The organism is Shewanella khirikhana, assembly GCF_003957745.1.
GTDB lineage: Bacteria > Pseudomonadota > Gammaproteobacteria > Enterobacterales > Shewanellaceae > Shewanella > Shewanella khirikhana.
The window spans coordinates 4437501-4495171 of sequence record NZ_CP020373.1 but is presented as its reverse complement, the minus strand read 5'-3'; the positions used below and the strand labels follow the sequence as shown (position 1 = coordinate 4495171).

The following is a 57671-nucleotide window of genomic DNA, read 5'->3' as shown; positions in this document are numbered from 1 at the left end:
TGTGCAACTGAGATCGAATATTTCACATCGCCTACGCCCAAGCGAATATCTCTTTCACGAATCCTTGGAAAATCACCATCTACCAGAAAAACTGCAAATTCTCTTATTGAGTATCCAATAGAATTATATTTTCCTCTGTGTGAGTCGACATAGCCTGCTTCGATCAGCAGATTATCAAACTCTGAGAGAGCACCCGACTGGTGCAAGAGGCTGGCCCTAATGTCATCAACAAGAGCCGGTAACGTCTCAGCCCCGCCCTCGATGAGAGCAACCGAAAGGTAATAAAGGTAGAGCGCCCCTACGGTAGTTTCGTCAAGCTGTTGTTCGCTTGCGATCTGTAATTTCTGATGCTGTTTTGACGCACTGGTTTTTACCTCTACAGCTGCTGCCCCGAACTGAAAATCATGCTGCCTGCTTCTGGGGCCAGTCCACGCGAGCACTGCCTTCTCCCGGCTGGTAGCAGAAGGCAGAACATGGTCTTTGAGGAATCGGAGCTCGCCGTACAGACCGCGCTGCGCTTCCTCTGTGAGACCATCATCTCCCTGTTTTTCAAAAAACACCAGCCAGAGTCGGACACGGGTGAGAAAACCTGCAATAACCTCTTTCCTCCTCGTAAGAGAATGAAGCTTGCTGTAAAGGTCTTCCGCGATAGAAGCGAATATCTCGTTATACCCGACAGCTGAAGAGGAAAGTATCAGGCTCGCGTGGTCCGGGAGTATTTCATCTCCCGTAATCTGAACAGTAAAATGCAGCCCTCGCGACACAGGGATGATATCGGGCAACGGCGCGCTGTCCCTAGGGACTTCGAGAATGAAGGTGCGCAGCATTGCGGGAGCCTTAACCCCGATAAATATGGGGCATATGGCATCCAGACCGACCAAGCGTTTTGCAGTGCCTGGTCCAGCCTTGCGGCTCGCAGATGCTTCAAGGTCAGTCCATAGATCCTTAAACATCGTCTTCGTCATCCCCATAGCGATCAAGCCAGTACTTGGTATTGACCTGATACTCGACGGTGGTTGAGTTAGGGCTGGCAGGGGCAGGGAAGCTCATGGCTATGCCGATAATGGGCATCTCTGTAAAACGCTCCCCGTCCAGCAGCACATTGCTGGAATCCAGCGGGTAAATCAGCAGAAGGCCTCGCTCAGGACTTCTTGCCCGGCGAATGAATGGACCGCTTGGCGAAGTGGGCTGCACATTATGTCGTGTTTTACCGTTTGCCCAAGCATCAACCGTGGCCGCAAGTGCTGCGTCCCGCTGAGTGCTGTCAAGGTCTATGTACTGATCCTCAGGGCTGATGATGTTGGCCTTTTGCAGCCAGTAGAGATCACTGTCCTTTTGAACGTCCTGACGTTCAACTAGTCCGGTCTGGTGCCCGCCGATTGGAAGCTTGGTGTTGGCAGTGCTGCTGGATATCAGGACAACAGTCCATGAAGTGAGCTCTCCAATGTCATTGACTTTCTCAATGTACTTGCTGATGAGCTCAGGGTCGGCACCACGCGAAAACGGATGAATCTTAAAGCCAGCAAGGAGATCGTGAATTTGATCTGGCTTGACCTCATTCCACAGGTAATTATTTTTCTTCAGAGCGCTGAATGACCCAAGACCGGCAATCCATTCATCGACGTGCCTGAAGTTGTTTTCCTGTGCGTTTTGATTTTTATCAAAAACTATCGTCTGAGCTAGGCTGTCGGCAAATGTGACCTGCATTCTTTTGCCGCTCCGGATCTTGTTTGCGGCAGTGATACTCAGACCATTGGCATGCGTTCTGACTTTAAGGCCATAATCCTCAGGTGTCAGATTGCTAAGCTCCATGAGTTTAAACTCACGTTTCAGCTCTTCAGTCGCTACTGCGATATGCTGATACCAGCCTTCGATTTCTTCGGTTGTATAAAGGCGGCACAGATCGAGATACCCTGGTCTGTAACCAAACCAGCGTCCCATCTGAAGCAGGGTGTCATAATTTTTTGCCGGACGGGTATAGTAACTGACACTCAGTCCGTCAAGAGTAAGGCCGCGGGACAGCTTGTCCCCTCCGACTGCGATAACATTCAGTCCTTTAGGATGCTCGGCATAGTCAAGAACACCCTCGGCTAGGCCGTTGATACCTCTGACCTGGATTTTCAGTGCGGCTTCTGTCAGCTCCTGGGATACTTCGCTCCACTGGATCGGAGTAATAAGCGGATCACCTGTTAGCTCTATGATTGAGGCGGTTTTTTTAACAAAATCCTCGTCCCAGAGCTTTTTCAATTCCGCATGAAGCTTTTTCCATTGCAGCCCTGTATTAAATTCAAGTGTCCTTTGAATACTGACAAGCTCATCTCTGACCAGACCGATGACCTTGTCCTGGACATCGTTGAATCTGGTCACATGAATCAGCATTGTATTGTGAACATTCTTCTGTCCCCTGACGCGGCGGGCTGCGCAGGACAGAACAAACGTCCGAATTGCTTCAATCATCGTGTCCGGAAGGCCATCTACCGGAAGGTGCTTTTTGTGTTTGGCAGGGAAATACTGCTCGGCGTCTTCGGCGTGCCTGATGAGAGGAAGGCTTTTGTCTACGGGAGCCAGGCCATCGATACTTTCTGAAAGCCCGAAAACCTTTGTCGCTCCGATATAGTTGTCCGGTGGATTGATATAGTAAATAAAGTTTCGCGGGAACAGATCCTCGCCATATTTTGACTTTTCACTATCTTCATCCGGGGGTACGATGAAAATATTGGCAAAAGGCGTGGCTGTGTAACCCACATACGAGCTCTGGGAAAACGTCTTGAGTATCTTTCTGATGGCTCGGTTGATGGCAGTAGGATCTTCTTCCGGGTCTTTAGTGTTTACGGAGGCGTTATCAGCTTCGTCATCAAGCAGCAGAAGAGGAATGCCGTTGACCACTTTCTCACCCGTTTCGGGATTGGTCTGGCCCTGCCCTTCGACCCATGTCAGTATTCGGTTGAGAACGGATGTATTCTTCTTGACGACAAGAAGGAGAGGGTTTCCCCCGAGCTGGGAGTTAGTGCCCTTTCTGGACCTGAAATCACCACCGTGAGCGCTATATGTGAGGGGTTGAACAATCAGCTGCCCGTGGTCTTCAATTTTTCCTACCCCAATGCGGCTTCCGTTCTCATGAAACTTACCAAGTTCACTTTCAAAACCAAGAAATTCAGCGTCAAGGCGGGACTGTGTCTGGCTGCGAAGGTCGTTGGTCATACCGGCCAGCACAATGACGAGCTTGTACCCGGCGTCTACGGCCTTGCAGATAAGCCCAGTGTAGTTTGCTGTTTTTCCTGACTGCACATCACCGACAACCATGCCCCGCCGGTCCCATGCACCTGATTGTGCAGGGTTCCCGATGTCACCTAGGGTCGCATCCGTGACCTGATCCAGTTTCCCGGTGACAACAGAAGGCCAGTTCTTTTCTTCTTCCAGATACTGGCGATAACGTTTCCAGAATCCCCAGCTGATCTCGGTTTTGCGTTCAGGAAGCCAGTTTTTGTGTTTTTTGTCGCGTAATACAGATGGATCAGGCTGCCATACGCTGACCTGGCTGGAGATTTCCCGGAACAGCAGGTTGCGGTCGATATCCTCAGCCAGCCCCGCCGCTTCAAAAGCGTCGAGGAGAGCATTGATTTCTTTTGAAATTTTTTCAGAGGTAACGGTTTCTTCTTTTCGAAGCCTTTTCATGACCATTGACTTAACGTCATCGTATCCATACTGATCCATCTAAATACCTCCCTCGGACTCTTCTCTAAAGGCTTCTATAAACTCAGGGTTCTGGCTGAACGGCTCCATCGTTGCGAGACGGTCAAATATTTCGTCCCGGCTGAAGCCATTTTTCTGGAATGAGTCGTAAATCTTTTGCAGCAGAGGCCTGACCTCTGCGTATTTTGCGCCCTCAAGCGGGCTGCTCATCCTGTCTGGTTCTTCAGAACTGGTGATGATGATGTGTGACGCAGGAATGGTCTCCTCCAGCAGGCGCAGAATGGGTTCGATTTTGTCGCCCCCGATTTCGCGCAGGGAAGATTGAATAAGAGGATGCTCACGGTTTATTTCGTAGAAATACTTCCCGTGCCTGGTCTTCTGCTGCCAGAGAAAAACATGGTCCTGGGAGGACTTTCTGGCAATGACCTTTCCCCTGTGGCGGTATATCTGGACCGCCTGCTCTCGCGTCAGTTTGGCGATTCTTTTCAGATCAGCGCGCAGGTAGCCCGGAGGCCTGGCCCGGGATTTCTTTACGTCGATCTGCCACTCATCGTCCATGTTGTTGGGCAGATCAATCTGGATTCGTGCGAGCTTGTGGTGCTCTTCCTTCTGAAAACCGAGCCCGAGCCAGTCGCCAGGAACAAGGAGGCGCTCATTTCGATAGATGTAGAAGCCCTGCTGCGCATTCCAGCCCTGCGGACCTGCAGCAGCGCGATGCCTGTCCTGAGTCAGCTTTGATTGATGAGGAAGCACGTACGGCGTGACGGTGAGTTGAGCACCTTTGCAGAAGAGCTTTTCGGAGGGGAGCTCCTGAGTCGCCCTTTCCCTTCGCAGGAACGGGTCCCAGGCCTCTATCTGGCGGCCATTGATGAAGATATTGATGCCGCCCCGCTTTTCCAAGTAGCGGTGAAATACCATTGCAAGGTGCTCTTTGACCTCCTCAATGGCTTCGAGAAAGCGGTTGTAGGCGTTATTGTCATCAGTGCGCGCGGTCCCGGTAACCCGGTCCATTTCTTCCCACAGGACAATCGTCCCCTGCTGGGCTATCTCTTCCCCTATCTCTGTGAGCCGTTGCTGATTGACCTTTTTGAGGAGACGCCACTCTCCGGCTGTGTTGATGTAGTCAAGATCCCAGCAGCGGGCTACACAGGCAGCATCCTTCGTCCTGCTGATAACAGACAGGCGCCTGCACTGAGAGAAAGACGCAGTCTTGAGCCCCAGTCCGAACCGGCCCAGATCGCCCGGCGAGCGTTCCTCTAGGGGGCTCCTTGAGCCAGGCCTCATGGCCGCCACTAGCTCGGTATCAGTCATTCCACTACCATCATCTCGGATGGAAATGAAGGAACGGTCACCTTCCCATTCAAACCTGATCCAAATGTTCTGGGCAGATGCAGAAATACAGTTATCCACTAAGTCAGCAATAGCGGTACGTAGGCTGTAACCAAACGCCCTAAGGGACTCAGCTAAAGCAGACGGTTCTGGCTCAGTCAATTCATAATCGTCTTGAGATAAATCAGCCATATTGATTCGCCTATATTTCACTCATGCTATATAAAGGGCCTTGGATGACACTCATCTGGACACAAAAAATGAGGAATTCCACGATTCTTTCTCTAACTACTGGGCTAAAAGTTTGCACTTTTCGCGCTTGGTGCTGCCGAGGAGCGTTGGTGTCCGTTACGTGGCCGAGGTATTAATACCGATGCAGCGTCAGTCGAATAAGGGATGAGCGTCTGACTTGATAGCCATAGAATGCCAATTTCCCCAAGAAGCTTTCGACAATCGCTCTCGGCGTTGTTCTACCTTCAACATCCATGTTGTCGTCCGCTTCATCACGGGTCGCAGAGGGATTGGACAAGGGGGCCTGTCGAAACAGCCCTCTTTCCTCGGAGTGGGTCTTCTGCCCATGACCTATGCCAAACTTCGTTTGGCATTCCCAACAAGCCGCCCGCTATCTGCCAACTCACCGTTATGCATAGCACATCTCCCGAATTTCAGTCTCGCTATCTAACGGGCACTAGCAGCTTTAGAACGTACCTAGTCAACTGACTCTTGTTATAAGCGTGACTCTAAAAAATCCAACTTGAACAACATTAGCAACTTAGGCTAATTCAAACTTTGGTATGACTATATTTTTTTCAGATAAGGGAAGAAGTAAGAAGGTAAGTGGGTAGCTGTCCTTGCTATTATGCTGGCCGAGCCTTTGAGAGCATTGGCTGAGTGATTCTTCCCTGATCTCCATTGTTTTACTGTTTGCTCCAAGTCTTTAGAAAAGCAATTAAGCGCCTGCTTAATTAATGCCTTTAATTCATCACCTTAGGGTCAAAAAAACTAGTCAGTAACAGTTTTTATCAGCGTACAACAAAGGTTTAGCAGGGGCAATACCATTAGCGGCTTGTGTAAGTGGAGCAGCTTAGAAATTCCGCCTTTCTGACTAATACATTACCCAAGGAGTACACCTCGATTAGCCGGGCTAGTCTTTTGGGGCTATTTGGAGGCGATACGAAATGTGAGGACGGCATACCTCTTTACTTTCAGATTGGACGCCCATAGCCCCATCGAAGCCGCTTTGGCTGTTGGGCTGAGTGAAACGGGCAAGCCGAGATATGGACGTCGAGGCAGTGACCGCTGAGCTTGGAGCGAATCGGTCGCGGTGGCCGTTTTCAGCCCATAAAGCCAAAATGCTCGGCTTCGTCGGGGGCGTCCTTTGGGATGCAAGGGGCTTTGGATGAGCAAAGCCCCTTGCCCGGAGGCGGGCTGGAAGGCCGCGACCTTCCGGCCGCTGCAAGCGGCCAGTCCAGTCCAGTCCAGTCGGGACGAAAACACTCAGCCTGTATAGGCGCCACTCGAATAGTGCAGCTCATAACTGTGGCTGTAGATCTCAAGGATATTCCCGAAGGGATCTTCCATATAAATCATGCGGTAAGGCTTTTCACCCGGGTAATAGTAGCGTGGGGCCTTCATGCGCTTTTTACCGCCGGCGGCGACAATTTTCTCGGCCAGGCCTTCGACATCCGGGTCTTGCACACAGAAGTGGAAGATACCGGTTTTCCAGTATTCGAAGTTGTTTTCCGGATTCTCTTGGTTTTTGAACTCAAACAGTTCAACGCCAATGCGATCGCCGGTAGACAGGTGGGCGATGCGAAAACGCTCCCAGCCGGGGCCAAAAACATCGGTACACATTTCACCTATGGCCGAATCATCTTCCACCACGTCGGTGGGCGGCATAATGAGATACCAGCCGAGCACTTCGGTGTAAAACTTTACCGCGGCCTCAAGGTCGGGCACTGAAATACCTATGTGGGAAAAGCTGCGTGGATATGTGTTCATGGCTAACCTCGTTGTGGAAATCATCTATTTGAACAGGAGGGACAATGACTGTGGCATTGCCCGATGCACAAAGAGTACGCCTGAGATAGCCCAATGAAAAATTATCATATATTCTGATTTTAATAATTTTTTGTTATCCAAATTTCCAGCCTGCAAAACGCGGCCTATGCCGATAAAGCGGCCTAACTTTATGGTTAAGCATCAAGCGCAGCGGCGAAGCATAAAGAGCAGCGCCGAAGCATAAAGCGCAGCGGCGACTCGGCGTAAAAAGCCAAGCTGGAAATCAGACCCATTGAGAGCGGATACCATGCTTAACCCACTGTGGCTTAAGACGTTTGTCACCCTGGTCGACACCGGACACTTTACCCAGACTGCGAGCAAGCTGTTTATGACCCAGCCCGGGGTAAGCCAGCACCTGAATAAGCTCGAGCAGGCCTGTGGCCACCAGCTGCTTATTCGCAGCCGCAGCGGCATAGAGCTGACCGAAGCTGGTTCGCGGTTGTATCAATACGCCCTAGAGCAAGCCAAAGCCGAAGCGGCGCTGCTTGGCAGTTTGGATGAAGACAACCCTTACAGTGGCGTCTGTCGTCTCGCCTGCTCAGGCGCGCTGGCGCAGCTGCTCTACCCCCGGCTTTTGGCGCTGCAGGCCGAGCATCCCGCACTTAAGGTGCATGTTGAAGCGGCGCCCAATGCCCGCATCATCAATGAGGTTCAGCAGGGCGAAAAAGACCTTGGCATTATCACGGCGCCACCGCCGAGGGGACTGTTTAACGAAGCTGAGATTGGCACACAGGCGCTGTGTCTGGTGCTGCCAGCCAGTGCCAAAGTGGTTAGAGAAACCAAAGAGAAGGAAGAAAGCAGCGCCAGCACCGAGGCCAGTGACAGTGCCAGTGTAAAAGAGTCCGACCAGCCCTCTATTGCCGAGCTCAAGGCGCTCGGGCTTATCAGCCACCCGGATGCGGCCCATTATCTATCGCTGTTTTTTGCCCACAGTAAGTACGAAGGCTATCAAAATGCCTTCGCTGAAGACTTCCCGGTAAGCAGTTATATCAACCAGTTAGGGCAAATCCTGTTACCTGTATCTCTTGGGCTTGGCTTTACCGTGCTGCCGCTTTCGGTGGCTGCTGCCTTCAGCGACCAGGCAAAACTCAGGCTGTTTGTTGGCAATGAGCGGGTGTTTGAGCCGCTTTACCTTATTCACAAGCGCCAGCGGCAACTGCCCGCCCGATTTGATACCATCAGGGCGCTTATTCAGTCGGAACTTATTCAGGCGGCGCTTGCAGCAGGTACTCGCCAAGGCGACTGAAACAGGAAGCAAAAGCCAGCACAGCGCGCCCAAACCGAGCGATATTCGATGAGTCAGCCATTCAATAAAATCTTCATTATCGGCCTGCCCCGCAGCGGCACCACCAGTGTGTGTGTGGCGCTGCTCGAGGCCACGTCCAAGGCCGGGCGTGGCCTCAAGGTGGCCCACATGGCCTTTACCAAGGCGAGCTTCGAGGCAGCCGATGCGATAGCCGATGCGCCCGTGTTCAGTGACTATCAAAAGCTCGACAAACTCTATCCCGGCAGTAAGTTTGTTTACCTTGAGCGCACAATCGATAGTTGGCTGCCGTCGATGCAGCGACTGCTTGAGCGGATGCTGCCAAAGCTTAACCCGACCGCAAAAGGCGCGTTTCACCCCCAGCTGCGGCGCAGTTTTAATGAAGTGTTTGAGCTACATAAGACCTTTAATCCGCTGCCAAATACCCACTTCGACATTCTCGCCGATGCGCACCTGAGCCAGTGCTTTATAAGGCATGAGCAGCAGGTGGATGACTACTTTGCAGGACGTGACGATTTACTGAAGTTAAACCCCGCCGCGCCCGGCGCGCTGGCGGCGCTGCACCGCTTTTTGGATCTTGCCGACCTTGATGAAGATACCCCCTTCCCGCACCTGAATCAGGCAGGCAGAGTGGCCGGATTTGATGAATTCAAGCACCCGAACAAGGTACCGGCGGAGCTTTCCGGGCCCGAGCGGCGGGCCTTTTTCAGCTACGCCAGCGGCCGCAAGGGCTGAGCAGGCAAAACTGCTCCATTGTTTCACCTTTCTTCACTGATTTTTGCTGCGACCTTCGGCTGAGGTTCTACACTTGGTAAGGTTCGAAGCAGCTCAATCACACCGAGGGAGATAATCTCCCCGGGCAGGCATGCGCAGCCGGCTGAGTGCCAACAGGCACACGCTTTGAAAAACGGAAACAGCGAACAATCAGCGGAGCGAATACATGGATTTCAATAAACTACTCATTGCCGCCGCCCTTGGCTCGGTACTGACCGCCTGCGGCGGCAGCGACAACAATGATGCCCCCACTCCCCCAACACCACCCACCAGCATCACCCTGGACGGTAAAGTCGCCGATGGCTATCTGGTGGGCGCCAAGGTGTGTCTGGATCTGAACGAAAATAAAGTCTGCGATGACGGTGAGCCCAGTGCCACCACCGGGGCTGGCGGCAGTTTCTCCATTACAGACGCAACCCAGGAGCAGCTGGACACTTACCCCCTGGTGGTTGAAGTGACCGCAGGCACTGTGGATGAAGATACCGGCGAAGCCATCACTCAGGGCTATACCCTCAGCGCACCGGCAGGCTATGAGTTTGTCAGCCCACTCACCACCATGGTGCAGGGGGAAATGGATAAGGGCAGCAGCGAAGAAGAGGCCGAAGCGGCCATCAAGGCATTGCTGGGTACCGCCATCGACCTGACTCAGGATTATGTAGCCGCCCAGAATGACGACAGCCTCAGCGACGAGCAAAAAGCCGAATACGAGCAACTGCATCAGGTGGCACAGGTCACGGCCAGAGTGATAGCCAACAATCTGGCGCAGATCCAGGCCGCCGCTGATGCTGCGGGCATTTCGGCTGACGACCTGATTGCGCTGATTGTGGACACTGTGGTTGATGCACTGGAAACCATAGTGGCTCAGGTAGAAGCAGCCGGGGACGATTTTGACCCCGACGCCATTGCCGGTTCAGACGAAGTGGAAAATGAGGCATCGGTCTCCGAAGATAACCTCGAAGAGCAAGTCGAAGTGCTGAACGCCGAAGCCAACGCGGCAGCGGCCAATCTGGTCGCCGAAGTCAGCGGAGACGGTATCTTCTGGTTTGATGGCGACTATGATGTTGATGGCCTGTGGCTCGAGTACGGCCATGTAAAATACGATGCCGCCAACCAGAGCACCACCGAAGTGTTTTACGAGTTGGTCAACGGTGAGTTTGTGGCCCACAGCAGCGACGAGTTTGACACAGACGATTTCATTTTAACGGACACAGGTTGGCAGGCCACCACAGATGAGTTTGTGATCACCGCACTCAATGAAGATGGCACCATCACCCTGAGCCACCCGGATTTTCCCCAGCTGGCCGAAACGCTAAGCGCCACCGAATACGCCCTCAGTGGCCTCAATATCAAGGTGTTACTGGCCAAGCAAGATAACACCTGGCCTTGGCATAAGGTAATGCCTGCCGACGCCAGCTTCAGCGAAGGGGCCAAAGCCTTTGCCATTGAAGCCAAGACCTCCAGCGACCAATACCGGCTTTACTATTGGGACGACTGCGGCGAAGGCGACATGGTGGGCGGATACTGCAACAGTGTCTGGTCACGTATGGCAGGCGGCAGTGAGGGCCCGGCCACCAGCCTGAGCAGCCTTATCTCTGCCACCGCCTCCGATGGCACCCTGGCCAACCTGGTTGGGCCATATGTAGCCTGGCACGGCGACACACAAATCCTTGCCGAATTGATTGAAGGCGGCATGGTGAAGTATCACAAGGTGTATTGGGGCCAGAGCAGCACCGGCGAGGCCGAGCAATCGGTCATGTTGTATGCCACTGGCGAGTGGCGTCAGGTGACTGAGGCAGGCCAGACCCTGGTGCTGATGCAGCTGCCTGACGATGTCAGACGCTTTGGTGAGCACGAGGATGATGGTGAGCTACTGCTGGCGGTTTATCAGGGCGCGGTGCGGCGGGGCGAATTTATCCCGGCAGGCAGCGGCGATGACGATGAAGTGATCTTTAATCTGACGGCGAAAAACGACATTCTCACCAAGCTGGATTTAAGCCTGATGTCCGGCTCCGGCGGTGAAGAGCCTCAGACCAGCTTCGTATGTGAAACCGGCGACTCCGAATGGGACGACAGCAGCGATAGTCCTGTTACCGCCACCCTCAAGTCACTGACCCAGTACCGCGCATTGGTGAGCGAGTGCCGCAGCGGTATGGACGCCATGGCATTCACCAGCGAGATGTTGGTGGGCTTCCAGTTCAAAGAGTATGACTCTGATGGCGGCGTTGAAACCCTGATAGTGTTCACGAGTGACGGAGGCAACTTTACCGATTATCACGAAGACCCGGTAGAGACCACGGATTTCACATGGAGCATCAACGATATGGGCGAAGTGGTTGTGGAAGTTGCCGACGATAATGGCGGTGTGGCAATGCGTGCCTACCTGAGCATTGTCGGCAAAGACGGCGACTACCATTCCATTAAAGGCTACAGCGAAGAAGCCGAGTGGTCGCAAATGGATGGCAGCGCCGGTGAAGTATGGAGCAGCAAGTGGCAGCGCATGGCTCAGGCCAACTAGCGAACCAGCCCAGACGCCACCTAAGTTGATTCACTGATAGAAGCACCAGTCATTAGAAGCACTAGTCATCAAAAGCCCGGCAGCGCCGGGCTTTTGTTATGGGTTTCACTCACCCGAACCACGCCCCTTGCAAGGCCTGACGGTAAGCCTGCCCCAGCTTAAGCTGCACCCCGGATTTGAGGCTGAGGCGCTGGCTGCCTCGGGCAGCAACCTGAGCCAGATTGACCACGAAGGACTTGTGGATCTGCACAAACTGCCCCGCCGGCAGCCGCTGCTGAAATTGCTTCAGGGTACTCGCGGTGAGCAGACACTGATCGCCAAGCCAGATCTTGACGAAATTGCCATAGGCCTCAAGGTAGTGGATATCAGCAATCATCAGCTTGCGATCTTCCCGATCGACCCTCACCAGCAGGCTGGCGGACGCCTCCGCCAGGGTCTCGGCGCCAGACCTTGGTGCCTGTGAGAGTACAGGCGATGGCATGGGCTCTTGCGAGGGCTCTTGCGAGGGCGCCTGTAAAGCAGCTGCGGCGCGTCGGCGCACCTTGTCCAGCGCTTCGGCAAAGCGGGCCGCCCCCACGGGTTTTTGCAGATAGTCGGTCACATCCAGAGCAAAGCCCTCCAGCGCATAGTCGCTGTAGGCGCTGACGATTATCACCTGGGGCCGGTTTGCCAGCACCTTGAGCAGCGCCATGCCGCTGAGCACCGGCATCTGAATATCGACAAACAGCAAATCGACCGGATTGTCGGCCAAAAAGGCCAGCGCCTCGGCGGCGTTGTAACAGCTGCGAAGCACTTCGATGTCGCCGTGCCCGGCCAGATGGTGCCTAAGCACCTCATGGGCGAGCGGTTCATCGTCAATCAGCAGGGCGCGAAGCTTGGCCAAGTTCTATCTCCAGTTGTGCATGCCAGTGGTCGTCACGGCGCTCACTTGTCAGCTTGTGCCCATCAGGGTAAAGCAGCGCCAGGCGGCGACTGAGGTTTGTCAGCCCAAGTCCACCGCCTTCGGCCAGGGGTTGCGCCGCCGCAATGGTATGTTTTTCGGCGCCCTCGCTGGGCTCTGTAGGCGGCAGTGAGTTATCACAACGAAAACAGAGTTTGCCATTCTGCTGCCAAAACCCAAGCTTAAGCCACCCCTGGTGCTGACTGGGTTCCAATCCGTGCTTAAAGGCATTTTCCACCAGCACGATAAACAGCAGCGGCGCCAGCCTGAGCTGTACCAGGGCCGCATCCGGCCAGTCACAGTCGATGGACAGCCGCGCCCCCTGACGGATTTGCTGCAGCGCCAGATAGTCCTTGAGACAGGCCACCTCTTCGCTCAGAGAAACCTCTGGCTGCTGCCCCCGGTAGACGCTGTAACGCAAAAGGCCCGCAAGCTGCAAAATGCGCTCAGGCGCGTCTTCGGTCTTCATCAGGGTGAGGGCGTAGAGGCTGTTGAGGGTGTTGAACAAAAAGTGCGGATTTATCTGCTGCTGCAGCAGTTGCAGTTCGGTCTGGGCTTGCTGCTGGGCAATGGCCGCCAGTCTGGATGCCTGCTGCTGACGCTCGAAGGCCAAAATAATGGGGGTGGACACCAGCCACACCACAAACATAAAGCGGTAGTTATGGGCATCGAAGGGATTGTTGTTGCCACCGGGCACGAGAAGCGCCACATCCTGCGGTAACGCGTTTATCGGCAGGGCGATAACCATGGCCGCCAATAGCGGCGTCAGTAGCATCAGCGCCAGCAGCGACACCACCACAAAGCAGGCCAGCCCAAAACGGCTAAGGCACTGGCGAATAAGCAAATAACGATTGAGCCAATAAAAGAAGAACATCAGCAGCGCCATCACACAAAACTGCCAGGCATAGGAGCCCAGGCGGCCAAGGTGTTCCAGCTGACTGCCAAGATCCAGCACCAGTTTGATTGGCTGGTTCATCATGGGGTCATCGATACTGTTAAATACCCCGGCCAGCAATATTGCCCAGCCCAGCAGCCCGGCAAGCACCATGGCATCCAGACTCAGCAGCCAGGGCAAGCTCTTGCCCCTACCCGAGTAGCGTCCTTTAACAAATTCCAGCAACCACCATAGCAGAGCGGCGGCCATCACCATGCCAAGCCCTTCAGCACTGCTGTGGGCACCGTCCGCAGTCAGCACGCTTGCAGGCGTGAATAACAGTGCCAGCAGCGGATACACCACCAAGCCAGTCAGCGCCAGGGTCATCACGACCCAACCCCGGCTATCACGCATATGGCGTCTGTGCAGGTAAAGCTGCCTGCCCAAAAGATACTGCCCAAGCAACATGGGAGACGCCAGCAGCAAGGCCGCCAAGATACCGCTCAAATAGGCCTCGCACTTGGCTGCTGCAGGCAAAATAAGCGCACTGCTATGGGCAAGATACACGCACACCAGCAGCAGTGGCAGCAGGGATACCAGTGGCATCCAGCGCCTGTCGTTCCCCTGGCTTTGCCCCCCGCTCAAGGCTCCCTGCTCCATTCTCAGTTCCCCGTTGCAGTCCCTTTGCCTCCGTGGAGGCGATTTCAGCTGATTGATATTCACAGCATGCCAATTCTGCGCCTTTGCGGGGCCGCAAGATGACGAAACTGTGCTTTTTCGTGACCAAGAGCCACAGCCGCCTTTGATCAGCAATTTGGCCACCTTATCACCATTATCGGCGGCTCAGCACGATTTTATGGCGGGGAAAAATCCCGGGGGCAAGCTTAGCCAAAACGCCAGAAGGAGCGCGTCATGTTGACACTCAAACACATTTCAAAAACCTATGCCGACGGCACCCGGGCACTGGATCGGGTGTCGCTCACGCTGCCCACGGGCATGACTGGCCTGCTGGGCACCAACGGTGCCGGCAAGTCCACTTTGCTGCGCACCCTGGCGGGCATACAGGCTCCCGACAGCGGCGAGCTTAAGTTTATGGGGCTGGACGTGCTCAAGGCCCCCGACGTGCTGCGCCAACGCCTCGGTTATCTGCCCCAGAGTTTTGGGGTTTACCCCCATATGAGCTGCAGGGCACTGCTCTTGTATCTGGCGAGTCTCAAGGGCCTGACTAAGGCCGATGCCCTCGACCAAATAGAGCGACTGCTGGCACTCACCCACCTGACGGCCTTCGCCAACAAGGCTGTCAGCAGTTTTTCCGGTGGCATGCGCCAGCGCTTTGGCATCGCCCAGGCGCTGCTGGGCCAGCCGCAGCTGTTGATCCTCGATGAGCCCACCGCCGGACTGGACCCCACAGAGCGAGAGCATCTTAACCGGGTACTGATTAGCCTCAGCGAAGCGCGGCTGGTGCTGCTGTCGACCCATATTGTGGAAGACATAGAAAACCTCTGCCACAGGGTGGCGCTGATGCACAGGGGGCGCGTGGTGGATTTTGGCACTGTGGCCGAACTGGTCGCCCCCATGGCGGGTAAGGTGTGGCTGTGCCCCGACACGACCGGCCTGGCCCCGAATACCCGGGTGCTGAGCCATCATTTCCACCATGGCCGGGTGTCGCTGCGACTGTGCTGCGATAGTCAGCCGCATCCGCAGGCTCGGCCGCAGCAGGCAAACCTGCAGGACAGGTACTTTTTCGAGACCCGCCCGGACATGGGCAGTGCGAATGCCGCAGGACAAATGGAGGTGGCAGATGGTCGCTGAACCACAAAACTCCCTGACGCTGCATAAAGGCATGCTCAACGAGTGGCGATTCATCCGTTGCCAGCCACTGTTCTGGATAAGCAGCCTTGGCGCACTCGGTTTTGCCACTGTGCTGAGTCAGGGACTGTATCTTGCCGATGCCGCGCCAGTGGCAGTGGCAGGTCTGCAATTACAACTGATGACGCTGCAACTGCTTATCATGCCTGCATTGGTCGCGGCACTGGCACCGCTGCAACTCTTGAGCGGCAGCACCTATCGGCTCAATGAGCTGCTTGCCGCCACCCACACCAGTGACAAGCAGCTGCGACAATCACAGCTCAGTTTATTGTTTTTGATGTGTTTTGTGCTGATGCTACTGGCGGGTGTGCCTGCACTGCTGAGCTCACTCAGCCCTGGCCTGCCTGGCTCGGCCCCGGGAGAGCTGCTGCAGGCCTTCATCGGCAACACTCTATTGTATCTGCTGCCCAACCTGCTGCTGTGGCTCGGCGCCGCGCTGCTGCTTTGCCGGCTCGGAAGTGGTGTCACCCTGTATGTGGTGCTTTTCTGCGCCATGATGGCCTACCTCTACCTGTGCAGTTTGGTCGGCTCACCCATTCTGGCTGGCAGCCATGTGGTCAGCGAGACGTTTTACCAACTGATGCTGTGGTTAGACCCGATGAACTTTACCGCCCTGACCCATTCTCTGGCGCTGGATGGCAATACAAACACAGGCCTGACCAATTCATCGACCATCTTCAACCGCGTGCTTACCCTGCTCTTGGCTGGGCTGATGTTCTGGCTTGGCATGCGCCCCCTACCGGCCCACACCCAGGGCAACGCCTTATCGGTCGACCCCGATGCCAACGCGCCCCCATCCACCCGTGCCACATGGGCCAACCTCTGGTCCCGACGGATAAAGTCCATAGCCGCAACCCGGTTTAACTCCGGTTTTTTTGGACAGGCGCTGGGCAGCGCACTCGCAGACAGACTCAATCAGCTGTTGGTGCTGGTGTGGCTGCTGGTTTGTGCTAACGAAGTCGCCAGCGGCCTCGATGTTGCCGAACCCATGGCGCGACTGCTGGAACCCGGCAGTATCCAGGCATTGAATCGCATCATGTTCGACCTGGTGCCGGTTGGAGGCTGCTTACTCCTGTCGCTGCTGGGCTGGCAGATAGTCAGCCGCGGCCAACGATTGGGGATGGCTGAGCTGATTGCCGCCAAGTCCTGGCACAATCGCGATCTGCTGCTGGCCCAGTGGCTGGCACTGTCGACCCTGGCCGCCCTGCTGGTTGGCTCGGCCATACTGGTGACCATGGCGGTGCAACTCCTGATGGACAGCCCCATCAGCGCCGCGCCCTATGTGTTGACCGGCGCCGTCCGCTGGCTTGGTCTTGCGCTCTGGGGCGGCTGGGTTCTGGGGATTTGCCACCTGCTGCGCTCGCCGCAGGCCGCTGCGGGCTCGCTGCTACTGCTGCTTATCGTCAAATACAGCCCGCTGATGGCGGCACTTGGCCTGTCTCATCCACTGTGGAATATCACCAATATTCCGCTGCAACAGGGCGATGATTTCTGGGGGTATGCCGCGAGCAGCCAGACCATAGTCCCCTACGGTCTGCTGTGGCTAATGCTGACGTTATGCCTGCTGAGGGTAGCCGTAACAGTGAGTCACAGGGGCACGGGGATCCGGCCACCGGCGAGCCGTCTGCCCATAGCGCACGCCGCGTGGTTGGCACTACTGTGTCTGGGGAGCCTGATGTTAAGCCACAGCCAAATCGTGGCCGAGAAGCCGCTGATTAACCGCGACCAAGCCGCGGCCTGGCGCGCCGACTATGAACGCCAGTATGGATTTTTTGCCGATGAGCCCTCACTGGTCGTGACCCATCTGGATGCTCAGGTACGCTTTTTCCCCACCGAGGGCCGGGCGGACATCGAGTTGCTGTATCGGCTGCATAATCCCCATCCACATTCAGTCGCCACCCTGCTGATCGGTCGCTACGGTAACTTTCGGGGGGAAACCATCGAGGTGGATGATGCCGATCTTGAGTACCACGACACCTGCCTCGGACAGCGGCTTTATCGCTGGCACAAGGCGCTCAGGCCCGGCGAAGAACGGCAGTTCCGGGCACGTATTGAGGTTAAGCAGCCGCAGTGGTGGCCACTGAGTGAACATCAGCTGGTAAGCGAGGGCTTCAGTTACCTGCGCAGCCAACCCCTGATCCCCGTGGTGGGATATCAGCATCAGTGGCAGCTGCAGGAACTGAAGGAGCGCCGCGAACACGGCCTGTCAGACACGCCGCCACAAGGCCCAGACGGCTACGACTGGATAACCGTCAGCAGCACAATCAGCACTCCCGTCAGCCACTACCCGCTGACGCAGGGACAGGTTACAACGGATTCGCTGACAGACGACTTGCGCAGCATAGGTTACGAGACCCAGACGCCCATCCGGGATCTCCCGGCCTGGCTTGCCCTGTCATCCCAAAGGCACGTCAAGATGGCGGGCGCAATGACAGGCAAAGCAGCGGGCGCAATGACGGGGAAAGTGACGCTGCAGATTTTTGCAGCCACTACCGATGCCGACACTCTGGCGCTGCACTTCGATGCGATGACCGACACCCTGAACTGGTTTGAAGCCCATATCAAACCTTATCCGCACCCCGACTTGAGTCTGGTCACCATGCCAGAGCTGGGTGGCAGTGGTTATGCCCTGCCACAGATAGCGCTGCTGAGCGACAAACTGGCTTTTCGGGCCATGCCAAGCGCCGATGCGCTTTTCGATCAGCGCTACCGCCGCGCAGTGCATGAAACCGCCCACCAATGGTTTGGCCACGATCTGGGTAATGGCAGCGACGAGCAGAGCGTCTTTTTGGTGGAATCCCTGACCAAATATCTTGAATTGGTACTGATTGAACAGCGCTACGGCACAAAAGCCATGGAGGCCTTGGTTGACTATGAACGCCAGAGGTTCACAGATGCCGAGCGCAGCGACATGGGAAAGGAACCAGGTTTTATCTACGCCCGCAGCGCCCACCAGCAATACTCGGGCGCGACCCTCGTATTTGCCACCCTGAGGGCGACCCTGGGTGATAGACCAATCATCGCGGCGCTTCGCTCCCTGTGGCAGCAGCATGCCTACCCCGGCACACCCGCTCGGGCGCAGGACTTTGTCACCGCGCTCAAGCTGCAAAGCCCTGAGCATAGTGCCTTGATAGACGAGCTGTTACTGACCCCGGGAGCGCTTAGGTCTTTCGTGGCCAAAGACGGATCTGGGACCAAGCTCAGTCCGAACGCTCATCGCGGCGCTTTCGCACCACGGTGAGGAAGTCCAGCGCTACGCCGCTGATGGCATTAAAGCCGCGGATGCGAAACACCAGCCGCAGCAGATCTGGCCTTGGCCGCAGCTTGGGCTCTACCGACCGGGGAATAAACCAGAGGGTGACCAGGGTGCGCAGCACGGTGGACACCAAAAACACCACAAAAATGGGGCTGCCAAGCTGCCAGCCACTGAAATCCAGCAGCGCCTGGGCATGGGTGGCGATCAAGCCGCCCACCATGGCGCCCACAAACACCAGCGCCGCACTGAGGGCCGATTGCACCGCGGCGTAGGTGGCAAAGTCGGAACGAAACGGCCTTATGTCGTACAGGTAGTTGGCGGTGCTTAAGGTAAAGCCGCTCCATGCAAAGCCGGAAAAGGCCTGAATCGCCAAAATATACAGGTAGTTATCTGAGAACAACCACAGCAGTGGCAGGCTGGGAATCAGGCTGGAGGTGATGATCATCACCAGCCGGTTGCCGTAGAGATCGCTGAAACGCCCCCAAAATCTTAAGGTCACAAACTGGGTCACAATGGATGCCACGCTGGCAATCACAAACTCGAGATAGCTGAAGTGCAGCCCCTCCAGCATATACACCGCAAAGAAGGGCGCCGAAATGGCCACCATGGCCTGCATGCCCGCCACAAACAGGCTGTATTGGCGGAAAGTGGCATCCTTCCAGGCTTCACGAAAGTGTCTGATGGTACGCACAAACACCCCGGGGCTGCGGGTTTCCATCGGTTCGGGGTCGTGCATCTGCCACAACAGCCAGGCCGACACCCAGCGCCCTATGGCAGCAATGGAAAACAACAAGCAGAAACCAAGCCAGGCCATGCCCGCGCTGTCGCACAGACTCAGGATCCCGCCACCGAGGAAGAACACAGTTAGCGAAGCCCCCATGGTCAGCCGGGTGCGGGCCGCAAAGAAGGCGCCCCGTCGACGTGGCGGTACCACAGCGCCCATCCAGGCACGCCAGTGGGGCTGAATAAGATTGATAAAACCGTGATACAGCGCCGCCAGCGTGATAAAGAGCCATACCCCGTGTTCCGGGCGAAAGGCCGCCAGTGCGCCCATGGCCAGAACAACCAGCGCCTGCAAGACCGCGCACACGGTGATAAAGGCCTTGCGGGCAAAATGGCTGGCAAGCCACACCGACAACAGCTGCGACACGGCGCCAAACAATTGCGGCAAACCGCTGACCCAGGCCATCTGCCCCAGGGTCGCGCCTAAAAATATCGCAAAAGCATTGAAGAAATTGTCAGAGGTGGCCGTCATGGCCGATGAGGCAACCGCCTCTTGCTGGGAGCGTTTTAAGGTCTGTCTGAGCCAGCGGCAGCGCTCGCTGCGACGTCCACAGGCGCTGGCGGTTTGTTCATCGGGAATGGGCACAGACATGGGTTCGGCGCGGTTGCTGGGAAACTGAAGTTGCCGAAATTATGGCCAAGGGCGCCTGCAAGCGCAATTGGCCAATTAACAAAAACTTGCTGGGAAGCTGATAAGACAGGCGTACTAGCGGCGCGCCGGACGCAGCCACAGCCAGATACCCACCAGAATAAAGGGCACGCTGAGGATTTGCCCCACCGTCAGCGGCAGCGACGGGATGTAGCTGGCCTGCTCGGGCTTAACCAGCTCCACCAGCATGCGGATAACAAACACCCCCACCAGGAAGGCGCCGAACAGACGGCCCTGCACTGCCAGCAAACCACGGCGCAATTGCCACAGCACAAGCGCCAGCAGCAGATAACCCATGGCTTCGTACAGCTGCGCCGGGTGCCTTGGCAGCATATCGACCCGCTGGAAAATCACCGACCACGGGCCTTCGGTGACCTTGCCGTAGATCTCAGAATTCATGAGATTACCCAGGCGCACACACACCGCAAATACCAGGGTGGGCAAGGCAAGATAGTCGAGCAAGTACATAAGGTTAAGCTTGTTGCGCTTGGCAACCCACATCACCCCCAGAATGGCACCCAGACCGCCGCCGTGACTGGCAAGACCGCCCTTCCAAATGTAAAGAATTTCAAGAGGATGGGAGAGATAGAAGTCCGGCTCATAGGCCAGGCAGTGCATCAGGCGCGCACCGACAATGATGCCGATAAACACCGGGAAAAACAGCTCGTCCACCAGCCCCACATTTTGCTGTGACTCACCCAGCATCCGCTTGAGCAGGGCAGCTCCGCCCCAGATCCCACAGGCAAACAGCAGCCCGTACCAGTGCAGACTGATGCTGCCGAATTGAAACAGTATGGGGTCGATGTTCCAGGTCATAGCTGTGGCTCTCTTGTCGTTAGGCGAACGTCAGGACAGGAAAACACCGCCTGCGTTAGCTACGCCAGGCGGTGCGGCCCTCTTAGAAAATACAGGCTTTGAGGCGGTCGGCCTGGCTGAGCAAACTTTGGTACAGGGTAAACTGATTCGCGGCGCGATCCAGGTTGTGCCCTTCACGATGTACATGGAAATACACATCGCCATTGAGGTGATCGGTCAGGAAACGAATGCCAATCATCAAACACATGATCCGGGCGCCAAGCCACAGACTTTCGCGCTCGGCCGCCTCCAATACATCCCCCAGCTCGGCCAGGTAACCACGACAGATAGCGGCGAAGATTTCCGGCCGCACCTGCACACGCTCAAGCTCGGTGCTGTCTTCGGCCTCCGGGGAGGTAAAGGTACGCACCATGTCGCCAAAATCATACATCAGGTGCCCCTTCATGCAGGTATCCAGATCTATGATGGCCATGGCGGAGTCGTCACGCTTATCAAAAAGCATGTTATTGATTTTGGTGTCGTTATGGCAAACACGCAGTGGCAGCTTTGGCTCGAGTTCAGCCAGTTCTGCCAGCAAATTCTGCTGACTCAGGGCGAAATCCACCCACTGACGGCAACCATCGAGGCGGCCGGCTTTATCGTCAGCCACCGCTTTTTGCAGCGCCGCCATACGGCCGGGCAGGAAGTGGAACTTGGGGATCACATCGCCGATGCGGGTGGCATCGAAATCACACAGGGCGCGGGCAAAATGGCCAAAGGCCTGGGCGGCCTGCTCGGCCTGAGCCTCGCTGCCAACCACATCTATGCTGCTGGAATGTTTTAGGTAGCGGATGGCACGCCAGAAACCGGCATCACCCAGATCGATCCCCAGCTCACCTTCGGCGGTGGTTTTGGGGCTCACCACTTTCAGGCCATAGTCGTTACCGGCTTTTTCGCCCAGGTGTTGGCTGATAAGTTCGGCGTTTTCCACCAGCGTCCAGGGGGTGGTAAACACTGTGGTGTTGAGGCGTTGCAGCACCATGCTGCCATCATCCCAACTCACCAAAAAGGTGTCGTTAATGTGCCCGTTACCCAAGGGAGAAACCTTGGCAGCATCGCCTTCCAATCCATAGTGAGGCAGAACCCGCTGCCGGATAAGTTCAATCACGCAATAACTCCATCAATCTTGTTCTGACCCGGGGGGCGTCCTCGGCATAGGTGACTCCCAGCCATTCTCCCCGGGCGGTTTCTACCCGAACCTTTTGTCCCTGCTCGATACAGGCTTGCACCACATCGGGAAGATAACATTCCTGCCGGGCAGATGGCGATGCAAAAAGGAAGGATATTAGCGCCTGTTGCAACACTTTGACAACGCTGTCATCAAATCCCCACAGGGTCATGGAAACCAGTGCCCCGGCATCGAGCGGCCTGATGTCGCCATTATGGCTGCCACAAAGCCCACTATCTGTTTGCTTAATATCGATAAATTCTTCGACCCGCTGCAACAGCCCTTGCTGAACCTCGCAGATACCACGGTTGACGCCACCGTGCTCAGACAGGGTCGCTGACAGCGGATACGCCACCATCAGCCAACCGCCCTGCTTAAGCCCCTGCGCCATGGTGACAAGGGCATGGTCACCGTAAAAGTCATCGGCGGTGATTACCGCAAAGGGGCCATTGAGGTGCTCGCGGGCGCAGTAAAGTGCATGGGCTGTGCCCCAGGGCTTTTGCCGCCCTGTGAGCAGACCTGGAATAGAGCCGGCATCTACCGGCAAATCGTCGGGACGCTGATGACAAAAGGCAAGGGGGAACTCAGCCGGCAAAGACCTGGCCAGACGTGCCCCGAGCACGGCTTCGAGTTCGGGGCGGATCACCAATACGGCGCGGCCAAACCCGGCACGGATAGCACTTTGCAGCGACAGCTCCAGCATGGTCTCGCCATGGGGGCCAAGCTCTGCCAGCTGCTTGTCGCCGCCGAAACGACTGCCAAGTCCCGCCGCCAGGATAACCAAAGTCAGTTCTGCCATACCTGCCTGTTTACCGCTATTAACCACAAGAAGCCCGAGAGTTTACTGCATCGCCATTTGCTTGAGCCAGCACAAATGTCAGAGTGCCAAAAGACCGGCAAAACGTGGATTGCCTTCAATCAGCGCCTGACTGCCCTTCAAACTGAACCCCTGGCCGCACAGCTGCACGTTCCCCCTCAGGGCAATGTCACGCACAATCGCCTGGGTATCCAGCGGTGAAAATCGTGCTTCCCGCATACTGCCTTTGGCGCTGACCTCCAGTGGCCGGTAGCGATTACCATTGTTAAACAGCAAGCTGGCACAGTGCCGCTCACCTTCGCCGCTGGCCAGCGACCATATCAGCCCTCGGCCTGGGGAGCCTGCATCCCAGCTCAGTACCAGCACCGCTTCATCAAGGTTTAACCCCAGCCCCGAAGGCAACTCCGTCCGCCCTGCACTGCTGTCACGGGGGGCTGCGCCGTTTGCCGCCGTATCCGCACCTGGCTCATCCACACCGATGCGCATGCTGATGGCGGTAACCGCGCTGATAAGAAGCAGCGCCGCAGCGCCGGATAAGTAAAAGCGCCACCAACGTTTCAGATGGAAATAGATGGCTTCCATCAACACTTCCAGCGAGCCTTCACCATTGAAGGCATCGCTCCAGGTGCGGGGAGGCCTTGCCTGGGTTGCAGCCTCAGTGGCGGCCTGAGTATCGGCTTCGTCCTGGTTCAATCCCGGATGGCTCTGGCGCTCATCATCCAGATAACCGCTGCGCTCAACCATCAGGGTGTCTGTGCCCTGGGTGAAATAGTCGGCCCTGTCATTTGGAGTAAGCCTGTCCCTCTGGGTAAACCTGTGCCACACAGGTCCTTCCTCATCGGCAGCTGCCCGCTGGGATTGCGAATTTTGGGAGGCGTGAGCGATGTCCTGCTCGTCTGGGCCCGTCTCCGCTGTACCTGAAAAATCCTGGTTCGCTGTACCTGAAAAACCCGGCTTCGCTGGGCGTGAGAACTCATGCTGACCCGCGCCATGCTGTTCAAGCCGCGCAGCAGGCACCGTATCCGGCGCGTCAAAGTCGTCATTCAGGGTGCTGCGCTGGCCATACCTTGAATATTCCTCATCGCCATGGCTGCTGCCATAAAGGTTTTCATGATGCGCAGAATCGATTGCCTGAGCGCTATTTTGAGCATCCGCCTCATCGCCGCGTCCAAAGCCGCTCTCGTGGCTGTCAAAAGCGTGGGCATCGGATGCAGAAGCCTGATGGGTAAAAGCTGGCTCATCGCCTCCAAGCGTTGGCTCACGCCGAGGTGGTAAAGGGGTTTTGGCTGGCATATCCGGGTGCCAGTAGCCGTCCTGATATTCCTTAACCGGTTTGGCGGGCAGCACGCTGATAAGCAACGTCAGCGCCAGCCCTATGGCAAAGCAAATCAGCCCCAGTGCAGCGTTGCCCACCATGACCAGCACCAGCAGCCACAGGGGATACGGCACCAGAGCAGCCACCAGATAGCCCCTGGGTCTGTGGGCATCACGGCAACGGCGCACAAGCGACAGTGCGAACAGGAGTCCCAGAGCAATGCCCGGCCCCCACAAATAATGTCCACTGCCAAAAAGCAAGGCAATAAGACCACTGCCGCCGTAGGCTATCAGCCCCAGCGCACCGGTTCGTACACCCTGATCACATCCTTCAATGCTGAAAAAACTGCGTAATTGCAAAAGGCACTCCAAAAAAGTCAGCCGGCATCTCGCTGCGGCAAGGGACAAGGCCACAGCCCGCTTGGGCAGCCTATCCAATTTTCAGCGAATTGTCAGCGGCCTTCTCTGTCGCTGGCGCAGCGGGTGGCAGACAGAATATAATGTCAGGCTTAGTCCTTGTTTTTGAGGACAGGCCCCGAGCCTGTCCTCACAGCCCAGCAAAAGGCCAATCGATGAGCACACGTGGAAACCTCTTTATTGTTTCGGCACCCAGCGGCGCCGGTAAGTCATCGCTGATTTCAGCTCTGCTGAAAGATAAACCCGCCGACATGCAGGTGTCTGTTTCCCACACCACCCGCCAGCCACGTCCCGGCGAAGAAAACGGTGTGCACTACCACTTTGTCAGCGTGGATGAGTTTAAAGCGCTTATCGAGCAGAATGCCTTTTTCGAGTGGGCAGAAGTATTTGGCAACTTTTATGGCACCTCGCGCCTGACCGTGGAAGAAACCCTGGAGCGGGGTATCGACGTGTTTTTGGACATCGACTGGCAGGGCGCCCTGCAGGTGAAGAAACTGATGCCGGAAGCCATTGGGGTATTTATTCTGCCGCCAAGTCGTGAAGAGCTGGAACGTCGCCTCGTTGGCCGTGGTCAGGACAGCGCCGAAGTCATTGCCTCACGCATGGCACAGGCGGTGTCGGAAATGTCCCATTACCAAGAATATGAGTATGTTATTGTGAATGATAACTTTGATGAGGCACTGGCCGATTTGAGGGCAATCATCCGCGCCGGGCGCTTAAGCTGCGCTGGTCAAGCCCGCACCCACGGTGATATGCTTAAGGGTCTGTTGGCAGACTGACTGCCTTAGTGTACACTTTTGCGTCATTTTTTCATTGTCCCGGCGCTTTTGCCGGATAATTTGGGAGTTCCACTACATGGCTCGCGTAACTGTAGAAGACGCCGTAAAGCAGATCGGCAACCGTTTTGACATGATCCTGGTTGCGGCCCGTCGCGCCCGTCAAATCGCCGTGCAGGGTAAAGACCCCATGGTGGAAGAGCAGAACGACAAGGCCACTGTTATCGCCCTGCGCGAAATCGAAAAAGGCCTGGTAAACGCCAGCACTCTGGATGCCGATGAGCGTCAGACCGTGCGTGAGCGTGAAGCCGCCGAAATCGCCGCCGTGGCTGCCATTGCAGAAGGTCGTTCACTCTAATTTTTAGCCCGGGAGGTATGCCACTTGTATCTGTTTGAAGGTTTAAAGGAATCGGCTTCCGCTTACCTCGACAGCGGCCAAGTGGCATTACTTAAACAGGCTTATCAGGTCGCCCGCGATGCCCATGAAGGGCAAATGCGCACCAGTGGCGAACCTTATATCACCCATCCTGTAGCAGTGGCGAAAATTCTGGCCGACATGCGTCTCGATCACGAGACCCTGATGGCCGCCCTGCTGCACGATACCATTGAAGACACCCACGTCACCAAAGAAGACCTCGCCGAGCTGTTTGGCGATGCAGTTGCCGATTTGGTGGAAGGTGTCTCCAAGCTCGACAAGCTCAAATTCCGCGATAAAAAAGAGGCCCAGGCGGAAAACTTCCGCAAAATGATGATGGCCATGACTCAGGATATCCGGGTCATTCTCATCAAGCTGGCCGACCGCACCCACAATATGCGCACTCTCGGCGCCCTGCGTCCGGACAAGCGCCGTCGCATCGCCCGGGAAACCCTGGAAATTTACGCCCCCATAGCCAACCGTCTGGGTATTCACAATATCAAGACCGAGCTTGAAGATCTGGGCTTCCAGGCCTATTACCCCATGCGCTACCGGGTGCTCAGGGAAGTGGTTAAAGCTGCCCGCGGCAACCGAAAAGAGCTTATCGCCAATATTGAATCCGCCGTTGGCGCCCGCCTCGAAGACACCGGCATTCCAGCCAAAGTCAAAGGCCGGGAAAAGAATCTCTATTCCATCTACAACAAGATGCGCAGCAAAGAGCTGCAATTCCAGGAAGTGATGGATATCTACGCCTTTCGCGTCATCGTCGACAGCATAGATACCTGTTATCGGGTGCTGGGCGCCATGCATGGCCTGTATAAGCCGCGCCCTGGCCGCTTTAAAGACTATATCGCCATTCCCAAGGCCAACGGTTATCAGTCACTGCACACCTCCCTGTTTGGCCCCCACGGCGTGCCTGTTGAAATCCAAATCCGAACCGAGGATATGGATCAGATGGCCGACAAAGGGGTTGCGGCGCACTGGATGTACAAAAACGGCAGCGAAAACGGCACTACCACCACTCAGGTGCGTGCCCGTAAATGGATGCAAAGCCTGCTGGAGTTGCAGCAAAGTGCCAGCTCGTCGTTCGAGTTCGTGGAAAACGTTAAGACCGAACTCTTCCCTGACGAAATTTATGTGTTTACTCCGGAAGGCCGCATTCTCGAGCTGCCGGTGGGCGCCACCGCCGTGGACTTTGCCTACGAAGTGCATACCGACGTGGGTAACACCTGTGTGGGTGCGCGGGTAAACCGCCAGGCCTATCCGCTGAGCCAGCCGCTGATTTCCGGTCAAACCGTTGAAATCATTACAGCAAAAGGCGCCAAACCCAACGCCGCCTGGCTTAACTTTGTAGTCACCGGCAAAGCCCGCGCCAAAATCCGTCAGGTGCTGAAAAACCTCAAGCACGACGAAGCCATTACCCTGGGCAAACGCCTGCTCAATCATGCTCTTGGCGAAACCAAGCTCGACAGCATCTCGGCGGAGCAGCTGGAGCGGGTGATCCAGGAAACCAAACATAAAGATTTGAACAGCCTGCTGGCCGACATTGGCCTTGGCAACGCCATGAGCATAGTGATAGCCCAGCGCCTGCTTGGCGATACCGTGCCTGAAAGTCGCGGTGAGTCACACCTGATGCCTATTCGCGGCGCCGAAGGCATGCTGGTGTCCTTCGCCAAATGTTGCCACCCAATCCCCGGCGATGCGGTGATCGCCCATGTGAGCCCAGGCAAAGGCCTGGTGGTGCACATGGAAAACTGCGCCAACATCCGTGGCTATCAGGGCGAGCCGGACAAATACATTCCGGTGCAGTGGGACAAGGTCGACGGCGTCGAGTATCAGGCCAATCTGAGGGTAGAAATCGTCAACCATCAGGGGGCTCTGGCCAAGATCACCTCAATTATCGCCAGCGAAGGCTCCAACATTCATAACCTCAGCACCGAGGAGCGGGATGGTCGGGTGTATCTGATTAACCTGCGGATTTCGGTGCGCGATCGTATCCACCTGGCCAACGTGATGCGGCGCATCCGGGTACTGCCCGAGGTGCTCAGAACCTCCCGCAATCGCTGAGTTGACCGGCTTCTACTCATTCAAAGGAAGAATCACCATGGCTGAAAAAACCATTATCGCCACCGACAAGGCCCCTGCCGCTATCGGCACCTATTCTCAGGCTGTGAAAGTCGGCTCAACCGTGTATCTGTCTGGCCAAATCCCACTGGACCCTGCCACCATGGCACTGGTTGGTGACGACTTTGAAGCCCAAACCGTGCAGGTGTTTGAGAACCTCAAGGCCGTGTGCGAAGCTGCCGGTGGCAGCTTCAACGATATCGCCAAACTGAACATCTTCCTCACCGATCTGTCGAACTTCGCCAAGGTGAACGAGCTTATGGGCCGTTACTTCAACGAGCCTTACCCTGCCCGCGCCGCCATTGGCGTAAAAGAGCTGCCACGCGGCTCGCAGGTAGAAATGGATGGCGTGATGGAGCTGTAATCGGCTCGTCACTCTCAGGGCGCCTCGGCGCCCTTTTGTTTTTTTGTTAACGCAGGAATATGCCATGAGCCCGGAACGTTTTGCCCGCATCAATGAGATGCTGGACAACCGTCAACCGGATCTGACCGTCATACTCGACCAGGTCCACAAGACCAATAACATCGCCGCCGTGCTGCGCAGCGCCGATGCCGTGGGAGTCCACCAGCTGCACGCCGTCTGGCCCGAGAACGATATGCGGGTGTCAGGCAATACCGCCTCCGGCAGCCAGCAGTGGGTGAAAACCAAGCGCCACCCAACAGTGACCGACGCCATTGCAGCGCTCAAGGCTGAAGGCATGCAGGTGGTGGTGACCAACTTCTCCAGTAAAGCCAAAGACTTCCGCGAGATTGACTACACCAGACCCACGGCCATCGTACTGGGGCACGAAAAGTTTGGTGTCAGCGACGAAGCCCTGGCATTGGCCGATGCCGAAGTGATTATTCCCATGGTGGGCATGGTGCAATCCCTCAATGTCTCGGTGGCAGGCGCACTGGTGCTGTTTGAAGCCGAGCGCCAGCGCCGTCATGCCGGTATGTATGGCAGTCGCAAACTGCCGGAAGACTACTGCCAGCAGTTGCTGTTCGAGCAAGGCCACCCCATCTACGCCAAGGCCTGTCGCCGAAAGGGACTGGCCTACCCCGCCATCGACGAAAGCGGCCAAATTCAGGCATCTGATGAATGGTGGCAAAAGATGCGCGAAGCCGACCCCGAGTCCCCACGCCCCGAGCGCGGCCGCCAACGCCGGATGTAATAGGCACAAAGCCATAAAAAAGCCACCCGGGGGTGGCTTTTTCTTATCTCAAATCCAAAGTATCCAGACGTTAACCGTAGACGGGATTACAAACCTTCCGGCAGCGTGATGGGGCGCTCGGTAACCTTGGTCCAGCGACGGTTGTCGGTGTGGGCTGAGTCAAGTACATGCACATCGGCTGGCAGGTCAGCCCCCAGGTAGCTACGCCCCTGACTGTCCATGTAGTAGCGGTGCAACTGGCTCACATAGTAGCTGCTGCCCTGCTGCTCTTGCAGTGTCCATTCACGCTCGCGCGCCAGAGCGCAGTGGTCATCCAGACTGGTTTCAAAACCCGTCGCCTGGCAGTAGCCATATTGACCGACCTGCTCGTGGTTGTAACGATAACGGCGCATGGAGACGGTGCCGCTGTCGTTAAGACGCCAGAAGCCGGGCATCTTAAGCACTTCCGATGCTTCAAATATACCATCTTTATTGTTATCAAACGCATCGAAGGTCAGCATGGTGCCATCGGCATTCAGCTCCACCCAGAAGTAAGAGCCGGGGGTGAAGAAGTCCCAATCCAGGGCGTACATGCCAGCCACATTGGCAGTCGTCCATTCGGCGCCGCTCTGTTTGAGCATCAGGCCAGAGATGGCATAGCCGCTGCTGACCTCGAGCACGTTGACCTCAAGCGGCGTGTCACTGCCAAGGAATGCCACATCCAGGGCGAGATTGTCTTCGCCATCTTGTGCCATCACCTTGAGGTTGCCGTTGTCGCTGAAACTGTAACTGCCGCTGAGTACCTGATACTGAACCGAACCATCACCAAGGAATTGCGGGATATTCACAGTCGCACTGTGGTTATCACCCAAGGTGAGCCCCAGGCTGCTGCGGTACATTTTGCCGGCCTTTTCATGACCATTGAGGATAGCCATGGTCTCGGTCGGCACAGGCACACTGAAGCTGGAGCCTGCGGCAATCAGGGTATCGCCCTTGGCCAGGCCTTCGGTTTTCACCACCGAGAAAGTGCGATGCTGCTCGCTGAACTCATCTTCCTTTTCGCCGTTTGGATAATGATGAGCCAGGTAATCGGACACCAGCAGCTGCGCGCCGGTGGCAGACGCATCAATCCATTTGATAAACTTGTGGGACAGCAGGTTCTGCCTTTGCATCAATTGGCCACCGGAATAGACCGAATCCTCATACAGCAGCACCCCGTCGTTCGGGAAGGTCAAACGGACATCCACTTCCGTTTTCTCCCAGGTAAAGGCGGTTGCCGCGCTGCCAAGATGCAATTGGCCAGTGCCATTGGCGGCCAGCACCAGGCGGTCACCCCGCTTGATACCATCCTGATATTTAAAGAAATAACTGCCAACAACCTCACTGCTTTGCATCGGCGCCCGCATCAGGTTGGGGTCATCAATAATCTCAGCTTCTGCCGCTTCATAGACTGACAACAGCTTATCCTTAACCCTGGTCAGATAAGCGAGCACCTGCTGCTTGTCTTCCACCAGCGCCTGGGTGTCGGCTACCCCTTCAGGCAGCGTCAGCAGCTCATGGGCAGACGCAAAGTCCAGCACCAGCTTGATGGCAGTTGCCAGCGGCAACACGCGGGTGGCATCGTATTGATTTTGCAGGGCATCAAAGGTTTCTGCGCTAGTCACGGCTTCACCGCCATTGGCTTCTTTCAGCAAGGCAGCCACCGCTGTGCTGACGTTGGTCACGTTGACCAGAATCGTCTCTTCCCGGGTAAGAGTTGCATCAGTGCCCGCCATTTCCAGCAAACGATTCACACTGCCGAGCAAGGCCACCAGCCGGGTTTTGCTGTCGGTCTGGGGGCCAACGGCACTGAGTTTAACCAGTTCACCCAGCTCGGAGTCATCCACCGTGAGCGCCAGACTGTATAAGCCATCGACATTGGCAGTGGTATGGAACTGCTTGCCCGCCACGTCGGCGGTCACCTTGGCGTTGGCCACAGGATTATCGGTTACCTTGCCTTCCAATGTCAGCGACACCAGATTAGCTGTCACAGTGACAGTTACATCGCGGCTGCTGGTTTCGCCATCGTTGTCGGTGGCGCTGAGGGTAAATACCAAGGCTTCATCGGCTACCACGGCCGGCGCGGTAAAGCTGAGGGTTTGGCTATCGGCACCGCTCAAAGTAACCCCAGTACCCGACTTCTGGCTCCAGGCGAGCTTGCTGACCGTGCCATCGCTATCGCTGACATTGGCAGTCACAGTGGCGCTCTCGCCTTCCTTCACACTCACATCTGCCACGGTAATGCCTGGCAGACTGTTGTTCACCACGGTCACCTCAACGTCCTGAGACGCGGTGGCGCCCTGGTTGTCGGTCACCGTCAGGCTGAATACCAGAGTCTGATTTTCAGCCACTTCAGGTGCAGTAAAGCTTAGGGTGGTAGAAGTGTCACCAGACAGGGTAACCGCAGCGCCGGACTTCTGGGTCCAGCGATAGGAAGCAATGCTGCCGTCGGCATCGGAGGCTGTGGCGGTCAGTGACACCTGAGCGCGCTCTCTGACACTGGCATTGGCAATTGACAGGGTTGGTGCCTTATTGGCCGTTTGCGGTTCGGGGGTAGCATCTCCACCGCTACTGCCACCACAGGCAGATAAAGATGCGGCCACCAGCGAGGCAAGAATGGTTTTTTGGAATGAGGTCATCAAACACGCTCCATGCTTACAGAATTCAACATCTTATCCAGGTGTTGTCCCAACACCCACCGCAATCCAAACAGGCGCTTTACGGTTTGCAATCCTGTAAAATCAATAGTTTAATAAAAGGAAGGCCGGATGTTAACCCAGCTTCTTTTATCAAACAACCCGCTAACATCTGACCACAACTAAACCATTTGCCCGCCGAAGCAAAAATCGACATACTGGAAATTAAACGCGCGTTTGAACCCATCAGACGCAGGAAAGCATAACGAACAAGATGGAAGTAGAGATGCAAGCCACTATCAAGACTCCTGTAGAGATGCTCAACCACTGGGTGGATACCCAGGGTGACACGGTTTATCTGCGCCAACCGGTAAACGGTCAATACCGCGACTTCAGCTGGCGTGATGTGAAACGTCAGATGGAACAAATTGCCGGTGCGCTGCGCCACTTGGGTCTGGCCCCCGGTGATAAGGTGGCTGTGCTGTCGAAAAACTGCGCCGAGTGGTTTATTACCGACCTTGCGCTGATGCACGGCGGCTATATCAGCGTGCCTATTTACCCCACCGCCAATGCCGATACCATCCGCTACGTGCTGGAGCACAGCGGCGCCAAAGCCATTTTCATCGGTAAACTGGATCACTGGGCTGAGCAGGAAGCCGGTGTCGGCGGTAATATCCTGCGGATGGCATTCCCCTACGACACCATGCCAACCCAATACGGCTGGGATCAGCTGCTGGGCATGGGTCAACCACTCACAGATGCGCCGCTGCCACAGGCTGAGGACATCATGACCCTGATTTACACCTCAGGTTCAACCGGCAGCCCCAAAGGAGCCATCCAAACCTTTGGCGCCTATGCCTGGACCTGTACCGCCGTAGTGCGGGATCTCAAGACCGATGGCGAAGATCGCCTGCTCTCTTACCTGCCACTGGCTCACATTACAGAGCGGGTGGCCATCGAAGGCTCATCCTTCTATTCCGGCAGTGCCGTGGCCTTCGTAGAAAGCCTGGATACTTTCGTCGCCGACGTGCAGCGCATGCGGCCAACCGTGTTCTTCTCAGTACCCAGGCTGTGGACTTTGTTCCAGAAAAACATCATCGACAAGGTGGGCTTCGACAAGCTCAACTTCCTGCTCAAGCTGCCCATCATCAGCTATCTGGTGAAGCGTAAAATCCATAAAGGCCTGGGGCTGGATAAATGCCGCCTGTTGGGTTCAGGTTCGGCGCCAATTCCACCATCCCTTATCCGCTGGTACAACAGCATTGGCCTCAACATCTGTGAAGCCTGGGGCATGACCGAAAACTGCGCCTACTCCATCATCAACTACCCATTTGATGAGCGTAAAATCGGCACAGTGGGTAAACCGGTGGAAGGCTGCCAAATCCGCCGCGGCGAAGACGGTGAGCTGTTGGTGAAAAGCCCCGGCCTGATGAGCGGCTACTATTTGCAGCCGGAAGCCACCGAAGCCGCCTTCGATGACGACGGTTTCTTCCACACCGGCGATCTGTGCGCTATCGATGAAGACGGCTGTGTCAGCATCACCGGCCGGGTAAAAGACAACTTTAAAACCGCCAAAGGCAAGTACGTGGCACCTGTGCCTATCGAGCGTAAACTGGCCCAGGATCCCCATGTTGAGCTGATTTGTGTGATTGGCTCTGGCCTGCCGCACCCCATAGCCCTGGTGCAGTTGTCAGACGGCGCGACTTTGCAGGCCCGTGAAGAAGTGCGGGTTTCTATCAAGGCAACCCTGGATGCGGTGAACCCGAACCTCGAATCTCACGAAACCGTGGATGCCGTGGTGGTAGTCAGCGAGCCCTGGACCATCGAAAACGACGTGCTGACCCCTACCCTGAAAATCAAACGCCATGTACTGGAAGGTCGCTTCTCGGCCAAAGTTGATGGCGTTCGCGGCGCCAAGGTGGTGTGGGAAGACGAGATTTAACCTTAGGTTTCGAAACAAAAAAGCTCGCCGGTTGGCGAGCTTTTTTTATGCACGGGCCTCATGAACCTACACCAATCAAAAGTACCGTTTATGCCTCCAAGTGAGGTTTTAGTTTGATTTGCCGATGATTATTTAGTCAGATGGCAGGATGACTTTATTCCGGCTACAACCCTGCTTCTGCATGCCGGATCCATACGCCAGGATGGCGGGAGGAAGAGTGTGACAGCGATTGATGTAGTATCTGTAACCGACTTCCCTCAGCTAATGCGGGCCAAAACCGCTGTTGGCAGCCAGTTTCGCTTCCATGCAATGATTAAACCCAGCGGCGCCCAATGTAACCTTGATTGCCGCTATTGTTTCTATCTCCATAAAGAACAGCTGTTGGACCAACCCAAGCGTCCCCGCATGAGCGACGCTACCCTTGAACAACATGTTCGTCAGTATATTGAAGCTCAAACATCCACGCAGGTAGTTTTCAGTTGGCAAGGCGGTGAACCCACGCTGATGGGGCTTCACTTCTTTCGTAAAGTGGTTGCCCTGCAACAGAAATATGCAAAAGCGGGTCAGCGCATTGAGAACGACCTGCAGACCAACGGCACGCTGCTGGATGATGAATGGTGTGAATTCCTCAAGCAGCACAACTTCGTCGTGGGCCTGTCTATCGATGGCCCCGAAGCGCTGCATGACTTGCACAGATACAGCAAAACTGGCGGGAAAACCTTTCACGCAGTTAAGCGTGCAGCGAAACTACTGCATGCCCATCAGATCCCTTTCAGCGCACTGTGTGTGATAAATCGCGACAACGCGCAATATCCGCTGGAGGTGTATCGCTTCCTGCGTGATGAAATCAAACCACGACTGATCCAGTTTATTCCCGGGATGGAAAAAGCCGACTTTATGAATTCTGCACCCGGGCATTGGGATATTGACAATCTGCCCGACGAAAATGCCAAAGAAGCACTGCCGGGTCATCCTGGCTCCGTGGTGGCATCCTGGTCTGTCGCGCCTTCCCAGTGGGGGAATTTTCTCACCCAGGTCTGGGATGAATGGCTTGCCAGAGACTACGGCAAGGTGTTCGTGGATCAGTTTGAAAATGTGCTTTCGATGATAACCGGACAAGGCTCGCAGCAGTGCGTAACCAGTCAGGTATGTGGAAAGGCTGTCGCTCTGGAACACAATGGCGATCTCTACAGCTGCGATCACTTTGTTTATCCGCAATACCGACTCGGCAACATCCACCAGCAACATCAGGGGGATCTGGCCTTCAGCGAGCAGCAACAAGCCTTCGGTTATGCCAAATCAGCCAATTTACCGTCCAAATGTCGGGACTGTTCTTATCTTTCACTGTGCTGGGGCCATTGCCCAAAAGACAGGTTCCTGAAAACGGCAAGCAACGAACCCGGGTTACATTACTTATGCCATGGCCTGATGATCTTTTATCGCCATGTTATAGCGGCATGTGACCGGCTATCGGAATAACCAACTCTGGTTAGTTTGTTCAACAGCAAGGAGCAGAGCATGAAGTTAAAGCACTTGGCCGCAGCCATCGGGCTTGGCTTGGCATCACATAGCTATGGTGCAGAGCAGCCAAACATTGTCGTGATTTTTGGCGACGATGTGGGTTGGCAAAACATCAGCGCCTATGGCATGGGCACCATGGGGTACCAGACCCCCAATCTCGACAGCATCGGTAATTCAGGGATCCGTTTTACCGATCACTATGCCCAGCCCAGTTCCACGGCGGGGCGAGCCGCCTTCATTACCGGGCAGTACCCGATCCGCAGCGGTATGACGACAGTAGCCATGCCCGGCGGAGCTTTAGGCCTGAAGGCCGAGTCCCCATCGCTGGCTGAGGTACTGAAAAAAGCCGGCTACGCCACAGGGCAATTTGGTAAAAATCACCTGGGCGACCATAACTTCTCACTACCCACGGTGCATGGTTTTGATGAGTTTTTCGGTAACCTTTATCACCTGAATACTCAGGAAGAGCACGAGCAGCGCGACTACCAAAATTTTGCCAAGGCCTACTCCGGCTCACTGGAGGCCTACCATAAAAAATTTGGTACCCGTGGCGTGCTCCACTGCTTTGCCACGGATACCGCGGACAACACCAAAGACCCTCGCTTCGGCGTCGTAGGCAAACAACGCTGTGAAGATACAGGCCCGCTTGGGCAAGAGCGACAAAAGGAATTTGACCGCAACGAGATGCTGCCCACCACGCTTAAGTTTATCGATAAGGCGGTTAAAGAAGACAAGCCCTTCTTTGCCTGGGTAAATACCAGTCGCATGCACCTTTACACCCGCCTGAATGACAAATGGCGCTATGCTGCGGAAAACATCTCGTCTGACTACGACATGTATGGCAGCGGTATGATGCAGCACGACGATGATATTGGCTTCCTGCTCAAGGAGCTCGAATCACGGGGCCTGAAAGACAATACCATTATTGTGTACAGCACTGACAATGGTCCGGAGCATTCTTCCTGGCCCCACGGTGGCACCACCCCCTTCAGAGGGGAAAAGATGACCACCTATGAAGGCGGCGTACGGGTCCCAACCATGGTCAGCTGGCCCGGCAAAATTCCGGCAGGACAGGTGCTCAACGGCATTCAGGGACATCAGGATCTCTTCACCACCCTGGCCGCTGCAGCAGGCGTATCAGACGTGAACGAGCGCATGCTGAAAGAGAAAAAACAGTATATTGATGGGGTCAACAACCTCGATTACTGGACCGGCAAAAGCAGCAAATCGGCCCGTGACCACATCCTCTACTACTTTGAAGGCCAGCTGTCTGCCGTTCGGGTAGGGCCCTGGAAATTCCACTTCGCTATTGCCGAGCACTACTACGACAACCTGGTGCCACTGGCCAAGCCCAAGGTGTATAACCTGAGGGCTGACCCCTTCGAGAGCTACGACTCTGTCGACTCAAACGGCCACCTGGTGCAAAAAGTATCCTGGATGTTGGCACCGGTAAGCGAGATAGTGCAGCAACATGTTGAGAGCCTGGTGAAATACCCACCCACCCAGGGTGGCTCGACCTTCGACATGGCGAAAACCATCGAAGATGCAATGAAGAAGACCCAGCAATAATCTGAGTGGATTCACCTACAAAAAAGCTCGCCGGTTGGCGAGCTTTTTCATGTTCCAAATGCAGGCATCAATACTGCTGTTTTTTCGCAGCCAGCGCCGCTGAAACCTGATTGATGGCAGTACCGCCAAGCACGTTGCGCTTGGCCAGACACTCATCCAGGCTCAGGTGCGGGTACACATCCTCGCCAATCACAGCGGCAAAGCGCTGCAACTCGGCGATGGGCAGGTCTTCCAGCGCCACACCCTGGGCGATGGCATGCAGCACCACTTCGCCCACCACATGGTGCGCCTCACGGAAGGGCATGCCCTTGGCCACCAGATAGTCGGCAAGCTCGGTGGCGTTGGCATAGCCCGCCTGGGCCGCCTGCTTGGTGTTGTCGCGGTTCACCTTCACCCCTTCCAGCACCAATGCTGCCATGTCGAGACAAATGCCCCAACTGTCGATGGTATCGAACAAGCCTTCTTTGTCTTCCTGCATGTCCTTGTTGTAGGCCAGCGGCAGCGCCTTCATGGTGGTGAGAATGCCCACGAGATTGCCGTAAACCCGGCCGGTCTTGCCGCGGATAAGCTCGAGTGCATCGGGATTCTTCTTCTGTGGCATCAGGGATGAACCCGAAGTCACATTGTCAGCCAGCTCCACAAAAGCCGCTTCGCCGGTGTTGAAGAAAATCAGATCTTCCGCCAGCCGCGACAGGTGCATCATAGAGAGTGACGCCGCAGAGCACAGCTCCACCACATGGTCACGATCAGAGACCGAATCCAGACTGTTGAGGGTCGGACCGCCAAAGCCCAGCGCCGCGGCCAGCGCATGGCGGTCGATGGCATAGGCTGTGCCTGCCAGCGCGCCTGAGCCCAGCGGGCAGGTGTTGAGGCGCTTGAGTGCATCGGCCAAACGGGATAAGTCCCGCTCCAACATTTCCACATAGGCCAGACACCAGTGACCAAAGGTTACCGGCTGCGCCCGCTGCAGGTGGGTGTAGCCTGGCATCACTGCATCCAGCTCGCGGCTCGCCAACGCCAGCAGCGCCTGAATAACAGCGGTCAGCTTGGTTTCAAGCAAACTGCCCGAGGCCTTGCACCAGAGCTTAAGATCGGTCGCCACCTGATCGTTACGGGAACGGCCGGTGTGCAGTTTCTTACCGAGATCGCCAACCTTTTCAATCAGTTTGGTTTCAACAAAACTGTGAATATCTTCGGCGCCGCTGCCGATAATGGCAGACTCATCCTCGCCCACTTCTTCAAGCAGCTCGCTCAGTGCGGCCTTAAGACGGCTGCATTCATCGGCATTAAGCACGCCCACGCTGGCGATGGCATCGGCCCAGGCGATGGAGCCTTCCACGTCCTGCACAAACAGTCGGTAATCGACCGGCAAAGAGTCGTTAAAGAGTTGGAACAGGGCGCTGGCCTGCCCCTGAAATCTACCGCCCCACAAGGCCATAGCGATTCTCCTTCTGCCCGGGCGTGCCCGGAAATTAAAATGAATGGGGGCCAACGAAGGCCCCCTAACTGACAAGGCGGCTTACTTGGTGTTGTAAGCGCGGATGCGGCTTACTTGGTGTTGTAAGCGCGGATGCGGCTTGCCAGCGAGTACAGGCGGATAAAGCCCTCGGCGTGCTTCTGGTCGTATACGCTGTCCTGACCGAAGGTGGCAAAGGCTTCCGAGTAGAGGCTGTTTGGTGAGCGCTTTTGCACTGCAGTGGCCTGGCCCTTGTAGAGCTTAACCACCACTTCGCCGTTCACCTGAGTCGCCAGAGATTCGGAGGCGGCCAGCAGTGAGTCGCACAGTGGCGTGAACCAACGGCCGTCATACACCAGATGCGCCATCTTGGCGGCGATCTGCTCGCGCCACTCACGGCAGCTCTTGTCCAGCACCAGCTCTTCGATGGCCCGCAGCGCAGCAAACATTACTGTGCCGCCGGGGGTTTCGTAGCAGCCACGGGACTTCATGCCCACCAGCCGGTTTTCGGTGATATCGATACGGCCAACACCATGTGGCGCAGCAATAGCATTGAGGGTCATCAGCGCCTGATATGGGGTCAGAGCCTCACCGTTCACCTCTGTGATCCGGGCATTTTCCACCTTGAGGGTAACGAAGGCTGGCTGGTCAGGCGCATCTTCCGGGTCAACCGTCATGGTCCATACCTGCTTGGAAGGCTGATTCCATGGGTCTTCCAGCTCGCCACCTTCGTGGGAGATGTGCCACGCGTTGGCATCGCGGCTGTAGATCTTGGTGGCGGAAGCCGAAGTTTTGATATTGCGCTCGGCAAGGTAAGCCAGCAAATCTTCACGGCTTTCCATGTCCCATTCACGCCATGGGGCAATCACCTTCAGATCCGGTGCCAGCGCGGCGAAGCAGCCTTCGAAACGCACCTGGTCGTTACCCTTACCGGTACAGCCGTGGCACAGGGCGTCGGCGCCCACTTTACGGGCCACTTCCACCTGTGCCTTGGCAATGATGGGACGGGCCATGGAGGTACCCAGCAGGTAAGTGCCTTCATAGATGGCACCGGTGGCAATGGTGGGGTAAATGTAGTCTTTTACAAAGGCTTCTTTGAGGTCGACGATATGGCACTCGCTTGCACCCGAGGCCAGCGCCTTTTCGGTCAGGCCCACCAGCTCTTCTTCACCCTGGCCGACGTCGGCACAGAAGGCGACAATTTCACAGTTGTCGTAGTTTTCCTTCAGCCAGGGAATGATTGCCGAGGTATCCAAACCGCCCGAGTAGGCCAGGACAACCTTTTTTACACCGCTTTTGTTTTGTTCAATTGCCATAACTGTTTCCCAGAAGGCGCCCCGGGCGCCGATTACTCATCAGATTGAATTTAACCGAGCAGTGTTACCAACACTGCATTTTGTGCATGCATGCGGTTTTCCGCCTGCGTCAGAATAAGCGAACCTTCACCGTCCATCACTTCGTCTGTCACTTCCACGCCGCGGTGGGCGGGCAGACAGTGCATGAAATGGCTGGCACCGGCCTTTTCCATCAGCGCCTTGTTTACCTGATAAGGAGCGAACTTAGCCTTGATATCCGCAAGCGACGTGCTGTCCCCCATGGAAATCCAGGTATCAGTGTAGATGGCATCGTGGCCTTCGATGGCGTTAACGTCCGAGGTCAACACTATCTCACCGCCATGCTCGCGCGCAATTCGCTGCGCCTGCTGCACTTCAAAGCCATCAGGAAAGTGACCTGGGGGACAGATCACTGTCATGCGGGCCCCGAGCAGCGCCGCGCCATACATCAGTGAGTGGCATACGTTATTGCCATCGCCGACGAAGGCGAGTCGCACCTTGGACAAGTCATCGAAATGCTCGGCCAGACTTTGGAAATCCGCCAGTCCCTGACAGGGGTGGTAGAGATCCGACAGCGCGTTAATCACAGGTACTGAACCATGTTCGGCCAGCCCCTGCACGGTTTCGTGGGCAAAGGTGCGCGCCACAATGGCATCGGCCCAGCAGGACAGGTTGGAGGCAAAGTCCTGCACCGATTCCCGCTTGCCCAGCGCACCATTTTGTTGATCCAGATACAGGCAGTGACCACCCAGCTTGTTGATACCGATATTGAAGCTGACGCGGGTACGAAGCGAAGGCTTCTCGAACAGCATCACCACACTCTTGCCAGCGAGGGCGCGGGAGTATTTGGCTGGATCGGCCTTAATTTCTGCGGCAAGCTTCAGCAGATCCAGCAATTGCGTTTGCGTCAGGTCTTTTATCGATATCAAATGTTTCATGGTCTTTTCTCCTAAGGTTGTATCTGTGTGCCCACGGCCTCACCCTTGATAAGTGCGGCCATCTGACCGCTGTCACGCCAGGAGGCAACCTGTACCGGCTGCCCCAGCCATTCGGCGACTTCCAAAGCCGCTTCCACTTTGACTTTCATGCCTTTTTCAATCACGCCCAGCTTTACCAGCTCATCGATTTGAGCGCGGCTGAGGCTGTCAATCAGGCTGCCTTTGCCATCCAGCACCCCGGACACATCCGACAGCAGCACCAGCTTGCCGCCGAGCAACTTGGCGAGCACAGAAGCGGCCTGGTCGGCGTTAACATTCAAAAGCTCACCTTCGTCGGTCATGGCGATGGAGCTGATGATTGGCAGCCAGCCCTGACTAAGAATAAATTCCAGCGCACCGGCATCTTGGGGGCTGACTTCACCCACCATGCCCAGACGCTCGTCTTTCACTACGGCGCTGACCATGTTGGCATCGCACAGGCTCATGCCCATGCTCACCACGCCCGCTTTGGCCGCAGCGCCCTGCAATAACTTATTGGAAGTGCCCGCCAGCGCGCCGGCAATAATCGGCATCTGCTCGGCAGGAGTAACCCGCAGGCCGTCGAGCTTGACGGTTTCCATGCCGTTGGCCTTGAGCTGCTCGTCCACCAGACAGCCGCCGCCATGCACCAGCACCACTTGCTGGCCCGACTCAAACAGCTTGGCGATGGTATCCATCAGCCGGGTCATGCCCATCTCGCACTGCAGCAGTGCGCCGCCTACTTTTAAAACCAATACCTTGTTTACTGACATCCCGATGCTCTCCATCTCAAACGCCAAAATGAATCTTTATGCACTGATGTGCCTGACTGGCAGCGCCTTTCATCAGGTTGTCGATGGCACTCGCCACCACCAAATAGCCGCTGTCTTCATCGAACTTCCAACCCAGGTGGCAATTGGGGGTATGCACCACATCATCCACCTTGGGGAATTGGCCTTCTTTTACCGTCACTATTGGGCTCTGGTCATACACGCCATAGGCCTTTTCGACATCAGCTCGGCTGGTGCCAGGCTTTAACTGCACTGTGATAGTGGCCAGAATGCCACGCTTAAAATTGCCAAGGTGCGGAGTGAAGATCACTTCCTGCCCCAGTTGAGTGGCGATTTCAGGCTGATGTCTGTGGCCCAGTACACCGTAGGGGGTCAGGCTCACTTCGCAAAAACTGGTATGCAGCTGTGCCTTACGGCCAGCGCCGGTCACGCCGCTGACGGCATTGATCACCGGGCGGGCTTCAGTCAACAGCGCCTTCAACGGCTTAAGCGCGGTAAGAGACGCGGTGGGATAGCAGCCAGGCACCGCAATCATGCGGGTGCTGGCAATGGCATCGGCGTTCCACTCGGCCAGACCATAAACCGCCTCGGCCAACACCTCTGGGTGGCTGTGTTCGAAGCCGTACCACTTGGGATACTGAGCGGTATCGGCAAACCGGAATGCACCGCTCAAATCAAATACTGCCAGCCCCTGCTGGTAGAAATACGCCGCCAGCTCCAGTGACACCGAGTGCTCGGTGGCCAGCGCCACAGCATCGGCCTCGGCCACAATGGCCGCCTTGGCTTCACTGCTTAAAGGTGAGAGCGTCAAAGAAAGATGACTATAGGCCGGATACAAGTCGGCAAGGGCCTTGCCTTTGTCTGCGCTGCCTTCAGAAACATAGAGTCCCTGAACCGCAAACGCAGGATCGGCAGCAATCAGGGCGGTTAACTGTGCCCCTGTGTAACCACTGGCACCAATGATGGCGATCTTTTTCATGAATATTTGATTCTTAAAACAATTTTAAAGATATGTGGATTGAGTATCCCGTGGATGGGCGGGACGAGCCCCGGCGATAACGCCTGATGCCACGACTATCGTCGCAGCGTATGGAGGTGTGCAGGCAGTGTGTGGGATTTGATGTTTAAATAAACCATTTTCTCTCTCTGCTCGAGGCCTTCGCTATGGTGCTCGTTCCAGCTGTTTGCTAGACTAACACAACCCTTTAATTATGCAACACGCATGAATAACTATTTTTCAGGATTTACCCAGTGAACCGCATCCCAGAACTCAAGAGTCGCTTTTCTTCGCTTATTTACGCTCCATCTATCAGCGCATCAGAGCCTGAGCTGGATATGAGTAACCATTCAGTTATCGCCATGCTCAGCGACTGGTTTTCCACCCTGGGGTTTCAGTGTGAAATATCCAAGGTAGCAGCCACACGTGACAAACAGAATTTAGTGGCAAAAATCGGCAGTGGTGAAGGCGGGATTTTGCTGGCGGGTCACACTGACACAGTGCCATTCGATGAAGGCCGCTGGAGCCAGGATCCGTTCACACTGACCGAGAAAGACGACCGCTGGTACGGCCTTGGCAGCTGCGATATGAAAGGCTTTTTCGCCCTGGTGCTGGAAGCGGTAAAAGATCTGCCACTGGATAAACTCAAGAAGCCTGTCTACATCTTTGCCAGTGCCGATGAAGAAACCACCATGGAAGGCGCCAGGGCCTTTGCCGCCAATACCAATATTCGCCCCGACTACGCCATCATAGGCGAGCCCACGGACCTTAAACCCGTATATATGCATAAAGGCCATCTGGCACAGGGGATACGCATTACCGGCCGCAGCGGTCATTCATCGGACCCGGCGCGCGGACTCAATGCCATTGAAATCATGCACAAAGTTATTGGACAGCTTCTGAAACTCAAACAGCACCTTGCCGATAACTACCGCGAAGATGCCTTCAGCGTGCCCTATCCCACCATGAACTTTGGCCATATCCACGGCGGTGACGCCGCCAACCGGATTTGTGGCTGCTGCGATCTGCATTTGGATATCAGGCCATTGCCGGGCATGTCGCTGGAAGACCTCGAGCTGATGCTGCTGAACTACCTTGGCGATATCAGCCACGAATATCCAGGCTCAGTGGAAATCCGCACCCTCTACCCCGGCAGCGAAGCCTTTGCCGGCGTCCGTGACAGCGGCTGGACCAAGCTGGTCGAGAGCCTCAGCGGCCAGCAGGCCGAAGTGGTGAACTACGCCACCGAAGCCCCCTACATCAACAAACTGGGTTGCCAAACCCTGGTATTGGGTCCCGGCAGCATCAATCAGGCCCATCAGCCCGATGAATATTTAGCAATGGATCAACTAAAACCCACGGTGGAATTATTAAAACAGTTGATTTACAAGGCCTGCATTCAATAAATCACAAACCGACCTCTGAAATACCACAATTGGACTGACCAATTGACCTTGGTCAGTTGACCCCGAACGCAGGGCTGTTTATTGTGCTTGAACGGCTTTGGCTGAGATCTGTAACCCCGTGAATGGAGATACCATGACAGACGTAAAGGGTACCGAGAAAGTGACAGACATGTATGCCCAGCTGAGGGCCAACGTGGGCATGATGGGGCAAATCCTGGGTGACACTATGAAGGATCACCTGGGCGAGGCGTTTCTGGAAAAAGTCGAGCAAATCCGACTGCTCGCCAAAGACAGCCGCAGCGGCGATGACCAGGCGAGGGAAAAAATGCTGGCCCTGCTCGGTCAACTGCCCGATGAAGAACTGGTGCCTTTCGTTAAAGCCTTTAACCAGTTTCTGAACCTGGCCAATATTGCCGAACAATTCCATACCATCAGCCGCAATTGCGATGAGCTGGTGTGTGTACCCGACCCGGTTGAGCAGCTGCTGGGCCGTATGCTGGGTGGCAAGGTTGATGAAAAGCAGATGCTGGCCACCTTAAAAACACTGGACATAGATCTGGTGCTGACTGCGCACCCAACCGAGATCTCCCGCCGCACCCTTATTCAGAAATATTCCGCCATTGTGGATTGCCTGCAGGATCTGGAAAATCCGCAGCTCACCGAGCGCGAGCACAAAAACGGCATGCTGAGACTGCGTCAGCTGATTGCCCAGATCTGGCACACCAACGAAATTCGTCGTGAACGGCCCACCCCGGTTGATGAAGCCCGCTGGGGACTCTCCACCATAGAAAGCTCGCTCTGGCATGCGGTACCTGACTTCCTGCGCCAACTGAACGATCAGGTTGAAGAAGTCACCGGCTCGCAAATTCCCACCGACATGGCGCCGGTACGCTTCTCCAGCTGGATGGGCGGCGATCGCGATGGCAACCCGTTTGTGACCGCCAAAGTGACCGCCGAGGTACTGGACCGTAACCGCCACACCGCCGCACGCCTGTATCTGAAGGACGTGGTCGAGCTGGTGAACGAGCTATCGATGGAAGAAGCCAACGCCGAGCTCAAGGCCTACAGCAACAACTCCTGCGAGCCATATCGTGACGTACTGCGCTGCCTGCGCAGCAAACTGCGAAACACCATCGACTATCTCAACGCCCGCCTCGAAGGTCACAACCCCGAGGTGGTACGCGAGCAAATCATTTGGGAACAACAGGATCTGGAACAGCCGCTGAAACTGCTGTACCAAAGCCTGTGTGACTCGGGCATGCGCCTGATTGCCAATGGCCGTCTGCTGGACATGCTGCGCCGTCTGGCCTGCTTCGGCATCCATATGCTGCGGCTTGATATTCGCCAGGACGCCGGCCGCCACGAAGCCGCCATTGCCGAGCTGACCCGTTATCTTGGCTTGGGTGACTACGCCCACTGGAGCGAGGCCGAGAAGCAGGCGTTCCTGCTGAAAGAGCTCAGCGGTCGCAGGCCGCTGATCCCTGCCAACTGGCAGCCATCGGAGGAAGTTGCCGAAGTACTGGCCACTTGCCGTCTGGTCGGCACTCAGCCGCAGCAGGCGCTGGGCTCTTACGTGATCTCCATGGCGAGCCTGCCATCGGATGTACTGGCGGTGCTGCTGCTTTTGAAAGAATCCGGCTGCCGCTATCCCATCCGGGTAGTACCCCTGTTCGAGACCCTCGACGATTTGAACAATGCCGCCGACTGTATCACGGCGCTTTTGGATATCGACTGGTACCGCGGTTACACCAAGGGCATGCAGGAAGTAATGATTGGTTACTCCGACTCCGCCAAGGATGCCGGGGTAATGGCCGCAGCCTGGGCTCAGTATCGCGCCCAGGAACAACTGGTGAAGGTGTGCAAGAACGCGGGCGTGAAGCTGACGCTGTTCCACGGCCGCGGCGGCACCATCGGCCGTGGCGGTGGTCCTGCCCACAAGGCGATTTTGTCGCAGCCACCCGGCAGCGTCGATGGTCGCATTCGGGTAACCGAGCAAGGCGAGATGATCCGCTTTAAGTTCGGTCTGCCAAAGCTTGCGGTACAGTCACTGGCGCTCTACACCTCGGCAGTACTGGAAGCGACACTGCTGCCACCACCCGAGCCCAAGCCTGAGTGGCGCAGCGCCATGCAGCGCATCGCCGATGAATCGGTTGAAGCCTATCGCGGCATAGTGCGTCAGGAGCCCGACTTCGTGCCTTACTTCCGCGCCGCCACTCCAGAGGTGGAGCTGGGCAAGCTGCCACTTGGCAGTCGTCCGGCCAAGCGCCGGATCGATGGAGGTATCGAGAGTCTGCGTGCTATCCCGTGGATTTTCGCCTGGTCGCAAAACCGCCTGATGCTGCCCGCCTGGCTCGGTGCCGGCGAAGCGCTGAAAGCCGCAGCAGACCGTGGCGAGCTTGGGCTGCTGCGGGAAATGGAGCAGGACTGGCCCTTCTTCAATACCCGCATTTCCATGCTGGAGATGGTGTACAGCAAGGCCGAGCCAAATCTGGCCCGTTACTACGAGCAGTGTCTGGTGCCTGAACCGCTGCATCACCTGGGGGTTACCCTGCGTGAACGTCTGGCCCTCGGCATCGATGCCGTGCTGACGCTTACCGGTGAAGACAGCCTGATGGCCCACACGCCGTGGAACCGTGAGTCAGTAAGGCTCAGAAATCCTTATATAGACCCGCTGAACTTCCTGCAGGCAGAACTTCTTGGCCGTACCCGCCGTGAACAAACGCCATCGGAATCTGTACAACTGGCGCTGATGCTCACCATTGCGGGTGTGGCAGCAGGCATGAGGAACACCGGATGATCCGGCTGCTGGCGGTGTCGGCGCTGCTGTTGCTGTCTGGCTGCGTTAGCCAGTACAGCATCACAGAGCGGGAAATGGCATCCTATCTCAATAAGGAGATTGGCCTTGAGGTAAAAGACAACTCTGGGCCGCTGGGGGCCCGGGTGTCGGTCAATCAGATAGAGGTAAAGCTTGGCCACAAGGCGGATACCATGGCGGTCACGGCAACCAGTCTGGCCGAAGTGAAGACGCCGCTTATTCCGCTGCGGGCAACCCTCACCACCACTTTCGAGGCCAAGCCCTGGTACGACAAACAGGCCCACGGGGTGTACCTGAGGGACTTGCAACTGGTGGATGTGAGTGCCAATCCAGCGGAGCTTAAGCGCTTATTGCAGGATTTGGCCCCTGAGCTGATGCGGGTGGTGAGAAGCTTCCTCGAAAGCCAACCTGTGTATGTACTGGACACCGACGATACGGCTCAGGCCAAACTGGCCGAAATGACCGAGCGGATCACAGTGAAACCCGGCAAGCTGGTGCTGGAATTCACGCCCTGAGAACTGGACTTAGCACAAATAAAAACGCGGCCCTGGAGCCGCGTTTTTTCATCTGGATAAGCTAATTACTTGGGATAGCGGCTGATGGAGCTGTAGTCCACAATCACCGCCTCACCATTGAGCTCACGGCGCAGCATGTCATAAGCCACGGCTGCACTCACTTTACGCACCATGTCACGGGAGCGGCGCGGTAACTTCACCATCTGACTGTACACACCGCCCTTGGTCGCAAGAGCAATCGCCACAGTACCAACCGGCTTTTCCTCTGTCCCGCCATCAGGGCCTGCAATGCCACTGGTGGCCAGTGCAAAGTCGCTGTCCAGAATAGCTCGGGCGCCCCTGGCCATCTCTTCAACGGTTTGAATAGACACGGCGCCATAGTCGTCCAGCGTCTGCGGCGACACCCCAAGCACTCTGACCTTGGACTCATTGCTGTAGGTCACCAGCCCCTGATGCAAATAGGAGGAGCTGCCGGGGAAACCAACCAACTGACTGGTGATAAGCCCGCCGGTGCATGACTCAGCCACACTGAGGCTCATGCCGGAATTGTGCAGTCTGGCGTGGATCTCCTCCTCCAGTGAGGTACGGTTCTCGGCCACCACCACATTGCCAAGTCGCTCAGCGATTTCATCGGTTACCGCCTCAAGCGCCTTAATAGCATCGCCGCCACGGGCAAACACCTTGATCTCGATATAAGGCATAAAGGAGCGATAACCGAGCGTGATACCCTCAGGCAAAACCATGGTTTCAAGTTCATCCGCCAGCGATGACTCACCGCGCCCCAAGGTCAGCAGCTTACGCAGTGCTACCTGACTACCCGCATCAAAGGTTTGTTTCACAAAGAGCAGGAATTGCTCTTCCACCATCTGCTTAAACTCAAACGGCACTCCGGGGGTGAAGAACAGCCAGGCGCGGTTGAGTTTTACCCTGAAGCCACAGGCCGTGCCGACCGGGTTATCCACCATCACGGCTGATTCTGGCAACCAGGCCTGCTTGATATTGCTCTTTGGCATTTCACGGCCATGGCGGGTAAACCAGTCGTGCAGGCGCTCGGCCCACTCAGCGTTCTCTACCAGGGATTCTCCCTTGGCTTTGGCCATAGCTTCGGCGGACATATCATCAGAAGTCGGGCCCAAGCCACCATTGACCAATATCACGTCGGCGTGCAGGCTTCGCTCTTGAAACACCGCCACCAGATCCTCAAGCCGGTCCCCTACAGTCACCCGCCGCTGCACTTCTATACCGTTTTCCATCATCAGGTTGGCAAACCAGGCGGCATTGGTATCCACTATCTGTCCTGCAAGCACCTCTTCACCGGTGCAAATCATCTCAAGCTTCATGCCTGCTCCTTCGATATAAGTTGGCTATAAGGTAGGGAAGCCCTTAAGTCATAGCAATAGCCTGCTGTGCATCTTAAGTATTAAATGGCCGTTAACGGCAATGCCGATGGTAAAACGAATAAGAAATGGGAAAATTTGAAAGCACAGAAACGCAAAAAGGCCACCCGTCTGGGTGGCCTCTTCACTTATTAGGCGTCTGGCAATGACCTACTCTCACATGGGGAGACCCCACACTACCATCGGCGCTGCTCCGTTTCACTACTGAGTTCGGAATGGGATCAGGTGGGACCAGAGCGCTATTGTCACCAGACAAATTCATTATGTCCCCGCCTTTGGGCAAGAACATGCAATTCGGAAAGCTGATGCTCTATCGAGCCTGAGTTATCACTTCAATCAAGTCTGGTTTCTTCAAGACTATCTATTACCATCTGAAACCCATCTGGGTTGTATGGTTAAGCCGCACGAGTCATTAGTACAGGTTAGCTCAACGCCTCACAACGCTTACACACCCTGCCTATCAACGTCCTGGTCTCGGACGGCTCTTCAGTGGACTCAAGGTCCAAGGGAAGACTCATCTTGGGGCTCGCTTCCCGCTTAGATGCTTTCAGCGGTTATCGATTCCGAACGTAGCTACCGGGCAATGCCATTGGCATGACAACCCGAACACCAGCGGTTCGTTCACTCCGGTCCTCTCGTACTAGGAGCAACCCCCCTCAATCTTCCAACGCCCACGGCAGATAGGGACCGAACTGTCTCACGACGTTCTGAACCCAGCTCGCGTACCACTTTAAATGGCGAACAGCCATACCCTTGGGACCGACTTCAGCCCCAGGATGTGATGAGCCGACATCGAGGTGCCAAACACCGCCGTCGATATGAACTCTTGGGCGGTATCAGCCTGTTATCCCCGGAGTACCTTTTATCCGTTGAGCGATGGCCCTTCCATACAGAACCACCGGATCACTATGACCTACTTTCGTACCTGCTCGACGTGTCTGTCTCGCAGTTAAGCTGGCTTGTGCCATTACACTAACCACACGATGTCCGACCGTGTTTAGCCAACCTTCGTGCTCCTCCGTTACTCTTTGGGAGGAGACCGCCCCAGTCAAACTACCCACCAGGCACTGTCCCTAGTCCAGATTCATGGACCGAGGTTAGAACACCAACACTACAAGGGTGGTATTTCAAGATTGACTCCACGAGAACTGGCGTTCCCGCTTCAAAGTCTCCCACCTATCCTACACATGTAGGGTCAATGTTCAGTGCCAAGCTATAGTAAAGGTTCACGGGGTCTTTCCGTCTAGCCGCGGGTATACGGCATCTTCACCGCAATTTCAACTTCACTGAGTCTCGGCTGGAGACAGCGTGGCCATCATTACGCCATTCGTGCAGGTCGGAACTTACCCGACAAGGAATTTCGCTACCTTAGGACCGTTATAGTTACGGCCGCCGTTTACCGGGGCTTCGATCATGAGCTTCTCTTGCGATAACCCAATCAATTAACCTTCCGGCACCGGGCAGGCGTCACACCGTATACTTCCTCTTGCGAGTTTGCACAGTGCTGTGTTTTTGATAAACAGTTGCAGCCACCTGGTATCTGCGACTGCCAGCAGCTTAAGGAGCAAGTCCCATCACCGCCAGCAGCGTACCTTCTCCCGAAGTTACGGTACCATTTTGCCTAGTTCCTTCAGCCGAGTTCTCTCAAGCGCCTTGGTATTCTCTACCCGACCACCTGTGTCGGTTTGGGGTACGATTCCTGCTAACCTGAAGCTTAGAAGATTTTCCTGGAAGCATGGCATCAACCACTTCAGTGCCGTAGCACCTCGTCATCAGCTCTCGGTATATATGTGCCCGGATTTGCCTAAGCACACTACCTACCACCTTAAACACGGACAACCAACGCCGTGCTGGCCTAGCCTTCTCCGTCTCTCCATCGCAGTTAGCAGAAGTACGGGAATATTAACCCGTTTCCCATCGACTACGCCTTTCGGCCTCGCCTTAGGGGTCGACTCACCCTGCCCCGATTAACGTTGGACAGGAACCCTTGGTCTTTCGGCGAGGGGGTTTTTCACCCCCTTTATCGTTACTCATGTCAGCATTCGCACTTCTGATACCTCCAGTGTGGGTTACCCCTTCACCTTCAACGGCTTACAGAACGCTCCTCTACCGCGTACACGTTATCGTGTACACCCGTAGCTTCGGTGAATTGCTTAGCCCCGTTACATCTTCCGCGCAGGCCGACTCGACTAGTGAGCTATTACGCTTTCTTTAAATGATGGCTGCTTCTAAGCCAACATCCTAGCTGTCTAAGCCTTCCCACATCGTTTCCCACTTAGCAATTACTTTGGGACCTTAGCTGACGGTCTGGGTTGTTTCCCTTTTGACGACGGACGTTAGCACCCGCCGTCTGTCTCCCGGATAGCACTCTTTGGTATTCGGAGTTTGCAAAGGGTTGGTAAGTCGGGATGACCCCCTAGCCTTAACAGTGCTCTACCCCCAAAGGTGTTCGTCCGAGGCGCTACCTAAATAGCTTTCGAGGAGAACCAGATATCTCCCGGTTTGATTGGCCTTTCACCCCCAGCCACAAGTCATCCGCTAATTTTTCAACATTAGTCGGTTCGGTCCTCCAGTTGATGTTACTCAACCTTCAACCTGCCCATGGCTAGATCACCGGGTTTCGGGTCTACGCCTTGCAACTAAACGCGCAGTTAACACTCGGTTTCCCTACGGCTCCGCTATTCGCTTAACCTCGCTACAAAACGTAAGTCGCTGACCCATTATACAAAAGGTACGCAGTCACGGTCTCAAGAACCGCTCCCACTGCTTGTACGTATACGGTTTCAGGTTCTATTTCACTCCCCTCACAGGGGTTCTTTTCGCCTTTCCCTCACGGTACTGGTTCACTATCGGTCAGTCAGGAGTATTTAGCCTTGGAGGATGGTCCCCCCATGTTCAGACAACATATCACGTGTGCCGCCTTACTCGATTTCATCATCGGTTAGTTGTCGTGTACGGGACTGTCACCCTGTACCGTTGCGCTTTCCAACGCATTCCACTAACACCCCGAAGACTTAAGGGCTAATCCCCGTTCGCTCGCCGCTACTGAGGGAATCTCGGTTGATTTCTTTTCCTGAGGGTACTTAGATGTTTCAGTTCCCCTCGTTCGCCTCACTAAGCTATGTATTCACTTAGTGATGACACCTTATGGTGCCGGGTTTCCCCATTCGGACATCGCTGGCTATAACGGTTGTTACTACCTCACCAACGCTTTTCGCAAGTTACTACGTCCTTCATCGCCTCTGACTGCCAAGGCATCCACCGTATACGCTTAGTCGCTTAACCATACAACCCGGATGAGTTTCCTCACCGCGCTGTATTGCAACCAGCTGGTTTTCGATAGTTCATTTTACTGAACTCGCCTTGAAGAATTTCCAAAACACTTGATTGAAGTGTTTGAGAACTCAATTTTTGTATTCATCAATCCAACTCCGAAGAGTCAGTTTGATTTCTACTATCAGCTTTCCAAATTGTTAAAGAGCATATCGCCTTACGGCAATATCAGGTTCTAAGACAAACCTATCTGTGTGAACACTCAGCAGGATAATGTGTCGCTTAGGTAAGGAGGTGATCCAGCCCCAGGTTCCCCTAGGGCTACCTTGTTACGACTTCACCCCAGTCATGAACCACACCGTGGTAAACGCCCTCCCGAAGGTTAAGCTATCTACTTCTGGTGCAGCCCACTCCCATGGTGTGACGGGCGGTGTGTACAAGGCCCGGGAACGTATTCACCGTGGCATTCTGATCCACGATTACTAGCGATTCCGACTTCATGGAGTCGAGTTGCAGACTCCAATCCGGACTACGACCGGCTTTATGAGATTAGCTCCACCTCGCGGCTTCGCAACCCTCTGTACCGACCATTGTAGCACGTGTGTAGCCCTACTCGTAAGGGCCATGATGACTTGACGTCGTCCCCACCTTCCTCCGGTTTATCACCGGCAGTCTCCCTAAAGTTCCCGGCATTACCCGCTGGCAAGTAAGGATAAGGGTTGCGCTCGTTGCGGGACTTAACCCAACATTTCACAACACGAGCTGACGACAGCCATGCAGCACCTGTCTCAGAGTTCCCGAAGGCACCAATCCATCTCTGGAAAGTTCTCTGGATGTCAAGAGTAGGTAAGGTTCTTCGCGTTGCATCGAATTAAACCACATGCTCCACCGCTTGTGCGGGCCCCCGTCAATTCATTTGAGTTTTAACCTTGCGGCCGTACTCCCCAGGCGGTCTACTTAATGCGTTAGCTTGAGAGCCCAGTGTTCAAGACACCAAACTCCGAGTAGACATCGTTTACGGCGTGGACTACCAGGGTATCTAATCCTGTTTGCTCCCCACGCTTTCGTGCCTGAGCGTCAGTCTTTGTCCAGGGGGCCGCCTTCGCCACCGGTATTCCTCCAGATCTCTACGCATTTCACCGCTACACCTGGAATTCTACCCCCCTCTACAAGACTCTAGTCTGCCAGTTCGAAATGCAGTTCCCAGGTTGAGCCCGGGGCTTTCACATCTCGCTTAACAGACCGCCTGCGCACGCTTTACGCCCAGTAATTCCGATTAACGCTTGCACCCTCCGTATTACCGCGGCTGCTGGCACGGAGTTAGCCGGTGCTTCTTCTGTGGGTAACGTCACAGCTGATAGGTATTAACCATCAACCTTTCCTCCCCACTGAAAGTGCTTTACAACCCGAAGGCCTTCTTCACACACGCGGCATGGCTGGATCAGGGTTTCCCCCATTGTCCAATATTCCCCACTGCTGCCTCCCGTAGGAGTCTGGACCGTGTCTCAGTTCCAGTGTGGCTGTCCATCCTCTCAGAACAGCTAGGGATCGTCGCCTAGGTGAGCCATTACCTCACCTACTAGCTAATCCCGCCTGGGTTCATCCAATCGCGGAAGGCCCGAAGGTCCCCTCCTTTCCCCCGTAGGGCGTATGCGGTATTAGCAGTCGTTTCCAACTGTTATCCCCCTCGATTGGGCAGATCCCCAGGTATTACTCACCCGTCCGCCGCTCGCCGGCGAAGATAGCAAGCTATCTTCCCGCTGCCGCTCGACTTGCATGTGTTAGGCCTGCCGCCAGCGTTCAATCTGAGCCATGATCAAACTCTTCAATTAAAGTTTTGGTCTCAATGAATTTCTGCTGTCATGCTTCTGCATGAAAACTCTTTCATTGATAAAATCGTTTTGTCGACTTCATCAACCTGCGAGTATCCACACAGATTTGCTTGTCTTATCTGATTTTTAAAGAACATCCGGTCGCGCTTGGCTCACCGGGTCAGGGCTGCGTATTCTACGCTTTCCTGATTTCGCGTCAAGCAGTTTTTGCAAACTTTCTTTTCGCGCCGTTGAAACTCGCTTTCGCTCATCTCAACTCCCTTCACAACCCGCTACGCTTAGCGCCGCTTGCCGTGTCAGTGGATGCGCATTATAGGGGCACCAAACTTTTGCGCAAGGGCTTTTTCCATCTTTTTTCGATCTTTTTTGATATTCCGAGATAACCACTTATTAAGCACACCAAACCCACAACTTATCCACAGAAAACACGTGTGACGATAGAAAAATGCCGAAATATTATACCCGACAATATCGTTTATTTTTCTGTCACTTAGTTAATTAACGCGATCATCCAGGCAACATAAAAGCAACTAAATGGACTCTCAAGGCACATTCTGCCGATAGCCTTCATATTTATGCTTTTGCCTGAAGAGCAAGCCAGAGTAAATATTCGGCAATCCAATCCCTATTTCTACCGTGAACATACTTTGGATATCTGCTTCACAAGAACACCTATAGTGATTGAATTCATCAACTCTATCGTCCTGTTCAGTCAGGTCACAAAATTGGAGCACCTTAGCTATATGTAGATAGAAGTTGGCGAGCAGATTTTCGAGTCGAGAAATAGGACAAAACTGCAATAACAACAGGCAAAAAATAGCCGGGGCACTGAATAATCTGACACTGGAGATATAAGTTTAATTGCTCTTTTAGTTGCAAAGCTGCTGTATGACTGCTCCAGGCTTCAATATTCCCAAGTCAGGGCAGTTCATCAGCCAGAAATCCACATCCAGTTTGTCCTGGGATCTATTGTGAATAAGCCTCCGCATTTTCATTTATCCCCCGCAATCCACAAAGCACGACGAAACTTCAATTTATGAGTGGAGGACTGGAGACACATAACGAAAAAGCCCCGTCATTTATGTCGGGCACGCCCAGTGGAGGCTTCATATATGTTGGCGGAGCGGACGGGAGTCATCGGGGACGCCTAGTTGCGCACGGCCAGTGCCGCGACCTGGAGGCCGCAGGGCTCCGTCGCAGGAAACAAAACGCAAAAAGCCCCATCCGAAGATGAGGCTTTTCACTTAAGTTTGTGGGCGAGTGTGGCACAGCCACAAGGCTACGAGCGCGAAGCTTTAGCGTAGCAGGGGCGGATTTATCCGCAACGCCACAACACCAAGTGCACATGTTACCAAGTGCAAATGCTGTGGAACGAAAAAAGCCTCTGCATTACTGCAGAGGCTTTCGTCTTTAAGTTGGCGGAGCGGACGGGACTCGAACCCGCGACCCCCGGCGTGACAGGCCGGTATTCTAACCAACTGAACTACCGCTCCTTTGGGCTAGGCCCAAATTAGGTGCTTGGCAATGACCTACTCTCACATGGGGAGACCCCACACTACCATCGGCGCTGCTCCGTTTCACTACTGAGTTCGGAATGGGATCAGGTGGGACCAGAGCGCTATTGTCACCAAGCAAATTCGTTATGCCCTCGCTTTTTGGCAAGAACATGCAATTCGGAAAGCTGCTTTGCAGTAAATATGGTGGTCGCTACTGGGATCGAACCAGTGACCCCCTCCTTGTAAGGGAGGTGCTCTCCCGGCTGAGCTAAGCGACCGGTATTCTGTGCTATTGAGTTATCACTTCAATCAAGTCTGGTTTCTTCAAGACTATCTACACCATCTGAAACCCATCTGGGTTGTATGGTTAAGCCGCACGAGTCATTAGTACAGGTTAGCTCAACGCCTCACAACGCTTACACACCCTGCCTATCAACGTCCTGGTCTCGGACGGCTCTTCAGTGGACTCAAGGTCCAAGGGAAGACTCATCTTGGGGCTCGCTTCCCGCTTAGATGCTTTCAGCGGTTATCGATTCCGAACGTAGCTACCGGGCAATGCCATTGGCATGACAACCCGAACACCAGCGGTTCGTTCACTCCGGTCCTCTCGTACTAGGAGCAACCCCCCTCAATCTTCCAACGCCCACGGCAGATAGGGACCGAACTGTCTCACGACGTTCTGAACCCAGCTCGCGTACCACTTTAAATGGCGAACAGCCATACCCTTGGGACCGACTTCAGCCCCAGGATGTGATGAGCCGACATCGAGGTGCCAAACACCGCCGTCGATATGAACTCTTGGGCGGTATCAGCCTGTTATCCCCGGAGTACCTTTTATCCGTTGAGCGATGGCCCTTCCATACAGAACCACCGGATCACTATGACCTACTTTCGTACCTGCTCGACGTGTCTGTCTCGCAGTTAAGCTGGCTTGTGCCATTACACTAACCACACGATGTCCGACCGTGTTTAGCCAACCTTCGTGCTCCTCCGTTACTCTTTGGGAGGAGACCGCCCCAGTCAAACTACCCACCAGGCACTGTCCCTAGTCCAGATTCATGGACCGAGGTTAGAACACCAACACTACAAGGGTGGTATTTCAAGATTGACTCCACGAGAACTGGCGTTCCCGCTTCAAAGTCTCCCACCTATCCTACACATGTAGGGTCAATGTTCAGTGCCAAGCTATAGTAAAGGTTCACGGGGTCTTTCCGTCTAGCCGCGGGTATACGGCATCTTCACCGCAATTTCAACTTCACTGAGTCTCGGCTGGAGACAGCGTGGCCATCATTACGCCATTCGTGCAGGTCGGAACTTACCCGACAAGGAATTTCGCTACCTTAGGACCGTTATAGTTACGGCCGCCGTTTACCGGGGCTTCGATCATGAGCTTCTCTTGCGATAACCCAATCAATTAACCTTCCGGCACCGGGCAGGCGTCACACCGTATACTTCCTCTTGCGAGTTTGCACAGTGCTGTGTTTTTGATAAACAGTTGCAGCCACCTGGTATCTGCGACTGCCAGCAGCTTAAGGAGCAAGTCCCATCACCGCCAGCAGCGTACCTTCTCCCGAAGTTACGGTACCATTTTGCCTAGTTCCTTCAGCCGAGTTCTCTCAAGCGCCTTGGTATTCTCTACCCGACCACCTGTGTCGGTTTGGGGTACGATTCCTGCTAACCTGAAGCTTAGAAGATTTTCCTGGAAGCATGGCATCAACCACTTCAGTGCCGTAGCACCTCGTCATCAGCTCTCGGTATATATGTGCCCGGATTTGCCTAAGCACACTACCTACCACCTTAAACACGGACAACCAACGCCGTGCTGGCCTAGCCTTCTCCGTCTCTCCATCGCAGTTAGCAGAAGTACGGGAATATTAACCCGTTTCCCATCGACTACGCCTTTCGGCCTCGCCTTAGGGGTCGACTCACCCTGCCCCGATTAACGTTGGACAGGAACCCTTGGTCTTTCGGCGAGGGGGTTTTTCACCCCCTTTATCGTTACTCATGTCAGCATTCGCACTTCTGATACCTCCAGTGTGGGTTACCCCTTCACCTTCAACGGCTTACAGAACGCTCCTCTACCGCGTACACGTTATCGTGTACACCCGTAGCTTCGGTGAATTGCTTAGCCCCGTTACATCTTCCGCGCAGGCCGACTCGACTAGTGAGCTATTACGCTTTCTTTAAATGATGGCTGCTTCTAAGCCAACATCCTAGCTGTCTAAGCCTTCCCACATCGTTTCCCACTTAGCAATTACTTTGGGACCTTAGCTGACGGTCTGGGTTGTTTCCCTTTTGACGACGGACGTTAGCACCCGCCGTCTGTCTCCCGGATAGCACTCTTTGGTATTCGGAGTTTGCAAAGGGTTGGTAAGTCGGGATGACCCCCTAGCCTTAACAGTGCTCTACCCCCAAAGGTGTTCGTCCGAGGCGCTACCTAAATAGCTTTCGAGGAGAACCAGATATCTCCCGGTTTGATTGGCCTTTCACCCCCAGCCACAAGTCATCCGCTAATTTTTCAACATTAGTCGGTTCGGTCCTCCAGTTGATGTTACTCAACCTTCAACCTGCCCATGGCTAGATCACCGGGTTTCGGGTCTACGCCTTGCAACTAAACGCGCAGTTAACACTCGGTTTCCCTACGGCTCCGCTATTCGCTTAACCTCGCTA

At 55.3% G+C, this 57671-nt stretch carries 35 protein-coding genes, 2 tRNA genes and 5 rRNA genes (2 of these 42 cut by a window edge); 17 read left to right on the top strand and 25 right to left on the bottom strand.

Translation table 11 applies throughout. The features are described 5' to 3' along the window. The 4 genes from STH12_RS19845 to STH12_RS19830 form a co-directional block, all read right to left on the bottom strand. Nucleotides 1-953: the 5' portion of a PD-(D/E)XK motif protein gene (locus tag STH12_RS19845; protein WP_164551258.1), read on the bottom strand. It extends 64 nt beyond the left edge of the window; the window shows 953 of its 1017 coding nt (coding positions 1-953); the start codon lies at nt 951-953; its stop codon lies beyond the left edge, outside the window. Further along, nucleotides 946-3714: a Z1 domain-containing protein gene (locus STH12_RS19840; protein ID WP_126169141.1), complete on the bottom strand. Its 2769-nt coding sequence runs from the start codon at nt 3712-3714 to the stop codon at nt 946-948. Before STH12_RS19840 ends, STH12_RS19845 begins: the two co-directional genes overlap by 8 nt. Further along, nucleotides 3715-5214 carry an ATP-binding protein gene (locus STH12_RS19835; RefSeq protein WP_218567764.1) on the bottom strand — a complete coding sequence of 500 codons (1500 nt, stop codon included), beginning with the start codon at nt 5212-5214 and terminating at the stop codon, nt 3715-3717. A 1305-nt stretch (nt 5215-6519) separates the two neighbouring features. Next, nucleotides 6520-7023 carry a lactoylglutathione lyase family protein gene (locus STH12_RS19830; RefSeq protein ID WP_126169140.1) on the bottom strand — a complete coding sequence of 168 codons (504 nt, stop codon included), beginning with the start codon at nt 7021-7023 and terminating at the stop codon, nt 6520-6522. Between the two features lie 307 nt (nt 7024-7330). On the opposite strand from STH12_RS19830, the gene STH12_RS19825 reads away from it, so the two are divergent. The 3 genes from STH12_RS19825 to STH12_RS19815 all read left to right on the top strand — a co-directional run bounded on the left by STH12_RS19825 (nt 7331) and on the right by STH12_RS19815 (nt 11636). Then, on the top strand, nt 7331-8329 hold the full coding sequence (locus tag STH12_RS19825; RefSeq protein WP_126169139.1) for a LysR family transcriptional regulator: 999 nt from the start codon (nt 7331-7333) through the stop codon (nt 8327-8329). 48 nt (nt 8330-8377) lie between these two features. Continuing rightward, entirely contained in the window at nt 8378-9082 is a 705-nt protein-coding gene (locus STH12_RS19820) for a sulfotransferase (protein ID WP_126169138.1), read from the top strand. Between the two features lie 205 nt (nt 9083-9287). After that, nucleotides 9288-11636, top strand: a complete 2349-nt coding sequence (locus tag STH12_RS19815) for a hypothetical protein (protein ID WP_126169137.1) — start codon at nt 9288-9290, stop codon at nt 11634-11636. Nucleotides 11637-11745: 109 nt separating this feature from the next. On the opposite strand, the gene STH12_RS19810 is transcribed toward STH12_RS19815, so the two are convergent. Together STH12_RS19810 and STH12_RS19805 are read right to left on the bottom strand one after the other, a co-directional pair. Beyond that, nucleotides 11746-12519 carry a LytR/AlgR family response regulator transcription factor gene (locus STH12_RS19810; protein ID WP_126169136.1) on the bottom strand — a complete coding sequence of 258 codons (774 nt, stop codon included), beginning with the start codon at nt 12517-12519 and terminating at the stop codon, nt 11746-11748. Then, nucleotides 12491-14110, bottom strand: a complete 1620-nt coding sequence (locus tag STH12_RS19805) for a sensor histidine kinase (protein ID WP_126169135.1) — start codon at nt 14108-14110, stop codon at nt 12491-12493. The genes STH12_RS19810 and STH12_RS19805 overlap by 29 nt, the downstream gene beginning before the upstream one ends. Nucleotides 14111-14362: 252 nt before the next feature. Here STH12_RS19805 and STH12_RS19800 point away from each other — a divergent pair, with 252 nt between their 5' ends. Together STH12_RS19800 and STH12_RS19795 are read left to right on the top strand one after the other, a co-directional pair. Next, nucleotides 14363-15262: an ABC transporter ATP-binding protein gene (locus STH12_RS19800; protein WP_126169134.1), complete on the top strand. Its 900-nt coding sequence runs from the start codon at nt 14363-14365 to the stop codon at nt 15260-15262. Then, the gene (locus tag STH12_RS19795; RefSeq protein WP_164551257.1) at nt 15252-18560 is read left to right on the top strand and encodes a M1 family metallopeptidase; all 3309 of its coding nucleotides are present in this window, start codon (nt 15252-15254) and stop codon (nt 18558-18560) included. The genes STH12_RS19800 and STH12_RS19795 overlap by 11 nt, the downstream gene beginning before the upstream one ends. Here STH12_RS19795 and STH12_RS19790 read toward each other — a convergent pair. The 5 genes from STH12_RS19790 to STH12_RS19770 form a co-directional block, all read right to left on the bottom strand. After that, complete coding sequence (locus STH12_RS19790; protein WP_126169132.1) at nt 18520-19950, bottom strand: MFS transporter; 1431 nt, start codon at nt 19948-19950, stop codon at nt 18520-18522. The two genes, STH12_RS19795 and STH12_RS19790, sit on opposite strands and share 41 nt — an antisense overlap. A gap of 114 nt (nt 19951-20064) precedes the next feature. Further along, entirely contained in the window at nt 20065-20823 is a 759-nt protein-coding gene (lgt, locus tag STH12_RS19785) for a prolipoprotein diacylglyceryl transferase (protein ID WP_126169131.1), read from the bottom strand. Between the two features lie 82 nt (nt 20824-20905). Continuing rightward, a complete protein-coding gene (locus tag STH12_RS19780; RefSeq protein WP_126169130.1) occupies nt 20906-21970 on the bottom strand; it encodes a phosphotransferase enzyme family protein in 1065 nt (354 codons plus the stop codon). Beyond that, nucleotides 21963-22829, bottom strand: coding sequence for an NTP transferase domain-containing protein (locus tag STH12_RS19775; RefSeq protein ID WP_126169129.1), 867 nt, complete (start codon nt 22827-22829; stop codon nt 21963-21965). The genes STH12_RS19780 and STH12_RS19775 overlap by 8 nt, the downstream gene beginning before the upstream one ends. A gap of 78 nt (nt 22830-22907) precedes the next feature. Then, on the bottom strand, nt 22908-24521 hold the full coding sequence (locus tag STH12_RS19770) for a hypothetical protein (protein WP_126169128.1): 1614 nt from the start codon (nt 24519-24521) through the stop codon (nt 22908-22910). A gap of 212 nt (nt 24522-24733) precedes the next feature. Between STH12_RS19770 and gmk the strand changes: the two genes are divergently transcribed. The 5 genes from gmk to trmH all read left to right on the top strand — a co-directional run bounded on the left by gmk (nt 24734) and on the right by trmH (nt 29047). Next, nucleotides 24734-25357 carry a guanylate kinase gene (gene gmk / locus STH12_RS19765; protein WP_126169127.1) on the top strand — a complete coding sequence of 208 codons (624 nt, stop codon included), beginning with the start codon at nt 24734-24736 and terminating at the stop codon, nt 25355-25357. A gap of 76 nt (nt 25358-25433) precedes the next feature. Next, nucleotides 25434-25712, top strand: coding sequence for a DNA-directed RNA polymerase subunit omega (rpoZ, locus tag STH12_RS19760; protein ID WP_126169126.1), 279 nt, complete (start codon nt 25434-25436; stop codon nt 25710-25712). 24 nt (nt 25713-25736) lie between these two features. Next, nucleotides 25737-27836, top strand: coding sequence for a bifunctional GTP diphosphokinase/guanosine-3',5'-bis pyrophosphate 3'-pyrophosphohydrolase (spoT, locus tag STH12_RS19755; protein WP_126169125.1), 2100 nt, complete (start codon nt 25737-25739; stop codon nt 27834-27836). Nucleotides 27837-27873: 37 nt separating this feature from the next. Then, nucleotides 27874-28257, top strand: a complete 384-nt coding sequence (locus tag STH12_RS19750; protein ID WP_126169124.1) for a RidA family protein — start codon at nt 27874-27876, stop codon at nt 28255-28257. A gap of 64 nt (nt 28258-28321) precedes the next feature. Continuing rightward, on the top strand, nt 28322-29047 hold the full coding sequence (trmH, locus tag STH12_RS19745) for a tRNA (guanosine(18)-2'-O)-methyltransferase TrmH (protein WP_126169123.1): 726 nt from the start codon (nt 28322-28324) through the stop codon (nt 29045-29047). An 86-nt stretch (nt 29048-29133) separates the two neighbouring features. On the opposite strand, the gene STH12_RS19740 is transcribed toward trmH, so the two are convergent. Further along, a complete protein-coding gene (locus STH12_RS19740; protein ID WP_126169122.1) occupies nt 29134-31704 on the bottom strand; it encodes a PKD domain-containing protein in 2571 nt (856 codons plus the stop codon). A gap of 283 nt (nt 31705-31987) precedes the next feature. Here STH12_RS19740 and STH12_RS19735 point away from each other — a divergent pair, with 283 nt between their 5' ends. The 3 genes from STH12_RS19735 to STH12_RS19725 all read left to right on the top strand — a co-directional run bounded on the left by STH12_RS19735 (nt 31988) and on the right by STH12_RS19725 (nt 36733). Next, nucleotides 31988-33643: an AMP-binding protein gene (locus tag STH12_RS19735; protein WP_126169121.1), complete on the top strand. Its 1656-nt coding sequence runs from the start codon at nt 31988-31990 to the stop codon at nt 33641-33643. A 219-nt stretch (nt 33644-33862) separates the two neighbouring features. Then, nucleotides 33863-35122 carry an anaerobic sulfatase maturase gene (locus STH12_RS19730; protein WP_218567763.1) on the top strand — a complete coding sequence of 420 codons (1260 nt, stop codon included), beginning with the start codon at nt 33863-33865 and terminating at the stop codon, nt 35120-35122. 39 nt (nt 35123-35161) lie between these two features. Further along, nucleotides 35162-36733 (top strand): arylsulfatase, encoded by a 1572-nt coding sequence (locus STH12_RS19725; RefSeq protein ID WP_126169120.1) that lies wholly within the window; start codon nt 35162-35164, stop codon nt 36731-36733. 67 nt (nt 36734-36800) lie between these two features. Here the strand turns inward: STH12_RS19725 and argH are convergent, their stop codons facing one another. The 5 genes from argH to argC form a co-directional block, all read right to left on the bottom strand. Continuing rightward, complete coding sequence (gene argH / locus STH12_RS19720; protein WP_126169119.1) at nt 36801-38171, bottom strand: argininosuccinate lyase; 1371 nt, start codon at nt 38169-38171, stop codon at nt 36801-36803. A 110-nt stretch (nt 38172-38281) separates the two neighbouring features. Beyond that, complete coding sequence (locus STH12_RS19715; RefSeq protein ID WP_126169118.1) at nt 38282-39505, bottom strand: argininosuccinate synthase; 1224 nt, start codon at nt 39503-39505, stop codon at nt 38282-38284. Nucleotides 39506-39555: 50 nt separating this feature from the next. Then, nucleotides 39556-40461: an ornithine carbamoyltransferase gene (locus STH12_RS19710; protein WP_126169117.1), complete on the bottom strand. Its 906-nt coding sequence runs from the start codon at nt 40459-40461 to the stop codon at nt 39556-39558. Nucleotides 40462-40472: 11 nt separating this feature from the next. Then, nucleotides 40473-41252, bottom strand: a complete 780-nt coding sequence (gene argB / locus STH12_RS19705; protein ID WP_126169116.1) for an acetylglutamate kinase — start codon at nt 41250-41252, stop codon at nt 40473-40475. Nucleotides 41253-41268: 16 nt separating this feature from the next. Then, nucleotides 41269-42249: an N-acetyl-gamma-glutamyl-phosphate reductase gene (argC, locus tag STH12_RS19700; protein ID WP_126169115.1), complete on the bottom strand. Its 981-nt coding sequence runs from the start codon at nt 42247-42249 to the stop codon at nt 41269-41271. Nucleotides 42250-42521: 272 nt separating this feature from the next. On the opposite strand from argC, the gene argE reads away from it, so the two are divergent. From argE to STH12_RS19685, 3 genes are all read left to right on the top strand, one after another. Further along, nucleotides 42522-43673 carry an acetylornithine deacetylase gene (argE, locus tag STH12_RS19695; protein WP_126169114.1) on the top strand — a complete coding sequence of 384 codons (1152 nt, stop codon included), beginning with the start codon at nt 42522-42524 and terminating at the stop codon, nt 43671-43673. A 160-nt stretch (nt 43674-43833) separates the two neighbouring features. Further along, nucleotides 43834-46470: a phosphoenolpyruvate carboxylase gene (gene ppc, locus STH12_RS19690; RefSeq protein ID WP_164551319.1), complete on the top strand. Its 2637-nt coding sequence runs from the start codon at nt 43834-43836 to the stop codon at nt 46468-46470. Beyond that, the gene (locus STH12_RS19685) at nt 46467-47003 is read left to right on the top strand and encodes a YceB family lipoprotein (protein WP_126169112.1); all 537 of its coding nucleotides are present in this window, start codon (nt 46467-46469) and stop codon (nt 47001-47003) included. The genes ppc and STH12_RS19685 overlap by 4 nt, the downstream gene beginning before the upstream one ends. A 65-nt stretch (nt 47004-47068) precedes the next feature. On the opposite strand, the gene STH12_RS19680 is transcribed toward STH12_RS19685, so the two are convergent. From STH12_RS19680 to STH12_RS19665, 4 genes are all read right to left on the bottom strand, one after another. Further along, nucleotides 47069-48343 (bottom strand): CinA family nicotinamide mononucleotide deamidase-related protein, encoded by a 1275-nt coding sequence (locus tag STH12_RS19680; protein ID WP_126169111.1) that lies wholly within the window; start codon nt 48341-48343, stop codon nt 47069-47071. A gap of 194 nt (nt 48344-48537) precedes the next feature. Then, nucleotides 48538-48653, bottom strand: a 5S ribosomal RNA gene (rrf, locus tag STH12_RS19675). Nucleotides 48654-48791: 138 nt separating this feature from the next. Beyond that, nucleotides 48792-51685: ribosomal RNA gene (locus STH12_RS19670) — 23S ribosomal RNA — on the bottom strand. A gap of 275 nt (nt 51686-51960) precedes the next feature. Then, a 16S ribosomal RNA gene (locus STH12_RS19665) occupies nt 51961-53505 on the bottom strand. A gap of 110 nt (nt 53506-53615) precedes the next feature. Here STH12_RS19665 and STH12_RS19660 point away from each other — a divergent pair. Next, nucleotides 53616-53888, top strand: coding sequence for a hypothetical protein (locus tag STH12_RS19660; RefSeq protein WP_126169110.1), 273 nt, complete (start codon nt 53616-53618; stop codon nt 53886-53888). Nucleotides 53889-54921: 1033 nt separating this feature from the next. Here the strand turns inward: STH12_RS19660 and STH12_RS19655 are convergent. The 4 genes from STH12_RS19655 to STH12_RS19640 form a co-directional block, all read right to left on the bottom strand. Then, nucleotides 54922-54998: transfer RNA gene (locus STH12_RS19655), tRNA-Asp, on the bottom strand. A gap of 23 nt (nt 54999-55021) precedes the next feature. After that, nucleotides 55022-55137: ribosomal RNA gene (gene rrf / locus STH12_RS19650) — 5S ribosomal RNA — on the bottom strand. Nucleotides 55138-55203: 66 nt separating this feature from the next. Beyond that, a tRNA-Val gene (locus STH12_RS19645) sits at nt 55204-55279 on the bottom strand. A gap of 85 nt (nt 55280-55364) precedes the next feature. Continuing rightward, a 23S ribosomal RNA gene (locus tag STH12_RS19640) occupies nt 55365-57671 on the bottom strand; it runs 587 nt beyond the window's last position. Together the 16S, 23S and 5S rRNA genes with 2 tRNA genes alongside form the textbook arrangement of a ribosomal RNA operon.

Bases quoted from the DNA above. Each gene is read 5' to 3' on its own strand.
- STH12_RS19840 (WP_126169141.1), bottom strand. From the start codon at position 3,714: ATGGATCAGTATGGATACGATGACGTTAAGTCAATGGTCATGAAAAGG.
- STH12_RS19835 (WP_218567764.1), bottom strand. From the start codon at position 5,214: ATGGCTGATTTATCTCAAGACGATTATGAATTGACTGAGCCAGAACCG.
- STH12_RS19830 (WP_126169140.1), bottom strand. From the start codon at position 7,023: ATGAACACATATCCACGCAGCTTTTCCCACATAGGTATTTCAGTGCCC.
- STH12_RS19825 (WP_126169139.1), top strand. From the start codon at position 7,331: ATGCTTAACCCACTGTGGCTTAAGACGTTTGTCACCCTGGTCGACACC.
- STH12_RS19820 (WP_126169138.1), top strand. From the start codon at position 8,378: ATGAGTCAGCCATTCAATAAAATCTTCATTATCGGCCTGCCCCGCAGC.
- STH12_RS19815 (WP_126169137.1), top strand. From the start codon at position 9,288: ATGGATTTCAATAAACTACTCATTGCCGCCGCCCTTGGCTCGGTACTG.
- STH12_RS19805 (WP_126169135.1), bottom strand. From the start codon at position 14,110: ATGGAGCAGGGAGCCTTGAGCGGGGGGCAAAGCCAGGGGAACGACAGG.
- STH12_RS19800 (WP_126169134.1), top strand. From the start codon at position 14,363: ATGTTGACACTCAAACACATTTCAAAAACCTATGCCGACGGCACCCGG.
- STH12_RS19795 (WP_164551257.1), top strand. From the start codon at position 15,252: ATGGTCGCTGAACCACAAAACTCCCTGACGCTGCATAAAGGCATGCTC.
- STH12_RS19790 (WP_126169132.1), bottom strand. From the start codon at position 19,950: ATGTCTGTGCCCATTCCCGATGAACAAACCGCCAGCGCCTGTGGACGT.
- lgt (WP_126169131.1), bottom strand. From the start codon at position 20,823: ATGACCTGGAACATCGACCCCATACTGTTTCAATTCGGCAGCATCAGT.
- STH12_RS19775 (WP_126169129.1), bottom strand. From the start codon at position 22,829: ATGGCAGAACTGACTTTGGTTATCCTGGCGGCGGGACTTGGCAGTCGT.
- gmk (WP_126169127.1), top strand. From the start codon at position 24,734: ATGAGCACACGTGGAAACCTCTTTATTGTTTCGGCACCCAGCGGCGCC.
- rpoZ (WP_126169126.1), top strand. From the start codon at position 25,434: ATGGCTCGCGTAACTGTAGAAGACGCCGTAAAGCAGATCGGCAACCGT.
- STH12_RS19750 (WP_126169124.1), top strand. From the start codon at position 27,874: ATGGCTGAAAAAACCATTATCGCCACCGACAAGGCCCCTGCCGCTATC.
- trmH (WP_126169123.1), top strand. From the start codon at position 28,322: ATGAGCCCGGAACGTTTTGCCCGCATCAATGAGATGCTGGACAACCGT.
- STH12_RS19740 (WP_126169122.1), bottom strand. From the start codon at position 31,704: ATGACCTCATTCCAAAAAACCATTCTTGCCTCGCTGGTGGCCGCATCT.
- STH12_RS19735 (WP_126169121.1), top strand. From the start codon at position 31,988: ATGCAAGCCACTATCAAGACTCCTGTAGAGATGCTCAACCACTGGGTG.
- STH12_RS19725 (WP_126169120.1), top strand. From the start codon at position 35,162: ATGAAGTTAAAGCACTTGGCCGCAGCCATCGGGCTTGGCTTGGCATCA.
- argH (WP_126169119.1), bottom strand. From the start codon at position 38,171: ATGGCCTTGTGGGGCGGTAGATTTCAGGGGCAGGCCAGCGCCCTGTTC.
- STH12_RS19715 (WP_126169118.1), bottom strand. From the start codon at position 39,505: ATGGCAATTGAACAAAACAAAAGCGGTGTAAAAAAGGTTGTCCTGGCC.
- STH12_RS19710 (WP_126169117.1), bottom strand. From the start codon at position 40,461: ATGAAACATTTGATATCGATAAAAGACCTGACGCAAACGCAATTGCTG.
- argB (WP_126169116.1), bottom strand. From the start codon at position 41,252: ATGTCAGTAAACAAGGTATTGGTTTTAAAAGTAGGCGGCGCACTGCTG.
- argC (WP_126169115.1), bottom strand. From the start codon at position 42,249: ATGAAAAAGATCGCCATCATTGGTGCCAGTGGTTACACAGGGGCACAG.
- STH12_RS19685 (WP_126169112.1), top strand. From the start codon at position 46,467: ATGATCCGGCTGCTGGCGGTGTCGGCGCTGCTGTTGCTGTCTGGCTGC.
- STH12_RS19680 (WP_126169111.1), bottom strand. From the start codon at position 48,343: ATGAAGCTTGAGATGATTTGCACCGGTGAAGAGGTGCTTGCAGGACAG.